Genomic DNA, 54,327 nt, shown 5'->3' on the forward strand with positions numbered 1-54,327 from the left:
CGTCTTGCCCGCAGATGATCGATTGCGGTGTTCCGAACGATCGCGGACATCCAGGTCATCGCCGATGCCCGACCGCAATCGAACCGGGCAGCGTTGCGCCAGATCTTCAGGAAGCTTTCCTGGAGGATATCATCGACGTCGTCCGGCGCGGCACCCACCGCCAGCGCAATCCTGCGCAGCCTGCCGCGCGTCATCGTATGGAGCTGTGCGAAGGCACGGGTCTCGCCCGCGGAGACACGCGCGAGCAGTCCGCGCAACGTCTCGCTCTGCACCTGAATTGGCAGGCCGGAGGCCATGTCCTGTCTCCCTTGCGTTTCCTTACGAAACGCTTGGGGCGCAGCCTCGGATCACTTGGCAGGCGAAGGGTGAAGCAGGTCAGAGCCGCACGAACGGCGAGATCAGCCGGCCGAGCAAACCGTTCATGCGCAAGTCGCCGGTCATCGCGACCAGGCAGAGGCATGGGCCTTCGTCGCCGACGATGGGACGGTGATCAATCTCATCGTCGCCATAGTCGAAATCCCCGGGGCCAAAGCGCCCGCCCTCATGGCTGAAGCTGCCTTCCAGGACGAGGGTCAGCTCGGTGCCGGTGTGGGTGTGCTCGAGCATGCGCGATCCCGGCGCTGAGCGAAGCAGAAAGGCGCGCGCTTTGCCTGGGCCGGACAGCTCGATCGGTCGCAGGCTGAGACCCGGCGCGACCCGCCGGCGCCTGCCGATGCGATATTTTCGCAGGGCCGGCGGAACATCATCGTCCGTGCTCGACGCCAGTGGAGGCGTAGCTACCCGCTTCGGAGCCTCGTCAATGCGCGACATCACGCGGTCGAACGCGTCCGGTGCGATCGGCACCGGCTCGACATTCTCCAGCGCGGCGCCCGCAAGCTGCTCGATGGCCTGCACGAAGCGCGCGCAGCGCCTGCAATTGGCCACGTGAACCTCGACGACCAGCTTATGGGCCTCTTCCAGCCTGCCGGCCGCGAAATCGGCCAGAAGATCTTCCGGCGGATGATGGGTGATCGTCATGCTTCTTCGTCCAAAATGTCGCGCAGCCGGTTCATCGCCAGCCTGATCCGTGACTTGACTGTTCCAAGCGGAATTCCCAATGCGCTCGCGATTTCCGGGTGTGGCCTTTCTTCGATGAATGACAGCACCACCACCCTGGATTGCTCTGGCGAGAGTTGCTGGATCGCAGAGGTGATCCTTGCCGCATCCTGCCCGCGTGAAATCAGGATATCGGCCGTCTCGGTTTGATCCGGTGCATCAGGCGGGTCAGCTGCCGTATCCAGGCGCTCCGCACGCGCTTTGCGTCGGAACAAATCGATCCGCAGATTGCGCGCGATCGTAAAGATCCAGGCAGGCGCGCCGGCGGTCGCAGGATCAAATTGGTGGGCCTTCCGCCAGACGGCGATCATGGTGTTTTGAGCGATCTCTTCCGCCTCATCGAAGCTGCACCCGGCCTTGAGCATCAGCCCCTTGACGCGAGGCGCGAAGTGCTCGAATAGACGCTCGAAAGCCTCCCGGTCGCCCTCGGATGCGACGCTTCCGATCAAATCAGCCCAGTCCACCTTCGCCTTTAGCCTTTTGCTCGCAATCGTCAACGGCCGTGCCCCCCCGCGGGGCATATCGGCCCTGGCGGCGGTGATTGGCACAGTTAAAGCTCGGATAGCAGCGACCATACATGCTCGACAAGCGGCTTATCGGGGTATGAACGTTCGTCAGACGGCCATGGATCACTCGCCGAAGCGGCTACATATAAATTGCCGTCCCTCCGAAGGTGCCAACTTTGCGCCGCTGCCATCGCAATTTTGAACGGTGATGAGGGGGCGGCTGTTTCTAACGACGGTCGTATTCTTCATTGCGACGGGATTGGGCTATCTTTGTCTCTTGGAGACCGCCATTGCAGGCCAATATCGCCTGATTGACCCTGCCCGCCGCAGAGCATCAGTGCATCCTTCAATTCGCCTCGCTGCAGTGCAAAAGCCTTTCCCTTTCGCTTCCCGCACAATAGGTTCGGACCAACCGGATCAAACCCACCGCAAGCGACTTTTAGTGATATGACCATTCGAAACGACGTTGTCGAAGCCATCGGCAACACCCCGCTGATCAAGCTCAAGCGCGCCTCGGAATTGACCGGCTGCACCATCCTGGGCAAGGCTGAGTTCATGAATCCCGGCCAGTCGGTGAAGGACCGCGCCGGCAAGTGGATGATTTTGGAGGCCGAGAAGCGCGGCGAGCTCAAGCCGGGAGGTCTGGTGGTGGAAGCAACCGCCGGCAACACCGGCATCGGGCTTGCCGTCGTCGCCGGCGCGCGCGGCTACCGCACGCTGATCGTCATCCCCGAGACGCAGAGCCAGGAGAAGAAGGATTTTCTCAAACTGTGCGGCGCCGAGCTGCTGGAATCGCCGGCACTGCCCTACTCCAATCCGAACAATTACCAGCATGTCGGCCGCCGTCTCGCCGACGAGCTGCGCAAGACCGAGCCGAACGGCGTGCTGTTCGCCGACCAGTGGAACAATCTGGACAATGCCAAGGCGCATTACGACTCGACCGGCCCCGAGATCTGGCAGCAGACCGGCGGCAAGATCGACGGCTTCGTTTGCTCGGTCGGCAGCGGCGGCACGCTCGCCGGCACCAGCCGCTATCTGAAAGAGAAGAACAAGGACATCCGGATCGCCTGCGCCGATCCGCATGGCGCCGGCATGTACGAATACTTCCGGACAGGCGACCCCAAGGCGACGCCGGGCGGCTCGATCACGGAGGGCATCGGGCTCGGCCGCGCCACCGCCATCGTCGAGAGCGCGAAGGTCGATGACGCCTATCTCATTCCCGACGCCGAGGCCGTGACGGTGATCTATGAGCTGCTCCAGCACGAAGGCCTGTGCCTCGGCGGCTCCAGCGGCATCAACATCGTGGGCGCGATGCGGCTCGCCAGGCAGCTCGGGCCCGGCAAGACCATCGTCACCGTGCTCTGCGATTCCGGCAGCCGCTACCAGTCAAAGCTGTTCAACGCCGACTTCATGCGCGCCAAGAACCTGCCGGTACCGGAATGGCTGGAGAAGCGCAGCAACATCAAGCTGCCGTTCGTCTGAGGCGGATTGGTCGCGGCCAGTTGAGTTAGGTGTAGCGCTTGCGGTCAGCGCAAGATCTGGCTCAAGAACAGCTTCGTCCGCGCATGCTGGGGCGCCGCAAAGAACTCATTCGGCGTGTTGGCCTCGATGATCTGGCCCGCGTCCATGAACACGACGCGGTTGGCGACCTCGCGGGCAAAGCCCATCTCGTGGGTGACGACCAGCATGGTCATGCCTTCTTCGGCGAGGTCGACCATGGTGTCGAGCACTTCCTTGACCATCTCGGGGTCGAGCGCCGAGGTCGGCTCGTCGAACAGCATCACCTTCGGGTTCATGGTCAGCGCGCGGGCGATCGCGACGCGCTGCTGTTGGCCGCCGGACATCTGGCCTGGAAACTTGTTGGCCTGATGCGGGATTTTGACCCGCTCCAGAAATTTCATCGCGGTCGCTTCCGCATCCCTCTTGGGGATGTTGCGCACCCAGATCGGCGCCAGCGTGCAATTGTCCAGCACCGTGAGATGCGGGAACAGGTTGAAGCTCTGGAACACCATGCCGACCTCGCGGCGCACCGCGTCGATATGCTTGAGGTTCGGCCCGAGCTCGATCCCGTCGACGACGATCTCGCCCTCCTGGAATTCCTCAAGCGCGTTGATGCAGCGGATCAGCGTCGACTTGCCGGAGCCCGAAGGGCCGCAGATCACGATGCGCTCGCCCTTGTGGACATCGAGGTCGATGTCGCGCAGCACGTGAAACTCGCCGTACCATTTGTTGAGGCCGGTAATCTTGACGATGGGGTCGGTCATGGTGAGCTCGATCAGTTGCGGCGGTGGGCGTTGAGACGGTGCTCGACGAACAGCGAGTAGCGCGACATTCCAAAGCAGAACAGGAAATAGATGATACCGGCAAAGGCGAAGCCGGTGAACAGGGTCGACGGCGCCGACCATTTCGGATCGGCGAACGAGGCGCGCAGCGAGCCCAGGAGGTCGAACAACGCGACGATCGACACCAGCGAGGTGTCCTTGAGCAGCGAGATGAAGCTGTTGACGAGGTTCGGGATGACGTGGCGCAGCGCCTGCGGCAGCACGATCAAGGACGTCGTCTTCCACCAGGACAGTCCGAGGGCCGCCGCGGCCTCACCTTGCCCGCGCGGGATCGCGGCAAGGCCGCCGCGAACGTTCTCGGCCTGATAGGCCCCCGTGAATAGCGCGATGCCGATCAGTGCACGGACGAGGCCGTCGACCGTGAAATTGCCCGGCAGGAACAACGGCAGCATATAGGTCGCGAAGAACAGCACGGTGATCAGCGGCACGCCGCGCCAGAACTCGATGAAGGCGATCGAGAAGATCCGGATCAGCGGAATGGTGGACCTGCGCCCGAGCGCCAGCGCAATGCCGATCGGCAACGAGGTGACGATGCCGGCGACGGAGACCACCAGCGTCACCAGAAGACCGCCCCAGAGCCGCGTCTGCACGACCGGGAGCCCGCCGTGATCGAGCCCCATCAGCTTGATGACGAGGGCGATGGCGGCGAATGTGCCGATGCTCCACGCCAGGGCGCGCCATCCGGTGCGCAGGCCACCCCCGACGACGAAGGCGATCAAGGACACGACGACGGTCGTGATGGCGAAATCGCTCCAGACCGACTGGCCCGAGCCCTCGAGCTGGTCACGCAGCCAGGTCAGCGGAAAGATCAGCCAGGAGATCGCTTTTCCGACTAGCACGATGAGGCTGCCGAGCGCCCACAAGAGTGGCGCGATCGCCGAGGTCTTGCTGAGGCTGAGCAGGACCTGCCCGGCGCCGATGATGCTGTCGTCGAACAATTGCAGCAGGCCGGCGGTCCAGCTCAGGCCGAACCCGGTGATGCCGCCGCCATGCAGCAGGAAGAACGCAACCACGGGAAAGGCGAAGAAGAACAGGCTGGCGTTGAGCGCCTTCGCCGGCAGGCGCGGAACCAGCATGGGCACCAGCAGGACCGTGGCCAGGACGAATGTGAGGTCGACCCGCCAGCGTTCGGCCTCGGGATAGAAGCCGTAGATCAGCTGCGGCAGCTTGGCCTGGATATAGGGCCAGCAAGCGCCGACGGCAAAGCCGGCATTCTCGGGGAGGCACGCCGTGCGGTCCGTTCCGGTCCAGACCGCGTCGACGAACAGGAATTTGACGGATGGAACGATGGTGAACCAGAGCAACAGGGCGCTGACGATGGTGATCAGGATGTTGGTCGGCGAATTGAGCAGGCGCGTGCGCATCAGGCCAACGAAGCCCGTCATCCTCACCGGCGCCGGCCGCTCGGCGATCAGGTCCTGACGAACGTAAGCGGATGAGGCAATATCGGTCATGCACCAAGGCTCCGGCTGACACGCCAACCGTAGACGCTCATGATCGCGCTGGTGAGCAGCGAGATCAGGAGATAGACGCCCATCGTCATGGCAATGATCTCGATCGCCTGTCCGGTCTGGCTCAGCGACGTGCCGGCCCAGACCGACACGAGGTCCGGATAGCCGATCGCGACCGCGAGCGAAGAGTTCTTGGTGAGGTTGAGGTACTGGTTGGTCAGCGGCGGCACGATCACGCGCATGGCCTGCGGCACCACGATCAGGCGCAGCGTGGTGCCGCGGCTGAGGCCGAGCGAGGCGCCCGCCTCCATCTGTCCCTTGTGCACCGACAGGATGCCGGCGCGCACGATCTCGGCGATGAAGGCCGCGGTATAGGTCGACAGCGCCAGCGTCAACGCCACGAATTCCGGAATGATCCGCGAGCCGCCGGCGAAGTTGAAGCCCTTGAGCTGCGGCAGCTCGAAGGTGAAGGGCAGACCGACCAGCAGCATCGTCGCGAGCGGCAGTCCGAACAGCAGGCCCAGCACGTAGGGCCAGATGCGGATCATCTGTCCGCGTTGAAACAGCGCCCGCCGCGCATAGATCCGCAGGGCCAGCACCGCGACGATGCCGAATCCCAGCACCAGCAGGAACGGATCCAGCCCGGCCTGGCCGATCGGCTGCGGAATGACGAGGCCGCGATTGCTGATGAAGGCGATGCCGAGCAGCGAAATGCTCTGCCGCGGATTGGGCAGGGCCGCGAGCACGGCGAGATACCAGAACAGGATCTGGAACAGCAGCGGCAGGTTGCGGATGATCTCGACATAGATCTCGCCGATGCGCGACAAGAGCCAGTTCGGCGACAGCCGGCACAGCGCGACGACGAAGCCGAGCACGGTGGCGAAGACGATGCCGACCACCGAGACCACGAGCGTGTTGAGAAGCCCGACCACGAACACGCGCAGGAACGTGTCCGAGCCGGTGTAGGAGATCAGCGTCTGGTTGACGTCGAAGCCCGCATTGTTCCGCAGGAAGCCGAAGCCGGCGGCAATGTGCTGGTTCTCGAGGTTGGCGCGGGCGTTGGAGACGATCTCGTAGCCGATCCATCCCAGGATCGCGGCGAAGACAAACTGGACGACGATACCGTTCCAGCCTGTCTTGCCGCCCAGAACGCGCCTGATCTTCAGCGCGATCTGGGCCGGCGGTTTTCGAGCCTCGGTGCTCATGGCCGCGAGCCGTTGATCAGGCGCGATCAGCGGATCGGCGGCGCGTACTGGAGACCGCCCTTGTTCCAGAGATTGTTGAGACCACGGGCGATGCCGAGCGGCGAGCCGGCGCCGACATTGCGATCGAACACCTCGCCGTAATTGCCAGTCGCCTTCACGATCCGGATCACCCAGTCCTTGGTGAGGCCGAGCTGTTCGCCGAAATTGCCGTCGGAGCCGAGCACGCGCTTCAGCTCCGGATTTTCCATCTTGGCCTTTTCGTCGACGTTCTTGGAGGTGATGCCGAGCTCTTCGGTGGTGACGAGGGCGAACAGCGTCCATTTCACGATGTCGAACCACTGGTCATCGCCATGGCGTACCATCGGGCCGAGCGGCTCCTTCGAGATGATCTCGGGGAGAACCATGTGGTCGTTGGGATTGGCGAGCTTCAGGCGATTGGCGTAGAGGCCCGACTGGTCGGTGGTGAAGACGTCGCAGCGGCCGGCTTCATAGGCCTTGACCGTTTCGTCATTGGTGCCGAACGCGATCACCTCGTACTTCATGTTGTTGGCCTTGAAGTAGTCGGCCAGATTTTGCTCGGTGGTGGTGCCTGTCTGCACGCAGACCGAGGCGCTATTCAATTCCAGCGCGGAATTCACCTTCAGCGACTTCTTCACCATGAAGCCCTGCCCGTCATAATAGGTCACGCCGGTGAAGTTGGCGCCGAGCGAGGTGTCGCGCGAGATGGTCCAGGTGGTGTTGCGCGAGAGCACGTCGATCTCGCCGGATTGCAGCGCGGTGAAACGGTCCTTGGCCGAGGTCGGCACGAACTTGACTTTGGTCGGATCGTTGAAGATCGCGGCCGCGATGGCGCGGCAGACGTCGACGTCGATGCCAGTCCAGTTGCCCTTGTCGTCAGGCGAGGAGAAACCCGGCAGGCCCTGGCTGACGCCGCAGGACAGCACGCCCCGGTCCTTGACGGTCTTGAGCGTTTGCGCATCGGCGGCTTGGGCAGTCAGGCCGGCGGCGAGTGCGAGAGTGAGAGCCAAAGTTACGCGTTTCATGGGCTGAAGGCCTTTCAAGATCGTCTCAAGGTCAGGAATGTTGTCTTTGGGATCGTCTCTGCCGGGGCTAATCCTATTCGGACCCGCCTTGCAAGAGTCATGCTGGAACCTTGCCGAACACCCGCCCATCCCGAGAGGCCATAACCTAATCCCCGCCGCAGGCGCCCGCCATGACGGCTGTGACGCAAGGTCCGGTCAGACGATGGATCGAAGGTCGCGGCAGGCCCCTCAACATGCGGCGACTGAATAGCACCGGCGCATCACAGAACGACTGGCGAGCCGGGTCAAGGGGTTGACGGGACTCTTCTGTGTTCTGTTATTAACGGCAGCGGCTGTTCGGCCGACCCGCGGGGCGCCATACCCCTGCGGAAAACGAGTTTTGAAAGCAGGCGCATGGATTCCTCGCACCCCACCCCGCAGCAGGCCGAGACCCGGCTGGTCACCTCCGGCCGCGACACCAAGGCACAGAAGGGGTTCGTCAATCCGCCGGTGTTCCACGGCTCGACCGTGCTGTATCCGACCGCCGAAGACCTGCACGCCCATCGCGGCGAGTTCACCTATGGCCGCCACGGCTCCCCCACCACCAAGGCGTTCCAGGAGACGCTGATGGCGCTGGAGGGGCCGCAATGCGCCGGCGTCGGCATCGTGCCGTCGGGGCTGTCGGCGATTTCCACCACCCTGCTCTCGGTGCTCAAGACCGGCGATCATCTCCTGGTCTGCGACAACGTCTATCGGCCCTCGCGCAATTTCTGCAACGGCATGCTTGCCCGCCTCGGCATCGAGACCACCTATTTCGATCCGCTGATTGGCGCCGGCATCGACAAACTGTTCAAGCCGAATACCCGCGCCGTGCTGGTGGAAGCACCGGGCTCGCAATCGTTCGAGATGCCCGACATCCGCGCCATCGCCGAGGTCGCGCATGCGAAGGGCGCGCTCGTCATCGACGACAACACCTGGGCGACGCCGCTCTATCATCGCTCGCTCGAGCAGGGCGTCGACATCAGCATGCAGGCCGCCACCAAATATATCGGCGGCCACTCCGACATCATGTTCGGCACCATCTCGGCCAACGCAAGGACCTGGCCGCAAATCTCGGAAGGCATCCGCCTGCTCGGCGTCTGCGCCGGTCCTGATGACGTCTTCCTCGCGCTGCGCGGCCTGCGCACGCTGTCGGTACGTCTCGCGCAGCATCATCGCTCCGGGCTCGACATGGCACGCTGGCTTGCCGCAAGACCCGAGGTCGCGCGCGTGCTGCATCCGGGGCTCGAAACCGATCCGGGTCACGCGATCTGGAAGCGCGACTTCACCGGCGCTTCGGGCCTGTTCAGCATCGTGCTGAAGCCGGCCCCGCAGAGCGCCGTCGACACCATGCTCAACACGCTCAAGCTGTTCGGCATGGGCTTTTCCTGGGGCGGCTTCGAGAGCCTTGCGATTCCCTTCGACTGCGACGCCTATCGCACCGCGACCAAATGGGCCCCGGGCGGCCCGACGCTGCGACTCCATATCGGGCTTGAGAGCACCGACGATCTCAAGGCCGATCTCGATCGCGGCTTCGCTGCCCTCAAAGCGGCAATGTGAGCCTGCTCACAAGGCAATGCGGCGCAGGAACGAGCAAGGCACGCAGACGTTAACGCCGCTGCGCCAAGAAATGGTTTGAACCTCAAGCATATGGCGCTAGCCTCACCAATCGACTCTCATCCGGACACGGAGCATGGGAACGTTGGTACTGCTCGATCTGATGGGCGGCGTCGCGCTGCTGCTGTGGGGCCTCCATATGGTCCAGAGCGGTATCCTGCGTGCCTTTGGCCCCGATTTGCGCCGCCTGCTCGGCAAGGCGCTCGGCAATCGTGCGAGCGCGTTCGCGGCCGGCCTCGGGCTCACCGCGCTGCTCCAGAGCAGCACGGCGACCGCCCTGATCACCAGCTCGTTTGCCGCCGAAGGTCTCGTCAGCCTCACCGCCGCGCTCGCCATCATGCTGGGAGCCAATGTCGGCACCACGCTGATCGTGCAGGCGCTGTCGTTCAACATCGCAGCCGTCGCGCCGGTGCTGTTCGTGCTCGGGCTCGTTGCCTTCCGCTCCGGCCCGCGCTCGCGCATCAAGGACATCGGCCGTATCTCGATCGGCCTTGGCTTGATGCTGCTGTCGCTGCACATCCTGCTCGATACGCTGGCGCCTGCCGAGAACGCGCCGGGCGTGCGCGTCATGATGTCGGCGATCACGGGCGATCCCGTGCTCTGCATCGTCATCGCCGCCCTGGTTACCTGGGCGGTGCATTCGAGCGTTGCCAGCGTGCTGCTGATCATGTCGCTGGCCTATTCGCAGTTCGTCACGCCCGCCGCCGCGCTGGCCCTCGTGCTCGGCGCCAATCTCGGCAGCGCCATCAATCCCGTATTCGAGGGTGCCAGGCGCGACGATGCCGCAAGCTATCGCCTGCCGGTCGGCAATCTCGCCAACCGCGTGATCGGCATCGCGCTGGTGCTGCCGTTCCTGAGTGTCATCGCCGAGCACATGCAGGCCTGGCAGCCGGACCTCGCCAGGATGACGGCGGCCTTCCACATCGCCTTCAATGCCGTCACGGCGATCCTCTTCATCGGCCTGCTCGACACCATGTCGCGCCTGTTGACTCGCCTGCTGCCCGACCGCGTGCAGGAGACCGATCCGGCCCGGCCGCGCTATCTCGACGAGACCGCGCTGGAGACGCCGTCATTGGCGCTCGCCGACGCTGCCCGGGAGGTGTTGCGCATGGGCGATCACGTCGAGATCATGCTGCGCAGGGTCATGACGGCGATGATGACGAACGACCGCGCGCTGGTCGACCAGGTCACGAAGATGGACAACGTCGTCGACGGCCTCGACGAGGCCGTCAAGCTCTACGTGACCAAGCTGATGCGCGGCAGCCTCGACGAGAGCGAGGGGCGGCGCGCGATGGAGATCATCTCCTTCGCCATCAACCTCGAGCATATCGGCGACATCATCGACAAGAGCCTGAGCGAGCTCGCCACCAAGAAGATCAAGCGGCGCTTCCAGTTCTCGGCCGAGGGCGCCGAGGAGCTCGCCGCCTTCCACAAGCGCACGATGGAATCGCTGCGGATCGCCTTCGGCGTGTTCATGTCGGGCGACGCCAACGAGGCACGCAAGCTGCTGGTGGAGAAGACCACACTGAAGAACACCGAGCTTGCCGCCGTCGAGCGCCATCTCGACCGCCTGCGCGAGGGCCGGCCCGAGACCATCGAGACCACCTCGCTGCATCTCGACGTGCTGCGCGATCTCAGGCGCATCCATTCGCACATCTGCTCGGTCGCCTATCCCGTATTGGACGCGGCCGGCGAGCCCTATCGCAGGCCGGCGACGGAGACCACCGCCCTGCCCGCCTCAGGCGCGGCGTCCGCGTTGCCGCGCTGATCGAGCCGCTTCATCGCTCCAGCGTCTTCGAGGCTTGGCCGCGGTTCTTGATGATCAGCATGATGTTGCGGACATAGATGACCGTCGCCAGCGCCTGTCCGAGGATGATCACCGGCTCGCGCTTGACCACGCCGTAGACCAGCGTCATCAGACCGCCGCCCATCGAGCAGAACCAGAACGCCATCGGCACCACGCTGTTGCCGGCGCGCTCGCTCGCGATCCACTGCACCAGGAAGCGCGCGGTGAAGAACAGCTGCGCGACGAGGCCGAACGCGAGCCAGAAATCGAACTTGGCAACGAAGACGTCGTAGAGATAGTTGCTCAGCGCCTGGCCGTACTGGATGATCATGCCTTCACCTCGGTCACGTCTGGTGTGGGCCTCTTGCGGCGGATCAGCCACCACACGCCGGCGAGATCCATGATCCCGATCCACAGCCGGTCGAAGAAGCCGTAATTCGACACGCCGGAATGGCGCGGCCGGTCGATCACGTCGACATAGGCGATGTCGAAGCCCTCCCGCCGCACCAGCGCCGGCAGGAAGCGATGCAGCCCGTCGAAATAAGGCAGCATCAGGAACACGTCGCGCCGGAATGCCTTCAAGCCGCAGCCGGTGTCGCGCGTGCCGTCGTTCAGGATCGCGTTGCGGACCTTGTTCGCGACGCGCGACTGGAATTTCTTGAAGCCGGTGTCCTTGCGCCCGACGCGCTGGCCCGCGGCAAGGCCGACCCGCCCTGCTCCCTTTTCCACCGCCGCGATCAGGTCCGGCAGGAAGGCGGGGTTGTTCTGGCCGTCGCCGTCGAGCGTCGCCACGATCACCCCGCGCGCGGCTCGCACGCCGCTGCGCACCGCAGCCGACTGGCCGCCGGACCGGGCATGACGGAGCTGACGCAGATTGGCGCGCTGCTGCATGATCGAGGCGAGCCGCTCGCCGGTCGCGTCGGTCGAGCCGTCATTGACGTAGATGATCTCGTAGTCCCAGCGGCCGTCGAGCGCCGCGCCGATCTCCGCGATCAGCGGCGCGATGTTGTCGGCTTCGTTGCGCACGGGAACGACGATGGAAACCGAGGGCTGGGAAACCGAAGGCTGTGACGACAAATCGAGGCTCGTGGTTGGAATGGGCCTGCTGCTCGAGGGAACCGGCGGCCCCGGCAGGCAGCCGCTTTTATGGGGCGGAGGCCCCGTGGGCAACCCTTTTGAGGCGGCCCGGGACCTGCCCCGATAGCGGCACAATGGTGCCGTCGGCACGGATGGCAAAGCCGAGCCTGCGGGCCGCAAACCAGTAGCGGACCGCCATGGCGCCGACCATGCCGACCAGGGCGCCGGCCACGACATCGCTCGGATGATGCGCGAGCAGCACGAGGCGCGTCAGCAGGATCACGATGGCGTAGGTGAACATGAACACGCGCAGCCGCGGCCACAGCGCCGAGACCGCGAACGCCAGCGCGAATGCCGTCACCGCATGCCCCGACGGCAGGCTGGCGTAAGCGCCCGAGCCTTCGAACGGCATGAAGTTGAACGGATTGGCCTTGCCGCCGACGAAGGGCCGTCCGCGGCCGATCAGATATTTCAGGATCTCGGCGACGAACACGGACAGCGCAACAGACAGAAACAGATATTGCAGGCGTGTGCCGAGACCGAGCAGCAGCGCCCGGCGCGTGCCGTGCCGCGCGGCCGCAACGAGCGCCAGGATCACCAATGCAACGCCGAGCACCCAGAGCACGTACTCGTCCTTGCCGAAATCGGTGAGGATGCGGATCGGCCACAGGCTCGGCGTGCCCCGCGCCGGCATCAGCTGGATCTCGGTCTGGTCGAATGCGAGCATCAGCACGATGACCAGGGCCGCACCTGCCATGCTCAGCCAAAGCGAATGCCGCGCCAGTTTTCGCGCGGCCTCGGCGCGGCGCGAATGCGAAGGCGAGCGCACCAGTTGCGCCAGCGCACGCCCGACCACCACGAGCAATTGCGCGGGATAGCCCGGGCGCGGTGCGATGTCGGTGGTCACAGGCATCCTACTCGGTGCCTTCCGAGCGGAAGATCGAAATCGAGATCGCGCGTCCTTGCGAGAAATTATAGCCGTCGATGCGCGCCCCGACCTTGTAACGCAGCCCGATCGCCTCGGCGCGCTGCACGAAGCTGCGCTCCGAGCGCTGCTCGATCAGCGCGAAGCGGCAGCTGCCCTGCCGCAGGAAGTCGGCCGCGCCCGAGCCGTCGGTGAGCAGGGTCTGCGTTCCCGTCAGGAACACCAGGCTCGGCTCGTGATAGCCGGCCGACGCCGCTTTCGGCCCGACGCAGCTGACATTGCGCAGCGCACGCGCGACCTCGATGCTCGGAAACACCGGCGTCAGCGACGGCAGCACGATGCCGTAGACCGTGACCGCCAGCATCAAGGCCGCGACCAGCGCATTGAGCACCGAGCGCTCGGCGTGGTTGGTGTCGAACAGCCACCAGGCGAACAGGCCGAAGATCAGCGCGGCCGCGATGAACGGCCAGGCCACGAAGGCGGGCTGCCGCGTCAGCAGCACCGCGCCGAGCACGGCGATGAACGAGGCCGATGCGGGGATCGCGAACCACCAGGCCGAACCGCGCGCCAGCCACGAGCGCGACAGCACGCGCCGTTCCAGCGCGCCGACGGTAAGGATCGCGATCGCCGGATAGAGCGGCAGAACGTAATGCGGCAGCTTGGTCAGGACCGCCTCGAACACGATCCAGGACGGGACCAGCCAGGCCAGCAGGAATTGCGCGCCGGGCTCGCGCCGCGCCCGCCACACCGCAGGCGCCGCCATCGCCGCGAGCGGCGCGCCCGGCCAGAACGTGATCCAGAACAGCGCCAGGTAGAGGCCCGGCGGCGCACCATGGGATTCCTGGGCGCCGATCTTGCTCAGCATGTCGCCGCCGACGGAGTCGGCGAAGAACGCATCGCCCGCCCGCCAGAAGATCGCGATGAACCAGGGCAGCACCAGCACCAGCATCCACATCAGGCCCCAGACGGGGCGCAAGCGCCACAGCCAGGAGGAATCGCGGTCCTGGATCGCCAGCGCGACGATGGTGAGGCCAGCGAACATCAGGATCAGCGGGCCCTTGATCAAAATGCCGACCGCGAGCGCGGTCCAGAAGATCGCGGGCCAGGACCACGGCGGATGGGTCTCGTCCTCGGCGCGCTGCCACGACAGATAGGCCCGTGACATCGCGCCCATCGCGGCGGTGACGCAGAACAGCAGCATCGCATCGGTCTTGGCGAGCCGCGCCTCGACGCCGAGCAGCACGGAGGCGCACATCAAGAGCGCCGCGAGCACCGCGGCGCGCCGCGTCACGAAACCGAGCGCAGCCCAATAGGTCATCAGCACGGCGCCGATAGCGCCCAGCAGCGAGGGCAACCGGTAGACCCAGATTCGCAATTCGGCCTTGGGCAGCTTCAGTGCAGTCGCGACCTCGACCGCGGCCGATTGCAGCCAGTAGATGCCGACCGGCTTCTTGTAGCGGACGTCCTCCTGAAAGCGGATATCGACGTAGTCGCCGCTCTCGACCATCTGCTTGGTGGCCTGGGCGAACCGGGCCTCGTCGCGGTCGACCGGTGGAATCGTGAAGAAGCCCGGCAGGAACAGCAGCAGCGCGCACAGCACCAGGAAAGCCACCGCGCGGGCGTGGCTGGCCGTGACGATATCAAGCATGGTCACGAGCCGGCTGCCCGGATTGACGGGGACTTTCGGCTCGCGGGGCGCTCCAAAACGGGGTGTTGGGTAGGTCTCGGCCATTGGTTCCGCTTACGCTGAAACCGCCATCGCCACAACCGCTTAAGCCAAGGTCATTGAATTCGAATGACGACTGTGTCCGCGGCGCCCGTGGCATCGATCACGGTCAGCCGCGCAAAGCCCGGACCGGGCGGGTCGATCAGCCGCTGGCGGCGTCCGTCGATCTCGCCGAGCGAGATTCCATTAACCATCACGGTCATGGGCAGCACGCCGCCGGCGACCTTGACGGGCATGGCGGCAGCCTCCGGCCCGCCCGACCGATCGACGTCGATCCGCGAGCCGTTGAGCGGGAACTGGATGTGCAGCGCCTGCTCGCCACCCGTTCGCACCAGCTCTCCGACCGGCCGGAACCGCTTGAGCGGCAACGGCAACTTGGCGTTGCTGGCGACCAAGGTCCCCTTCGGCGGCTTCGGCAGCGGCGTCAGCGTCTTGCCAGTCCGGGCGAAGGCGTCGAACAGGATCGGTGCAGCAGCGAGGCGGCCGATCAGGCCGGGAACCGGCGCGCCGTCGGGACGGCCGACCCAGACGCCGATGGTCATGCGGCCATCGAAGCCGACCGACCAAGCGTCGCGATAGCCGTAGGACGTGCCGGTCTTGAAGGCGATGCGGTTATGGGCGGCGTTCTCCGGCGGCGGCGTACCCAGGAGCACGTTGCCGACCTGCCAGGCCGCCACGGGATCCAACAGCCGCATCGGCTCGCGGTCGTCCCTGGCAGCCATGACCTCGCGGAGCGGCTTGGTGGTGCCGAGCCGCGCAAAACCCGCATAGAGCTGCGCAAGGTCCTGGAGTGTCACGCCGACGCCGCCGAGACCCATGGCGAGACCCGGCGCCTCGTCCTTTGGCAAGATCAGATTGCCGCCGGCCTGCCGCAGCCGCGATGACAACCGGCTCGCGCCGACGCGGTCAAGCAGCACGATCGCCGGCACGTTCAGCGACAATTGCAGCGCCTTCTTCACCGGCACCGTGCCCTGGAACGTCATGTCGAAATTCTCCGGCGCGTAGGAGCCGAAGCGCACCGGACGGTCGTCGATCAAACTGTCGGGATGAACGAAGCCGTCTTCGAAGGCGAGGCCATAGATGAACGGCTTCAAGGTCGAGCCCGGCGAGCGGATGGCGCGGGTCATGTCGACCTGCCCTGCCCGGCTCTCGTCGAAATAATCGGCAGATCCCACGCGCGCGAGCACGTCGCCGCTTTCATTGTCGACGACAATAATGCCGACCGAGATGTTTTGCCCAAGCGCAATGGCGCGGTCCCGCGCCAGCGGCTCCAGCACCTTCTGCAGGTTCGCATCCAGCGTCAGCTTGATGATCGGCGCGTCCTTGACCGTTGCCAGCGCATTGTCGGAGGCATGCGGCGCCAGGATCGGCATCGGCTTGCGCAGTTTCGGCACCGGCACGGCCTTGGCCTGTGTCGCGTCGTCAGCGCTGACCACATGCTCCTCGACCATGCGATCGAGCACGCGGTCACGCGCCTTGCGCGCCGCCTCGGGATAGCGGTCGAGCCGGCGCGTCTCCGGCGATTGCGGCAGCGCGACCAGCAGTGCGGCCTCGGCCAACGACAGCCGCTTCGGCTCCTTGCCGAGATAGGCGATCGAGGCCGCGCGGATGCCTTCGAGATTGCCGCCGTAGGGCGCCAGCGCGAGATAGAGGTCGAGGATCTCGGCCTTGCTCATGCTGCGCTCGATCTCGATCGCGCGCACGATCTGCCGCAGCTTGGCATAGAGCGAGCGCTGCCGCCGCGGCTCCATCAGCCGCGCCAGCTGCATCGAGATGGTCGAGCCGCCCGACACGATGTGGCCACGCGTGCCCAGCTGCAACGCTGCGCGCCCCAGCGCCAGCGGATCGAGACCGTTATGGGCGTAGAAGCGCTGGTCCTCATAGGCGAACAGCAGTTTTAAGTAGGTCGGATCGACATTCGCTTTCGTATCAACCGGCAGCCGCCAGCGGCCGTCTGCCATCGCATAGGCCCGCAACAGCTTGCCGTTGCGGTCGACGACCGTGGTCGAGACCTGCCGCGCCTCGTCGAGCGGGAGCGGGCCGAGCGAGTAGACCCAGCCGACGAAGCCGATGATGGCGAGGATGAAGGTGAGCGCGGCGGCCGAGAGGACGCGCATAACGCTACGTCGCCCCGCTCTACCGCCGTGCTTCTCGATCCCGTTCATCTCACCACTCACTTCGCCGCTCGCACCTCGACACTGCCAGTGCCGGTGCGGCCGTAGCGCGAGGGGTTGTACATGTCCTCGACATAGGCCTGCGGCAGCACGTATTTGCCGGGCGAGACCGCGCGCACGACATAGGCGACGGTGAAGACCGCCTTGGAGTCCGAGGCCCGATCGACGGCCGCAGTGAAGCGGTCATCGCGGAATTCGGTGTCTTCAGGCTCCTCGCCGTCCTCGATCCAGTCCAGCGTGCCGCTGTCGCCCGACGACACCAGCTTTGGATTGTCGATCTCGAGACCGGCCGGCAGATAATCGGACACCATGATGTGGCCGTACTCGGGCTTGGCCTCGGTGATCTTCAGCACGACCGCAAAGCGGTCGTTCTGCTTGACCTTGCTGATGTCGGCCGGCTTGCCGTCGAGCGTGAAGTAGCTGCGCTCGATCTTGAAGCCGTTCGATGCCGCCGGCTCCGGCGTCACCGGCGAGCCCGACACCGAGATCACCGCCTGGACCGGCGCATCGCCGGTGTTGGTGATCTTCAGCGGCTTGCCGCTCAGCGTCTCCGCCTTGTAGCTGCGGTACAGCGCCGTCTTGACCGACTGGCCGTCAACCTCGATCGAGAGGTTTTCCTTGGCCAGCGCCCGCGCGGCCAGCACCAGCCACGCGTTCTCCTGCGTGGAAGTGTAGGGCGTCAGCCCGCGCGCGCTCTCGACCCGCGCCACAGCCTGCGTCAACGTCGCCTTCGGCGCATTGCCTTCGCTGGCGAGCGACACCAGCGCTGCGGCGTCGCGCAGCTGCGAGCCGTAATCGGTGCGACCGAACTCCAGCACCGGCTTTGGCGCGAGGCTGTCGAGCGCGGCACCGTAGACGCGTTCGGCGCGGTTGCGGTCGCCGACCAGCGCCAGCGCCGCCGCGAGCTGCGACTTCGCAATCGGGGTTGCGAGGTTGGCGAGCTTGGTGTCGGCAAGATAGCGGAGGTCGCCGATGGGCGCTGCGCCATTACGTGCGAGCACGTAGAGGCCGTAAGCGAGATCGCGCCCGCCGTCCTTTTCCGGCTCGTTCCCATTGACGACGGAGTTGCGGATGCGATCCAGCGCGTTCTTGAACAGGACGTCCGGCACCACAAAACCCTTTTCGCGGGCGCGGGTGAGGAAGTCGGTCACGTAGGCGTCGAGCCAGGCGTCATCGCCGCCGGCCGACCACAGGCCGAACGAGCCGTTCGAGCCCTGGCGGGCCAAAAGCCGTTCGATCGCGTCGCGGATGCGCTGATCGACCTCGGTGTCCATGGCGAGATGCGCACCAGCCGCGAGGTCGTTGACATAGAGCAGCGGCATGGCGCGGCTGGTGATCTGCTCCGAGCAGCCATAGGGATAGCGGTCGAGCGCCTTGAGGATCGTCGCGGCGTCGAGTGCGGTCGACAGGCTGGCAGAGACCGAGACGCTGCCGGTGCCCGGCACGAGGTCGGAGAACATGTCCGAGGTCAGCGTCAGGCTCTCGCCCTTCGCCAGGGTGCGAATCGAGCGCCGCGCCAGCACCTGCGTTGCCGCTTTGACGTCGAGCGCGTAATGGCGCGCCAGCGTCAGCCCGTTCGGCCCCTTGATGTCGACGTCGAACGTCGCCTGCCCCGCCGCGGTCGCATCGATCGCCAGCGCGAACGAGTTGCGCTGCTTGGTGGCGAGCTTGACCGTGGTTGCGGGATTGCCCGTCATCTTCACCGGACCGCCGGTCTTGACGTTGATGACGTAGTCGCCGGCCTGGCCCTCGACATTGTCGATCTCCAGATTGACCGTGCCGTGGTCGCCATTGAGCAGGAAGCGCGGCAGCGTCGTGGTCAGCACCACGGGATCGCGGATCACGACGTCCGTGTTGGCACGGCCGAGTTTTGTGGCGGTCCACGCCACCGCCATCACACGCGCGGTGCCGGCGAACTCCGGGATGTCGAAGCTGACCTCCGCCGTGCCGTCGGCGCCGACCGTGACGATGCCGGAATAAAGCGCGAGCGGCTTCTGCGCCGGCGGCGACCCCTGCAACTCGGCCGCACCGGCGTCGCCGCCGGACTTGATCTGGCCGCGGGTGCCCGACATGCCGTCGATCAGCTGCCCGTATAGATCGCGGATCTCCGCGGAGAGGCGCCGCTGGCCGAGATAATAATCATCTGGCGCCGGCGGCTTGTAGCCGGTGAGGTTGAGGATGCCGACATCCACCGCGGCGATCACCACCTTGGCATCCTCGCCAGGATTAAGTCCGCCGAGCTTGACCGGGATCTTCAGCATCCCGTTCGGCCGGATCAGCGCCGGCGGCGTCAGCTTCACTTGCAACGTACGCGTCTGCTTGTCGATGCCGAACCATTTCAGCCCGATCGCACGGCCCGGCATGCGCTGCGCGGCGGCTTCGAGCGGACGGCGCAAGGTCGCCACCACATAGGCGCCGGTGCCCCAATCCTTGCCGACCGGGAGCTTGACCTGCGCGGTGCCTTCCTTGACGTCGATGGTCTGCGTCGTCAGCAGGCGATCGCCAAGCACGTTGATGGTGAGCTTGCCGGCGCTCCGCACGTTCACCGACACCGTCATGGTGTCGCCGGAGGCGTATTGCGGCTTGTCGATCGAGGTCTCCAGCAAATCAGGCGTGTCGGCGCTGCCGTCGGAATACCAGCCGACGTCGAACTGCACCGACGTCACCGGGCCATCGGCATCGTTCGACTTGACGTCGAGCCGGTAGCGACCCGGCTGCGGGCTGAGCGAGATCCGCGCCGGCTTGTCGGCGGCAATGGTGAGATCACCGTCGGCGACGCGCGAGGTCGACTTGACCGGCTCGTACTCCCAGTAATTGTTCTGGCGATACCACTGGTAGCGCGACTCCATCTTCAGCAGCTCATAGCGCAACCCGTCGCGGCGCAGCTTCTCGCCCTCGGGCGAGACGAAGACGACGTCGAACTCGGCCTTGTCGCCCTCGGCGACGTTCTTGTCCCCGAACAGCGGCTTGACGCCGATCAGCGCGGTCGCGGGCGCAACCGGCAGCACGATCTTGCGCTCGACGGCGCGGCCGCCGGTCTCGACCATGCGGACGAAGATCTGCGCCTCCTGCGGACGCGTCGAAGCCGGCTGCTTGTCCAGCGTCACCGGGAAGGTGGCAACACCGTTGGCGTCGGCCTCCGGCAGATTCTCCAGCGGCGTGCGCTCGTTCGAGGTGGTCTCCTCGTCGGCGACGCCGAACTGGTATCCGGCAAAGCCCGGCCGTTCGCTTGCGGGTGCGATCAGCATGTCGCCTTCGAGCGCAAGGCCCGAGGCCGGCGCGCCGTAGAGGAAATGGCCGTCCGCCTTGAGCTCCACAGGAACGTTAGCTTTGATCAGCTTGTCCTTGGCCGACAAATCGAATTCGATCCGATCGGGGACGTAATCCTCGACCATGAAGGTGGTCTCGCCGACGGAGGCGCCCTTCGGGTCGGTGAAGGCGCGCACCCGCCAGGTGCCGGTCGGCACGGCCGAGTTGAGCGGTACGGACAGCGAGCGGCCGCCGGCGCCCTGGTCGGCGAGCATGGCACGGCGGTATTCGACGCCGTCGGGGCGCTCGATCACCAGCGTCATCGGGCCGCCCGTGACGGCATTGCCCTGCCCGTCGCGAAGCAGCGCGGTAAGATAGACGGTCTCGTTGGAGCGGTAGACCCCGCGCTCGGCATAGACGAAGGCATCGGCGCCCGCAGGCACCGCACGGCCCGCAACGCCGCGGTCGCTGAGGTCAAAGGCGGAGGTCTTCAGGCTCAGGAAGGCATAGTCGGCCTTTTCGCCGGTGACCGTGAGCATCGCCGGCGACAGGCCGCCCTCGCCGCGCGCAAGGCCGGCCTCGAACAGCACATGTCCGGCCTCGTCGGTCTTGCGGGTGGCCAAAATCTCGTTGTTGCGCGCGACCAGCCGCACCTCGGCCTTGCCGACCGGATCGGTCGAGGCCAGCGAGTTCACGAAGACATGGATGCCGTCATTGCCGGAATAGGCGGTGACGCCGAGATCCGAGACGATGAACCATTGCGTCGCGAGCTGATAGTCGTCGTCCGAGCCCGGCCCCTTGGCGGCAGCGGTCATCACATAGACGCCCGGCTGGAGCTCGCCGAGCGCCTGATCGACCGGGAATGCGGTGGTGACGTCCTGGTTCAGCGTCATCGCGGTCGCGAGCTCGCCGGTCCAGACTTTCACGCCGCGCTCGTCGCCGAGATCGCCGAGCTGGTATTTGGACAGCGTCTTCTGGAAATCGCTGTCGACGACCGTGTTGATCAGGTTGCGATCGCCGATCCTGTAAACGTTGACATTGACTGCGGGCGTGTTGACGCTGACCACGGGAATGCCGCGTTGGCCGGTCCGCGGCAGCACATAGGCGCGGCTGGTGAAGCGCACGAAGGGCTTGCGGTCGCGGACATAGACGTTGAACTCGGCCGATTTCGGCAGGCCTTCCTTGACCGCCGACGGCAGGCCGGCGCGTAAGTTGATGTTGTAGCGCTCGCCATGTTTCAGCCCATCGACGCAGAGCTGCTTGCCCTCGGCCGACAGCGCCGGCTTGTCCTGGCCCGCCAGCGCCAGGAACGGCGCAAAATCGGTGCGCTTGGCCAGCTCTTCCGAGAACTGGAAGCAGGCGCGCGGGCTTGCCGAATCCGAGTCCACGGTATAGTCGAGCAGCCGGAAACCGTGCTCGTCGCGCAGCTTCTCATATTGGCCGCGGACATCGGCGACCTCGCGGGCCTCGAGCGACAGCCGCAGCGCATCCAGCGCCGGCCGCCACAGCTTGCGCTCGGCCAGCGATTTTCCGAGCACGGCAAGCGCGTCGGCCTCCTCGCCCGGGTTGCCGGCACGCTGGTAGGCGATGTAGGCGGCCGTCGAGGCGCGCTCCAAAAGGAACGTCTGCTCGCTCGAGTTCTTCGGCCAGATCTGGGGGATCACCTTGGCGAGCCGCAGCCAGTTGCCGGCATCCTCCGGCGTGGTCGCAGCGATCTGGCCGAGCACCGACAGGCCGGTGCGGTAATCATTGCGGCGGAAGGCGGCGTCGGCGTCCGTCTTCAGCGTCGCGGTCGTCTTGGCGACCGGCCCCGCCTCACTCTTGATCTGGGCCTCCAGCTTGATCGCGGAATCGGCGAGATCGTCGCGCTTGAACGCCTTGTCGGCGGCCTGTGCCGTCGAAAGGCCGAGCGCCAGCGCGGCGCAGAGTGTGACGGCGCGAACAAGACCGATCATGGATGGACTCCCGGAAATCGCGGACGAACGCCGCTTGTCGCAAGAATTGCGTGGAGAAGGTGACGGACTGATGGCGATGGAACCAGAGGTGCAAATCGTCGCATGCGCCATGACAAGGCAAGCCCGGTGGAGACCGATCGAGATACCGCCGCGCACGCCGTCCTGATGGCGCAGCCCTATCCGACCCGTCGACCGGCGGCCGTGTCCCGGAAGCTGATCAGCGGTCCCGGCGATGTGAACCATCGTCCGCGCCGCTGCCGCTCAACCCGGCACCCTGACACCCCACCGTCTCGCTTTGTCGCTTTAGATGCGAAAACGGTTCGGTTCAGACTTGGCGAAAGACGAGATTTTTCATATTGGCATGGTAGACGAACGGCCAGCCGCCCGGACCGGGCGGCTCGAGACGGTCCCATAGCTCAACTGGATAGAGTAGCGGATTTCTACTCCGCGGGTTGCAGGTTCGAGTCCTGCTGGGATCGCCAGCCTCCGACGTGCCGTCGGCGGCGAGCGGACGATGGCTGGACCCGCCACACCACGCACTTTCACTAATCCGTCGTCCTTCACGAACGCGTGGGTAACCATGCCCAGGTCTTTGAACTGCGCGAACGAGCCCTATGTAAGCGCCGAACGAATTACGCCCGACAAGGACTTCTATGCTGCCAACCGAGTGGACGAGAATGGCGATCGCATCTGCGGTGGCGATCCTCGCGATGTCGTATTTGGCCATCGATGCCGGTGTCGTGAATACCAGTGGGGTGACGAAACGTATCGAGGTTGCGAAGGCGTCGATTGCGGACGTTGCGGCGAGCCATACCCAGCTCGCCTTCGCCGTTCAGGCGTGGACACGGCGAAGCCAGCAGAAACCGCATGTGGAAGAGTGCCTGGCGATCGATTGATCAAAGCGTTGCATTGAGATGGCCAATTGCTGGCCGGTAATTGCCCGTTCACGATCCGACTCCGCTTCGTTCGCGAAGCACGAATCGCAACCACGAAAATCGACGTCGCGGATATCTTAACGCCTCGTTTCGTTCTGCCAGAATTCAGGCACGCCGCGTCACGAGCTCGAACTGATTCGCTTTCCACCAATCGGCAATCGCGGCGGCCAGATCATTCCATAGTTCGGTCGGCAGATCGGGCACCGCGACGCGGACACTGTACTGGTCGGTGGTCGCGTCGTGAAACCATTCGGTCGCGGCAAAGTCGAAACCGAAGCTGCCGGCGTGGCGAATGGGGTATCCGGCCCGGCTCAGGTCGCTGCTCATGGCCTCGGCAGCTTGCCGCGCACCGGCCTCGTCGAGGGAGCGGCGGGCGCGGAGCGTGACGTAGAGGCCATGGGTGAAGTGGAGTTCGGCCGAAAGCGCAGGGAGTTCGCGGGCAAACAGCCGGGCCGTCTGGCGGCCGTTGCGCAGGATGGCCGCGACGCGCTGCTTCGTTAAGCTCCAATAGGCCGCGCTGCCCACATAGGGCGGAAAATGCGCCGGCAACGCCGCGCCCCCGAGCAGCCGGACCGCATCGCGGGTCTCGGTGGCCAGCCGTCCGATCGACGAACGGCTTGCCCCCTCCCCGCTCCAGCCGACGAACACCGCCGAGCCGAGCCGGCCATATTCCGCACCCAATGAATCCAGCTTGTTGTGGCTTCGCACCATCACGACGGGAATGCCGCGCCGTCGCGCCCAGCGCAGCACGCGCCGGATGCGGCCCGAACGGCCGGCAAAGCATGTCGTGTCGAACACCAGCAGATCGAGCGCGGGAGCGTCACTGCGCAGGACGGCCTCGAATGCGCCGGCAGAGATGCACGAATCCAGCAACAGGATGTTCGACGCGCCGCGCGCGGCAAACGCATCGGCCAGCGGCAGCCGCAGCGTGATGGTTCGCAGGTTCGGGACAAAACGCGCGATCAGCTCCAGCGTCTCGCCGTAGGATCCCGGCAGCACCAGGATGTCGGTCTTGCCGATGATCGGGGCGGACGCCAGCAGCAGCGCTGAAATCGCGGCCATGCCGGAGGCCGTGTAGATGGTCTCGCCCCTGCAGTTGCGCGGGAGCTCATAGAACGAAGGACCGCTGACACCGAGATCCGCGCGCTGATAGTCGTAATTGAACACGAACGGGCCGCTGGCAGGGCGGGCCGTCGTAGACCATGCCGTCTCCGTCGCGTTCCAGTCATGCAGCTCATGCTCCGCGCGCAAGGCCGCGGCGAGCTGAAATTTCGCCTTGATGACGTCATCCACGGATCGTGGCGGCGGCAGGCGCCTTGGGCTTTTCAGGCATTCATTCAGCAGTCCGATTTCCCGGTGCTTCCGCTGCAGATAGGCCTCGATCGTCTCCATGCGTCTCTTGATACCATCCCTGGCTGGCTTCGCTCCTTCTTCAACGTATGGCGCCTGCCGGAGGTCCTATGATCGGTGCGCGCGTTCGATTGCAACGAAGCCGCGGCTGCGCGGTTGATGTCACGCAAGGAGAACATCATGTCGGATATCAGAGAGCACATGAAGATCATCGGCAAGGACGGCGTGCATGTCGGCACCGTCGACCGCGTCGAGGGCAACCGCATCAAGCTCACGCGCAGGGACAGTCCGGCAGGCCACCAGGACCATCATCATTACATCGACACCAAATATGTCGGCGCCGTCGAAGGCGATGTCGTCAAGCTGTCGATGAACGCCGATGCAGTCCCGAAGAGCGAAGCCGCCTGATCCACTGAGCCCCTTCGGGGGCTTTTTGTTTGTTCACGGTCCGACTCCGCTTCGTTCGCGAGGGGGGAATCGGGACCGAAAAAGCCGGCGTCGAACATGTCTTAACGCCGGGTTTCGCTGCGTCAGATCATTCACGCGTCCAGCGTCACCAGTACAGGCCGCAAGCGATACGCATCGATCGCGGCGTTCGACAGCAGCAGCCTGCGGCGCTCGCCGCGCAGCATCATGCGGTCGATCCTGTTCAGGATAAAGCGCGCCGCGTCCCTGTGCTCGCCCGTCAGAAGGCCCGACTGGTCGAGATATCTCCAGGCGATTTCGAACGACTGTGCTCGCAATTCCGTGTCGGTCATGGCTCGCCAACGTTGGCGAGGTTCGAATGTTCCGGCATCAGAACCCGTTGGCCGACCGTGACGCACTCGTCACAGCGGCGGCTGCAAAATGCGCAGCACCGGCGGAACGCGATCCCGATCAGCGGGTTGTATGCGAGGAATTCGAGTGGTGCCGACCTGCCAGCCCCGGTCGGCTTTGAAGGGCCCCGTGCTTGTCCCCCGAGCACGGGGCTTTCTCATGCCAGGCGCCACGGCAAGGGCGCGAGACCCTCCGGACCGATTCAGTCCGCCTGCTCGTCGCGCCGATCGCGGGCAAGCTCATGCCAGGCCAGGGCCAGCTGAATGAGTCTTTGCCGGTCGTCGCCTTCGGCGGCCGCAGCCCGCTTCATTGCGGCCTCGGCTTCGTGCTGGGGATCGTACTTGGTACACATGGCTCCACACTAGCCAGCCGATCTCGACAAGCGGATGGCAATTTCGTCCGTATGATTGCGGTGTCATTTCCTGGCAACGCGATACCGTCGGGCGTTCCAATCCGGTGACGCCGATCGCCCGTTGACAGCCGTTCATGGCGCGAGGCGGTAACCAGACCTCATTCGGACGGATCTGTGAAGCACGTCACAGCCTGTGGCCGGCATGTCCGCTAAACATCCCCCAGCACTCGCAACGACGCGAGAGCACGAGAAGGCATTGGGTGGTCTTGCCGGTCATGACACAGGAAGCTGCAGCCGAGACGACACCGCGGGAAAGGTCCGACCTGTTCGGCCTCACGCTGCTCGCAACCATCGGCATCGTGATGCTGGCCTGGATTGGCGGCCTGGTCTGGGGCGCGATGCTGTTCTTCAACTGGCTGGTGTCTTGACGCGCGGACCCCGCGCTAAAACAGAAGCTGCACGGCCTGCGCCAGCTTGATCCCACCGCAAACGATCATGGCCCACAGCGCCAAGCTGATCTGGATTGCATCCAGCATGTCCCACGTCCCCGCGAATCGTGTCCCGACGTTTTTTCTTTTGAGACTTGCCTGAGGCGGCAACGAGCGCCAGCGCTATTTTGAGGCAATTGTTGTGCGGCGCCGAACGTGACGGGCGCGTCAGCACCAAGCAAACAGGCGCACCGGCGCCCAACAAAAAAGGCGGGCCTGCGCCCGCCTCTTCGTTCTCAATCTCGGCCGCGCAAGCTCAATAGCACGCGCGCGGATCAGCCTGCACATACTGACCGTTCGGATAGCGGTAGTAGCAATTGCCCTGGGCCAGATAGTAACCGGGACGCGAGGCCGCCGTCGCGCCGGCAATCGCGCCGGTGGCGCCGCCGATCACGGCGCCCGCGGCCGCGCCCGAGGCGTTGCCCGAGATCAGGCCGCCGAGCACGCCGCCGACGATGGCGCCGCCAAGCGCGCTTGCGCCGGGATCAGCCGGCGGCGGAGGCGGTTCGTAGGCAACCGGCGGCGGCGCGGGCGCATAGGCCACCGGCACGTCGTCGTAATAGTCCTCGGAAATGTAGCTGGGCGGACCTTCCATCCGCTGCGGATAATAGTACCAGACGCCACCGACGTCCCACCACCAGCCGGAGCGGCCGTTGTGGACCTCGTGGCGCCAGCGCCCGCCCTCCCAGGCGAGATGGCCGCGATAGGCATGACCGCCCCAGTCGCGCGCCGGTGCGGGGCCCCTGGCGTAATTGCGTCCGGGCGGCGGACCGCCGGCATTGTGCGGGCGGGGACCGGGGCCGGCCTGGGGCGGGGCGCCGGGCTGCGGCGCAGGGCGGACCGCCTGCTGCTGCGGCGGAGGTCCCTTGCGCATGTTCTGGGGCGGCGCGGCTGCGCCCTGCCCCGGCTGGCCGTCGTGGCGCGGCGGGCCTGCATCCTGCGCCTGCGCCGAGGCGGCGAGCAGGGACATGGCCGAAACCAAGGGAATGATGATCTTCATGCGGCTGGACGCACTCATGCGTGCTGGACCCCTACTCTCTCGCTTGCCGTGTTGCCTCGCGCGATAGACGATTCGCCTCGCGCCAGGGTGATGCCGGCTGACATAACTGACCTGCTTTGATCGGCTAAGTCCCGTTACAAATGATTAAGATCACGGCTATTTTTCGGCTTCAGCGGATCGTCCGAGAGCACCTCTAGCGGGCCGGCTCGATCACGCTGCAATTGCGCCGCCCCGACATGAGGCAGTCCTGCATCTTGCTGGCGGCGGTGAGATCGCGGGCCAGCCACCAGCCGATGCCGAGGATCACAATGGCGATGACGAGGCCGGCGATGGCGCCGCGGCGGTTGCCACCGGACTGAGGTTTTGACGGAGGTTTGGGTTTCTCACCCGTCGCGGGGTTGGCGTCGGGCTTGGTTTCAGGCTTGGACATGGCGAACCGATCACGGGGACGCCCTGCGCTTTATCAGCTCTGCGACGTGGCGTCACATCACGTCAGCCGCTCAGCCCCGAGTCGGGCGGATCGCATCCTTGCGCGAGGTTTCGACGGCCGGGATCACCTCGCGGGCCCGCGGTGCGCAGGTCGTAACCACGAATGCGGTCTGGGTGCATTCCCAGTCCGCGCCCAGCACGGCGCTCTCGATCGGCTGCGGACGCGCCAGCAGCAGGGTGGCGCCGGCCAGCGCGGCCGCCGCGAGGGTGAATGCGAGCGCCTTCAGGCTCAGTCTGGAGATCGTCATGCCCGTGCTCCGGCTCGTGGGCGAACGCTAGGCGCCGCCTGGACGGTCCCATATAAGGGACATCACAATTCGGCAGTTTTTCCGGAATACGAGAGATCGTCGGGGGCGGCGATTTTTCGTCTACCTGATCGGCTGCAATATCTGTGGCTTTGCGGCGCGCGTGGATGTACACGCTTCTGCGTCGCGCGGCGCCTGCTATGCCCAGCCGACGTACCAACACGCGGTTATGTAGGATCGAAAGCGAGGAAGACAAGGCTCGTCGATGAGTGGATTCAGGGAACCCGGTTTTGCAGACCGGCAGAAAGCGGCACAGGACGCCCGCAAAAATCTTTTGAACAAATTCAAATCGCAGCCCGGGCCGGACGATCCCGCGGTGGCGGCGAAGCGCGCCGAGCGCGAGGCCCTCGCAGCCAAGCGCGCCGAGGCCAAGGCCGCGCGCGAAGCCGAAAAAGCCGAGCAGAAGCGTCTCGAGGAAGAAGCCAAGGCCGCGGAGGCCGCGCGCATCGCGCGCGAGGCGCAGGAAGCCATGGAACGCCAGGCTGCGCTCGAGGCCGAGCAGAAGGCCAAGCGCGACGCCCGCTACGCGGCCCGCAAGGCCAAGCGCAAGTAACGCGCGCAAGCCACGTTCAATTGAATTTGCGCTGAGAGACCATATCCGGGGCGGCCGATGCGGCCGCCTCCGGATTTTCAGCGCGCGTTCGCAGCGCCTGATGGCGGAAGATCAGTTCTTCTTCATCATCCCGTCGTCTTTCTTCATCCCGTCCTTCGACATGTGATCCTTCTTCATGCCGTCGTCCTTGGACATGGCGTCCTTCTTCATGTGGTCCTTGGACATCGTGTCCTTCTTCATCATGCCGTCGTCCTTGCCCATCTTGTCCTGGGCGAAAGCGGCCGGCGCGAGCGCGAGGCCAAGCGAGACGACGGCAGCCGAGACGCCGAGCGCGATGCGGGTACGAATGGTCATGGATCATCTTCCTTCGAGATGGTGTTTGTCAGCGACGGACGCCGCTATTTGATTTCGACGGACCGGCCGCCAGCGTTGTTACGCCGGCGCCGATAAATTTCTGCGGGCTGCCCTCCACGCATTCGCCGCAATCACCATCGCGCATGGGCCCGCCCGTTGAGCGACCAGTGTGCAGCGCAGCAAGGCGGAGCCCTTGCCGCGGCATTCGGTCTCGAACTATCAGATGAGAGAACATGGCTGAAAGACCGGGTAGGATGGGCCTCTGCACCGGTCTCAAAGCCTCGACCAAACCTTACCAACAAGAACCATGCGAAGAAACGCTCAAGGGGATCACACCATGCTCACGCGCCGTCACCTGATCGCGACCGCCGTCGCCGCTCCCGCCATCTTGCGCTTCGGCGCGGGCACCGCGCATGCCGCGACCACGCTGAAGATCTCGCATCAATTCCCCGGTGGCACCATCGACAAGGGTGACTTCCGCGACAGGCTCTGCCGCATGTTCGCGGCTGAAGTCAGTAAGCGCAGCAATGGCGACATCGCCGCCGAGATCTATCCGAACTCCTCGCTGATCAAGACCAACGCGCAGTTCTCCGCGATGCGCAAGGGTGCGCTCGACATCTCGCTCTACCCGATGCCCTATGCCGGCGGCGAATTGCCGGAGACCAATATCGGCCTGATGCCGGGTCTCGTCACCAACTACGACCAGGGCATGCGCTGGAAGAAGGAGCCGGTCGGCAAGGCGCTGACCGACTTCCTCGCCGACAAGGGCATCATCCTACTCTCCTGGGTCTGGCAGGCCGGCGGCGTTGCCAGCCGCTCCAAGCCGATCGTCGCCCCCGAGGATGCCAAGGGCATGAAGGTGCGCGGCGGCTCGCGCGAGATGGACATGGTGCTGCAGACCGCCGGGGCCTCGGTGCTGTCGGTGCCCTCGAACGAAATCTACGCGGCGATGCAGACCGGCGCCTGCGATGCCGGCATCACCTCCTCCACCAGCCTGATCTCGTTTCGCCTCGAGGAGGTCGCCAAGTCGCTGACCTCGGGCGCCGGCGCGTCCTACTGGTTCATGCTCGAGCCCTTGATGATGTCGAAGGCAATCTTCGACAAGCTGCCGAAGGCTCAGCAGGACGTCCTGCTCACGGTGGGCCAGGAGCTCGAGGCCTTCGGCCGCAAGGGCGCGCAGGACGACGACGTCGAGGTCGCCAAGGTCTATGAGAAGGCCGGCGCCAAGGTCTCGGCGCTGGATGCGGCGACCGTCGGCAAGTGGCGCGACATCGCCCGTGACACCGCGTGGAAGGATTACGGCGCCAAGACCGCGACCGCCGCTAACCTGCTCAAGCTCGCCACCGACGTTGCGGCATGAGCCACGGTCCGCTTCCGGATCGTGACGACCGCGCCAACGCTGCCGCAGGCACGGGCCTTGCGGCGGCGATCGATCGTGGTCTCGCCATCCTCAACAGCATCATCGTCGTGTTCGCCGCGCTCGCGCTGGTCGCGGCCTGCGCCATCCTGAGCTACAGCGTGCTCAGCCGCGCGCTGTTCAAGGCCGCCAATTACTGGCAGGACGAAGCCGCCGTGTTCCTGCTGGTCGGCGCCACCTTCATGACGGCCGCCTATGTGCAGCAGAACCGCGGCCATATCGGCATCGAGGCCTTCGTCGGCCTGCTCTCGCCGCTGGCGAACAAGATCCGGCTCTGGCTGGTCGACGTCGCGACCTTCCTGTTCTGCGCCTTCTTCACCTGGAAATCCTGGACGCTGGCCCATGAGGCTTATGTCGACGGCCAGGTCTCCAACTCGATGTGGTCGCCGCCGCTCGCCATTCCCTATTCGCTGATGGCGCTCGGAATGAGCCTGCTCTGCATCCAGATCCTCGTGCAGCTTGCGCTGCCTTTCGCGGGAGCCAAACCTTTTGCAGGAGCCAAGCGTCCATGAGCGTGTTCGGTATCGGCGTTGCCTACGGAATCGCGACGCTGCTCGTGATGTTTTCCGGCATGCCCATCGCATTCGCGCTCGGCGCGGTCGCCGTCGTGTTCATGGGCATCTACATGCCCGCGGCGTCCCTCGATACGGTGACGCAGAACGTCTACGAGGAAATGGCCTCGATCACGCTGTTATCGATTCCGCTCTTCATCCTGAAGGGCGCGGCGATCGGCAAGTCGCGCGCCGGCCAGGATCTCTATTCGGCATTACACGCCTGGCTGCATCGCGTGCCCGGCGGCCTCGGCGTCGCCAACGTGTTTGCCTGTGCGCTGTTCGCAGCGATGGCGGGCTCCTCGCCCGCAACCTGTTCTGCGATCGGCTCGGCCGGCATCCCCGAGATGCGCAAGCGCGGCTATTCCGGCGGTTTTGCCGCCGGCATCATCGCGGCCGGCGGCACGCTCGGCATCCTGCTGCCGCCCTCGATCACCATGATCCTGTTCGCAGTCGCTGCCGAAAAATCGCTCGGCCGGCTGTTCCTCGCCGGCATCGGGCCCGGGCTGCTACTGGTCTCGCTGTTCGGCTTCTACGCGGTGTTCCGCTTCCGCCAGGAATATGCCGCCGCCGAAGCGATCTACAAGAATGGCGGCCCGGAGGCGGCGATCCTCGCGCGGGACGAATACACGCTGGCCGAACGCTTCAGTGTGCTGCCGCGCGTGATCCCGTTCGTGCTGCTGCTGACCGGCGTCATGATCGCGCTCTATGGCGGCTTCGCCACGCCGTCGGAAACCGCCGGCCTCGGCGGCCTCCTGGCGCTGGCGCTGATCGCCGCGATCTACAGCGTGTGGCGGCCGGGCGACCTCGCGCCGATCATGAAATCGACCATCCGGGAATCGACCATGCTGATGATGATCATCGGCATGTCGCTGCTCTATTCCTACGTGATGAGCTATTTGCACATCTCGCAGTCCGTCGCCGAAGCCATCGTCGCGATGCATCTGCCGCGCTGGGAGCTGCTGTTCGCGATCCTCGTCATGGTCGTGGTGCTCGGCTTCTTCCTGCCGCCGGTGTCTATCATTCTCATGACTGCGCCGATCATCCTGCCGCCGCTCCGCGCCGCCAATTTCGACATCATCTGGTTCGGCGTGGTCATGACCATCGTGATGGAGATGGGCCTGATCCATCCCCCCGTCGGCCTCAACATCTTCGTCATCCGCAACGTCGCGCCCGATATTCCCCTCAGCGAGGTGATCTGGGGCACACTTCCGTTCGTGCTCCTGATGATGCTGGCGGTGCTGCTGCTGTGCTTCGTGCCGGGGATATCGACCGCGCTGCCCGACCTCGTGATGGGGCCGGACGGGAGCAGGTGATGCGCATTACGATCTATGAGCCGGTGCCCATTGACCCAATTGGTCAGCACTGGCTTATCGATCCAATGGCCTTCGCCACGAAATGGACGGTCTTTGCCCTGTGGCTCGTGGCGCCATTTATCGGGGGCCTGCTCGCAGGTCTGATATTCAACCGGGTCATCACCCGGCGCGGTTGGCGGACCAACATCATTCCCGTTTGGGCCATACCAGTGATGTTCGGCACCCTCGCCTACGTCGTGGCACCGGCGTTGCTGTTTATCGTGCTCTCCACGTTCGTGCATTTTCAACCGCTTGCGATTTTCGCGGGACTGGCATTCGCACTGTTCTACACGTGGCCGATCTGGTTGCTGATGGGGCCGGTGACTTTCATCTACATCAATTATCTCAAGAACCGCCGGAAGTGGTTGAGAGACTCGACCGTGGCCTACCTCTCGATCATTGCCTTGACGTCTGAGTGCGCCTTTCTGTGGTTCTGGGACTTGTTTGGTCGTACATCGCCCTCTTATTGAGCCGTGGTCCCGTAACCACGCTGCCGTAGGGTGGGCAAAGCGCAGCGTGGCCACCTTCTGCCGATGATTTGAGAAAGGACGTGGGCACGGCGCAAGAGCGCCTTTGCCTACCCTACGAAGCGCGAACTTACTCGCCCTTGCGGCGCGGCTTCGGCGCCATCGCTTTGCCAGCCACCACCTGCAACAGATCCTTGCGTACGGCTTCGATGTGCCGCTCCAAAAACCGGCAGGCCTCCTCGACCTTCTGCGCCCGGCACAGCGCGATCAGATGGGCATGCTCCTTCTCCGCAATGCCCATCGCCTTGGTGTTGGAGAGCTGGAGGCGCGTGTAGCGGTCGCTGGTCTGGAGCAGCGACAGCACGATCGCGCGCGTGCGCGGCTGCGGGGCGTGCATATAGAGCGCCATGTGGAAGTCGGCGTTGAGCTGGCCCCAGTCGCTGACATTCTTCGCCTTGATCGCCTTCTCGAATTGACTGTGGATGTCGTCGAGGCCATCGAAATCCTGCGCGGAGAAGTGCGGCGCGGACTGCGCCAGCAGCCGCGGCTCCAGGATGCAGCGCAGGTCGAACACGTCGTTGATCTCGTCCAGCGATAGCTCGGAGACGATGGCGCCCTTCTGCGGCACGATCCGCACCAGGCCTTCGGCCTCAAGCTGGAATAGCGCCTCGCGCACGGGAATGCGGCTGACGCCATAGGCATCGCCGAGCGCGTCCTGGCGCAGCTGCGATCCCGCCGGATAGGTGCCGTCGAGGATCGCCTGCCGGAGTTGATCGACGATCGCAGCCGACAGCGTGCGATGCTTCAGGGGCTGTTTCATCTGACCCTTCTGTTGTCCTTCCCGACTCATCGGCCGACGCGGTCTCTCTCTTGCATGGCGAGGCGCCCGGCAAAAGCCAAATGGCGACCCAGTCCACCTGCCCAGCAAACGCGCGCCCTGCCGCTGAAATGACCGCAATCTGCATTTGACACCCCAAATGTATAAATTATACATTTGACCTTAGCACGACAATTCTCAGGGGTTGGGGCCTCTTTCATGATCGAGCAGACGATGCGGGCCACGCGCGCGCTCAGCCTCCGACGTACGATCGTCCGGATGTCCAGTGGCCTGCTCGCGGTCGAGCGCGTCGCGCTGATGGGCCTGATGTACCTGCTCACCGGTCTGATCCTGGTGAACGTCGTCACCCGCTATGCGCGCTTCCCGATCTACTGGATCGACGAATCCGCGGTCTATTGCGTCGTCTGGCTGACCTTCGTCGGGGCCTCCGCGATGACGCGGCTGCGGCTCGATTTTGCAGTTACGATGCTTACCGAGCGGCTCTCGCCGCAGCACCAGAAGATCGCAAAGGTGATCTCGACCGGGCTCGTCGTCGTGTTCGGCATGGCGCTGATCGTCACCTGCGTGCTCTGGATGGACCCGATCGGACTTGCGCGCGCCGGCTTCGACGGACGCAAGCTCGCAGCGGAAACCTTCAACTTCATCTACACCGAGCACACCCAGACGCTGAATTGGCCGACCTGGGTGATGTACCTGACCCTGCCGATCTTTGCGGCCTCGATGACCATCCACGGGCTCGCCAACCTGCTGGAAGACCTCGAGCTGGTCCCGCGTACGCCGCCGAAGGGGTTCCAGCTCTCCGAGCTCGACGGAGTCAACTGATGATCACGTCAGCAGCCTTCATGGCTTTCATGCTGGTCGGCGTGCCGATCGGCCTCTGCCTCTGCCTCGCAGGCCTCGTCTACATCGCCGCATCCGGCAATCCGGTGCTATTCCAATCCTATCCGCTGCAACTGTTTGGCGGCGTCGACAGCTACGGCCTGATCGCGATCCCGCTCTTCATCCTGATCGGCGAGATCATGAATGGCGGCGGCATCACGCGCCGCATCGTCGACATGGCGATGGCGTTCATCGGCTCGCTCAAGGGCGGGCTCGCCTACGTCAACATCCTCGCCAACATGTTCATCTCCTCGATCTTGGGCTCGGCCACCGCGCAGGTCGCGATCATGGCCCAGATCATGGTGCCGGAGATGGAGAAGAAGGGCTATGACAAGACCTTCGCGGCGGGCCTCACCGCCTATGGCGGCATGCTCGGCCCGATCATCCCGCCCTCGGTGATGTTCGTGGTCTACAGCGTACTGGCGCAGGTCTCGGTCAGCGACATGCTGATCGCCGGCATCGTGCCCGGCGTCATCCTCACGGTGATGTTCTGCCTCGTCATCGCGCTGATGGGATACATCTACAACTATCCCCGCGCCGACTATCAGACGCCGCGCCAGCGCGTCATGACCATCCTGCGGACGTCCCCGACGTTGTTGATCCCGATCGTGATCGTCGGCACTATCCTGAGCGGCCTCGCCAATGCGACGGAATCCGCCGCCGTGGGCGCGGTGGCGGCCGCGCTCGTCGGAAAATACTGGACGAAAGAATTCGAGTTCTCGCAGCTACCGCAGATGATGCTGCGCAGCGCGATCTATTCTGCGATCGTGCTGTTCCTGGTGGCCGCCGCGGCCGTGTTCTCCTGGGTCCTCATTTTCGGCAAGGTGCCGCAGGAAACCGCCGCCTGGATCCAGACCGCGGCCAAGGATCCGATCAGCTTCATGCTGATCTGCAACGTCATCCTGCTGGTGATCGGCACCGTGATCGACGGCATTCCCGGCTTGATCATGACCGTGCCGATCCTGCTGCCGGTCGCCACCGACGTCTATCACATCGATCCCCGGCATTTCGGCGTGGTGGTGGTGATCAATCTCGTGCTTGGCCTTTTGTCGCCGCCGGTCGGGCTCTGCTTCTTCGTCGCGGCCGCCGTCACCGGCGCCAAGCCCGGCAAGATGTTCATGGTGACGCTTCCGTTCTTCGTCATCTCCTGCGTCCTCCTGGTGCTGCTCTCGCTGTATCCCTCGCTCTCGCTGATCCTCGTCAAATAGGCCCGTTCAAAAGGAAGCCCGACCATGCCGCTTTCACGCCGCCGCTTTCTCGCCGCAAGTGCCGCCGCCTCGGTGTTCGCGCCATCGCTGGCGCTCGCCCAGGCCAAGGAATTTCGCCTCGGCCTGATCACGCCGAACGGCCATTCCTGGAACAAGGCCGCGCTGAAATTCGGCGACGAGCTCAAGGCTGCGACCGGCGGCCGCCTGACCTTGACCGTGTTCCACTCCGGCCAGCTCGGCAACGAATCCGCGATGATGCAGCAATTGCAGTCCGGCGCGCTCGACATGGGCTTCATCCAGGCCGCCGAGCTCGGTTCGCGCGTGCCGCACATCGCCGCGATCAACGCGCCCTACATCGTCCGCTCGACGCCGGCGGTGGCGAAATTCGTCCGGCTTCCGGCAGCGGTCAAACTGTTCGAGGTGCTGCCGCAGGAGACCGGCACCATCGGCCTCGGCTGGGGCATCACCGGCATGCGCGCGGTGTTCTCATCGAAGGACCTGAACTCGCTCGCCGACATCAAGGGCATGAAGCTGCGGATCAACCCGACGCCGGTCTATCGCGATTTCTATTCGTCGCTCGGCGCAGCGCCGACGCCGATCCCGACGCCGCAGGTGTTCGACGCCATGGCCAACGGCCAGGTCGACGGCCTCGAGGCCGATCTCGAATTCTCCTGGAACCAGCGCTTCGACAAGGTCTCCAAGGTGATCCTGCAGATGAATGCGGTCTTCATGCCGATGGCCGCAGTCGTCTCCGGCCGGGTCTGGCAGACGCTGTCGGCCGCCGACCGCGAGCTGATCACCAAGACGATCAAGACCACGCTGGACGCGCAGATCGACGAGCTCGCCGGCAACGAGCCCGCGTTGATCGAGAATTTCAAGAACGCGCCGATCCCGATCCGCCAAGTCCCGGCCGGCGATACCGAAGCGGTCATTGCCGAGTTCGACAAGCTCTGGCTGCCCAAGGCCCCCGTCCTCGCCGAGCTGCGCAAGGTCGGCGCGACGCTCTGAACCCACCCGCCATCCTCTTCACCACAGCCGGCGGACCCAGCCCCCCGCCGGCGTTTCCATCTGGAGAAATTTCATGAGCCGCCGCGTTTCCTGGGAAGGCGTCTTCCCGGCCGTCACCACGCAATTTTTCGACGATCTCTCGCTCGACATCGACGCGACCGCCAAGGTGATGGATGGGTTGATCCGTGACGGCGTCTCCGGCCTGATCGTCTGCGGATCGGTCGGCGAGAACACCTCGTTAGAGCGCAAGGAGAAGGTCGCGATCATGGAGACGGCGAAGTCGGTCGCAGCCGGCCGCGTGCCCGTGCTGTGCGGCATCGCCGAGTTCACCACGGCCTTCGCGGTCGAGACCGCCAAGGAAGCCGCGCGCGTCGGCATCGACGGCGTGATGGTGATGCCGGCCTTGGTCTATTCGTCGAAGCCGCACGAGACCGCCGCGCATTTCCGCGCAGTCGCCTCCGCGACTGACCTGCCCGTGATGCTCTACAACAATCCGCCGATCTACAAGAACGACGTCACCCCCGATATCCTCGCCTCACTCGCCGACGTCGAGACCGTCGTCTGCTTCAAGGACTCCTCTGGCGACACGCGCCGCTTCATCGATACCCGCAACATGGTCGGCGACCGCTTCGTGCTGTTCGCCGGCCTCGACGACGTCATCGTCGAGAGCGTCGCGATGGGCGCCGTCGGCTGGGTCTCCGGCATGTCGAACGCCTTCCCGCGCGAGGGCGAGACGCTGTTCCGTCTCGCCAAGGCCGGCCGCTTCGCCGAGGCCATGCCGCTCTACGAATGGTTCATGCCGCTCTTGCATCTCGATGCGCGCCCCGACCTCGTCCAGTGCATCAAGCTGTGCGAGCACATCATGGGCCGCGGCACGGCATTGACGCGCCCGCCGCGCCTGGCGCTGTTGCCGCAGGAGAAGGCCGAGGTCGAGGCCATGATGGCCAAGGCGCTCAAGAACCGGCCGCGGCTGCCCGATGTGGGCCTGAAGGCGGCCTGAGCACAGGTCCGGTAGGGTGGGCAAAGCGAAGCGTGCCCACCATCTGCCTCGATCATGTAAAGATCGTGGGCACGGCGCTACGCGCCTTTGCCCACCCTACCAGAGCTACGAAGCTGCCCGCTTCTTTGCATTCAACGCGGACGCTACTCGACTGACCGGCGGCTTGCCCAGCACGCCGCTCATCGCGTTCGTCGCCGCGAGCAGCTTCTCCATGTCGACACCGGTCCTGACGCCCATGCCTTCGAGCATGTAGACGACATCCTCGGTGGCGACATTGCCGGTCGCGCCCGGCGCGTAGGGACAGCCGCCGAGACCGCCGGCGGCGGCATCGATGACGCGCACGCCCTCTTCCATCCCGGCATAGAGGTTGGCGAGAGCCTGCCCATACGTATCGTGAAAATGCATCGCGAGCTTTGCAGGCGGGATGTTGGCGCTGACGGCGCGCAGCATCTCCTTCGCCTTATCGGGCGTGCCGACGCCGATGGTGTCGCCAAGCGAGATCTCGTAGCAGCCGAGATCGAATAGCGTGCTCGCAAGATCGGCAACGGCCTTCGGCTTGATCTCACCGTCGAACGGGCAGCCAAGCACGCAGGAGATATAGCCGCGTACCGGCACGCCGTCAGCCTTGGCGCGCGCCAGCACCGGCTTGAACCGCTCGATGGACTCCGCGACCGTGCAGTTGATGTTGGCGCGTGAAAAGCCCTCCGAGGCCGCCGCGAACACGGAGACGACCTTTGCGCCGGCGGCGCGCGCGGCGTCATAACCCTTCTCGTTCGGCACCAGCACGTGGAATTCGGCCCCCTCGATGTGGCTCACGCCGCGCAGCACGGCGTCCGAACTCGCCATCTGCGGGATGGCCTTCGGGGACACGAAGGCGCCGACCTCGACCGTATCGAGGCCGGCCCCGACCAAGGCCTCGATGAAGGCGATGCGCGCCTCGACGCTGACCGGCGTCTTCTCGTTCTGAAGGCCGTCGCGCGGCCCCATCTCGATGATGCGGACGGGATCGCTCATGTCACTCCCCGGAAGCCTCGACCACGGCAAGCTCGACGCCCTCCTGGACGATGTCGCCGACCTTGCACCTGATCGATTTCAGCACGCCGGCATAAGGCGCCCGCAGCGTCTGCTCCATCTTCATCACCTCCAGCGTGAGGATCGGCGCGCCCTTCTCGAGCTTGGCGCCCTCCTCCGCCAGCACGGCGACGACCGTGCCCGGCAAGGGCGCCGCGATCTTGTCGGCGCCGGTCTGCTCCTCGGCCTCGCCGCCGAACGGATCCACCCAGTGCAGGTCAAAGCGCCCGTTGCGTGTGCGCAGGTACAGCTCGTGGCCGGTGATCACCGCCGCGACAGTCGATTTGACGCCGTCGAGCGTCAGGTCGAAGCCGCCGTCTTTCGGCACAAACGCGAAGGCCAGCTCGCGCTCGGCGATCAGCAGCGTCGACGGCCCGCTGCCGTAGTTCAGCACGATCTTCTGCTCCGGTCCGTGGCCGACGCGGAACGCGAAGCTGCGCTGGCGGCGGCCGACCGGCTGCCAGCCAAAGGTGTGCCAGGGTGAATTTGCCTCCGTCTGCGCCGCCTGCCGCTCGTCATTGACGATCGCGGCAACAGCAGCGCAAAGCTCGAGCTCACCGGGCGCCGGCGCGGCCGAGGTCAGCACCGCCAGCTCGCGCTCGATGAAACCGGTGTCGATCGCATTCGCCCGTACCTTCGGATGCGTGATCAGCGCCGACAGGAACGGGATATTGGAGACGATGCCGCGGACGTCGGACTCCTCCAGCCCGCGATTGAGCCGGTCGATCGCAACATCCCGCGTCGGCGCCCAGGCAATCATCTTCGCCAGCATCGCGTCGTAATAGGGCGAGACCGTATCGCCCTCGCGATAGCCGGCATCGATGCGCAAGCCGCCAGTCTCCGCCGGCAGCCGCCAGGTCGAGATCCTGCCGACCGACGGCATGAAATTCCTCGTCGGGTTTTCCGCGTAGACGCGCGCTTCGACGGCATGGCCATTGAGCTTGATCTCGTCCTGTTTCAGCGGCAGTGCCTCGCCGAAGGCGACGCGCAGCTGCCATTCGACGAGGTCGACGCCCGTGATCAGCTCGGTCACGGGATGCTCGACCTGGAGGCGCGTGTTCATCTCGATGAAGAACACGTCCTTGCCGTCGGACACGAACTCGATGGTGCCGGCGCCCACATAATTCACGGCTCCGGCCGCCTTACGCGCCGCGGCACAGACGGTCTCGCGCTGGGCGGCGTTGAGCGTCGGCGACGGCGCCTCCTCGATCACCTTCTGGTGCCGGCGCTGCAGGGTGCATTCACGCTCGAACAGCGACAACAGGTTGCCGTGGCTGTCGCCGATGATCTGCACCTCGATATGCCGGGGATTGTCGACGTATTTCTCGATCAGCATGCGGTCGTCGCCGAACGCGGCCTTGGCCTCGCGCTTGGCACTGACGATCGCGGGCCCAAGCTCGTCCGCGGATCGCACCACGCGCATGCCGCGGCCGCCACCGCCGGCGGAGGCCTTCACCAGCACCGGAAAGCCGACCTTCTCGGCTGCCTTCGCCAGCGTCGCGTCGTCCTGCGCCTCGCCGTGATAGCCCGGCACCAGCGGCACGCCGGCCTTTTCCATCAGCGCTTTCGAGCCGGACTTCGAGCCCATCGCGTTCATCATCGCGGCGGTCGGGCCGACGAAGACGAGGCCTGCGTCGTAACAGGCCTGCGCGAACTCCGCGTTCTCCGACAGAAAGCCGTAGCCGGGATGCACGGCCTCGGCACCCGTCTTCTTAGCGGCCTCGATCAGCCGCTCTACATTCAGATAGCTGTCGCGGGCGCGCGCCGGCCCGAGCAGCACGGCCTCGTCCGCGAGCGCGACATGCATCGCGTCACCATCGGCCTCGGAACAGACCGCGACGGTACGCAGGCCCATGGCGCGGGCGGTGCGGATGACACGGCAGGCGATCTCGCCGCGGTTGGCGATCAGGAGGGTGCGAAAACGGCGGTAGAGTTTTGTACGGTCCATCGCATCACATCCTGAACAGGCCGAACTTCGTCGGCTCGATCGGCGCATTCGACGCCGCCGAGAGGCCGAGGCCGAGCACGAGGCGCGTGTCGGCGGGGTCGATCACGCCGTCGTCCCACAGGCGTGCGGTCGCGTAATATGGGTGGCCCTGGCTCTCATATTGGTCGCGGATCGGCTTGCGGAATTTATCCTCTTCCTCTTTCGACCAGCTGTCGCCCCTGGCCTCGATATTGTCGCGGCGGACCTGGCTCAGCACCATCGAGGCCTGCTCGCCGCCCATCACCGAGATGCGCGCATTCGGCCACATCCACAGGAAGCGCGGCGAATAGGCACGACCGCACATGCCGTAATTGCCGGCGCCATAGGAGCCGCCGATCACGACAGTGAATTTCGGCACCGAGGCGGTCGCCACGGCCGTCACCAGTTTCGCACCATCGCGCGCAATGCCGCCCGCCTCGTATTTCTTGCCGACCATGAAGCCGGTGATGTTCTGCAAGAACACCAGCGGAATGCCGCGCTGGCAGCACAGCTCGATGAAATGCGCGCCCTTCAGCGAGCTCTCGCTGAACAGAATGCCGTTATTGGCGATGATGCCGACCGGATAGCCCCAGATATGGGCGAAGCCGCACACCAGCGTCGTGCCGTAGAGTTTCTTGAACTCGTCGAATTCCGAGCCGTCAACCACGCGCGCAATGATGTCGCGCACGTCAAAGGGCTTGCGGCCGTCGACCGGCACAACGCCGTAGATCTCCTCCGCCGCGAACAGCGGATCGCGCGGCGGATGCATGTTGAGGTTCGACCGCGTGGAGGGCTTCAGCGTGCCGACGATGCGGCGGGCGATGCCGATCGCGTGGGCGTCGTTCTGCGCATAGTGATCGGTCACGCCCGATTGGCGCGAATGCACGTCAGCGCCGCCGAGCTCCTCGGCGGTCACGACCTCGCCGGTCGCGGCCTTCACCAGCGGCGGGCCGCCCAGGAAGATGGTGCCTTGATTACGCACGATAATGCTCTCGTCCGACATTGCGGGGACATAGGCGCCGCCGGCGGTGCAGGAGCCCATCACGATCGCGATCTGCGGGATTCCTTGCGAAGACATCTGCGCCTGGTTGTAGAAGATGCGGCCGAAATGGCGCTCGTCCGGGAAGATCTCGTCCTGCATTGGCAGGAAGGCGCCGCCGGAATCGACCATGTAGACGCAAGGAAGATTGTTCTGCCGCGCCACGTCCTGCGCGCGCAGATGCTTTTTCACGGTCATGGGGTAATAGGTGCCGCCCTTGATGGTGGCGTCGTTGGCGACAACAACGCATTCGCGGCCCGCAATGCGCCCGATGCCGGTGACGACGCTCGCCGAATGCACATCGCCGCCATAGAGGCCGTAGGCCGCGAGCGGCGACAGCTCCAGGAACGAGGTGCCGGGATCGACCAGCAGGTCGACGCGCTGGCGCGCCAGCATCTTGCCGCGCGAGGTGTGGCGGTTGCGGGAGGCCTCGCCGCCGCCGCCGGCGACCTGGGCAAGCTTTTCGCGCAGATCCGCGACGAGCGCGCGCATGGCGTCGGCATTGCGCGCAAAATCAGACGATGATGGGTCGATGCTGGAATGAAGCGGCATTGAGGTCCCGCGTTTCTGGTGACGTGGTTACGTGATGGCTTAAGCGGTTTCCGACATCAGCTCACGGCCGATCAGCATGCGGCGCACTTCCGACGTGCCCGCCCCGATCTCATAGAGCTTGGCGTCGCGCCAGAGCCGGCCGACCGGGAATTCGGAGGTGTAGCCGACGCCGCCGAGCGCCTGGATCGCCTCGCCGGCCATCCAGGTCGCCTTTTCCGCGGAATAGAGGATCGCAGCCGCCGCATCCTTGCGTAAGCTGCGGGCGTGGTCGGCACGATCGCAGGCGCGCCCGACCGCGTAGACATAGGCGCGCGTGGCCTGCCAGGTCGCGTACATGTCGGCGAGCTTGCCCTGCATCAGCTGAAAGTCGCCGATCGGCTGGCCGAACTGCTTGCGCTCGTGCATGTAGGGCACCACCGCGTCCATGCAGGCCGCCATGATGCCGAGCGGCCCGCCCGACAGCACCGCGCGCTCGTAGTCGAGGCCAGACATCAGCACCTTGACGCCCTCGCCGACCTTGCCCATCACGTTCTCCTCGGGCACCTCGCACTCGTCGAAGAACAGCGGATAGGTGTTGGAGCCGCGCATCCCGAGCTTGTCGAGATGCTGGCCGTGGGTGAAGCCCTTGAAACCTTTCTCGATCAGGAACGCGGTCATGCCGCGCGGGCCGGCCTCCGGATCGGTCTTGGCGTAGACCACCAGCACGTCGGCATCGCCGCCATTGGTGATCCACATCTTGGAGCCGTTCAGCACATAGCGGTCGCCGCGCTTGTCGGCGCGCAGCTTCATCGAGACGACGTCGGAGCCGGCGCCGGGCTCGGACATCGCGAGCGCGCCGACATACTCGCCGGAGATCAGCTTTGGCAGATAGCGCTGGCGCTGGGCGTCATTGCCGTTGCGGCGGATCTGGTTGACGCAGAGGTTGGAATGGGCACCGTAGGACAGAGCGACGGCCGCGGACCCGCGCGAAATCTCCTCCATGGCGACGATATGGGCGAGATAACCCATGTTGGAGCCGCCATATTGCTCCGGCGCAGTCATGCCGAGCAGGCCGAGATCGCCAAAGCGCTTCCAGAGGTCCGCCGGGAACAGATTGGCCTTCTCGATCTCGGCCGCGCGCGGGGCGACCTCCGCCTCCACGAAGGCGCGGATCGTGTCGCGCAGCATGCCGATGTCTTCGCCCAGATCGAAGTCGATGCTCGGGATGTTCAAGGCGATTCCTCCATCTTTTGGGCTCCGAACCTAGCGCGGTCGCGGCCCTCTTGCAGTCGAAAAGGTTGCATTTTCCGCCAAACTTGGCGAGGATTTCCGGAAGGGAAACCAATGCCTTTCCAGATCGCAACCGCGCTCCCGCGCCGCGCAATGACCCCCGCCGCCTTCGTCCGCGGCGTGGTGGCGGCCTATGCGCGATACGGCCGCGATCCCCAGGAGGCGCTGAGCCGGGGCCAGGTCGCGATGGACCTTGTCAATTCTCCGGACGGTCGGATCACGGCCGCCCAGTTCGAAGCCCTGGCGGGCCACGCCATGCGCGAGCTCGACGACGAGGCACTCGGCTGGTTCTCGCGCCGGCTGCCATGGGGCAGTTACGGCATGCTGTGCCGCGCCTCGATCACCGCCCCGACGCTCGAAGTCGCGCTGAAACGCTGGTGCCGGCATCACCGCCTGCTCACCGAGGACGTGCGGCTCGATCTCGCGCTCGGTGAGGAGACCGCGACCGTGTCGATCCGCGAGCTGCGCGACCTCGGGCCGTTACGCGAATTCTGTTTGGTCACCCTGCTCCGCTACGTGCTCGGCTTCTCCTGCTGGGCGGTGGATTCCAGGATCGCGCTGCGCAGCGCCGAATTCCCCCATTCCGAGCCCGGCCACGTCTCGGTCTACCCGACCATCTTTTGCCGCAACCTGCGCTTCGATGCGGACCATGCGTCGATCACCTTCGATAAGCATTATCTGTCGCTGCCGCTGACGCGCAGCCCGGCCGATCTCGACAGCATGCTCAAGGGCGCGTTGCGGCTGACCGTGCTGCCCTACCGGCGCGACCGGCTGCTGGTCGAGCGCGTCCGCCGGGTGCTGCGCGAGGCGCGCGGGCGCAGTCTCGGCGCGGAGGACGTCGCAAGCGAGCTCGCACTTTCAACGCGCACCATGCACCGGCGCCTGCGCGAGGAAGCGACCTCGCTGCGCGATCTCAAGGAAGAGGCCAAGTTCGAGCTGGCCAAACAGGAGCTGATGCGCGGCCGCACCCCGATCAAGCGCATCGCGGAGATCGCCGGCTTCCGCAACGAGAAGAGTTTCTCCCGCGCCTTCCGCAGTTGGACCGGCGCCTCCCCGCGCGAATTTCGCGGCCGCTATCGGTAAAGCCGGCAAAGAAGTTGGCCCTATCCTGCCGACGCCACCGCATCTTCCCGCAACGGCAACGGCACGTCCTTGGCGACCCCAAGCACCGGGAAGCTGCGGACGTTCTTCACGTTGGGCATGGCGGCGAAATGCAGAAGCTGCTGGCGCATGCTCTCGACGCTCGGCCCAACGCACTTCAGGAGATAATCGGTGTCGCCCGAAATTCGCCAGCACTGCTGGATCCGCGGGATCGCTGCGATCGAGCTCTCGAACGCCTCAAGCACCGGCTGGGCCTGGCTGCCGAGCTGGATCGAGACGAACGACACCACCTCATAGCCGAGCAGCCGCTCGTCGATGATGGCCCGCACCGCCCGGATCACCCCGCGGCTGAACAGCGATTTCAGCCGACGCAGGCAGTTCGGCGCGGACACGCCGACGCGCAGCGCCAGCTCGTTGTTGCGGATGCGCCCGTCCTGCTGGAGCTCGGAGAGAATTTTCAGATCGACGCCGTCGAGCTGGTCACGCCCGGCCATTCCCCACCCCGTCATGGTCGTGTCATGCGGGCCAGCGAAGCACGCGGCGAAATCGGTGCCAAGGGCTCAGTGCCAAGGGCTTAGAGAGCTGGTGCCTCCCAGCGTCGTGGCCGGGCTTGTCCCGGCACCACGAGTTCGGCGTGGGTGGCCGCCCCTCAATGCGTCCAGGGCTCGCCGCGGCGGAACGAGAAATTATCGGCATAGGCGACCGGACGGCGGATCGAATCCTGGGGCTCGATCACCTGGTAGACGATGCCCTTGCGCTCGCAATAGGCCACGGCTTCTTCCTTGCTGTGGAAGCGCAGCGTGATCTGCTGCTTCATGTCGCCGGACGAGGTCCAGCCCATCAGCGGCTCGACCGAGCGCGGCTGCTCCGGCTCGTAGTCGAGCTGCCATTCTTCGGTCTTGGACCGGCCGGATTGCATCGCGTTCTTGGCGGGCTTGAAAATGCGTGCGGTCATGGGTGGTCCGGGCCTCGTCTTTTCGTTCGAATTCGATGCGTCACGGTAGCAGTTGGAGCAAACCGCGGGCATAGTATAGAGACACCTTTCGGGAACTGATCGGTGATTCCGGGCCCCCGGATGCTTCGTCGACGGGTATAGTCATTATGCTGCACCGTGACAATTGCGTACCCGCCATCCGCCCGGGGATCCTGCCCGGCGCCCCGCCTCGCCGCCCCTGAATGGTCCGTCTCCTTCGAAAGCCCACCTCGCATGGCCTTCCTGAACGTCAGCGCAACGCTCCCCGAGAAAGGCCGCGACCTCAGGCTCGACCTGTTTCGCGGCGTCGCCAACTGGGCGATCTTCCTCGACCACATCCCTGACAACGTCGTGAACTGGATCACGACGCGCAATTACGGCTTCTCGGACGCCGCCGACCTGTTCGTCTTCATCTCCGGCTACACCGCCTCCTTCGTCTATGCGCGGATGATGCTCGAGCGCGGCTTCATCGTCGGCGCCACCCGCCTGACCAAGCGGGTCTGGCAGCTCTATGTCGCCCACATCATCCTGTTCGTGATCTACATCGCCTCGATCAGCTATCTGGCGCTGCGCTTCGGCGATTCCGAGATGATCAACGAGTTCAACGTCGCCGGCCTCGTCGACAACGCCACCGAGACGCTGCGCCAGGGCCTGTTCCTGCGCTTCAAGCCGCTCAATCTCGACGTGCTGCCGCTCTACATCGTGCTGATGGGCCTGTTCCCGCCGGTGCTGTGGTTCATGCTGCGCAAGCCCGATCTGACCATGGCGCTGTCGATCGTGCTGTGGCTCGCCGCGCGCCATTACGGCCTGAACCTGACCGCCTATCCGGCCGGCCAGTGGTACTTCAACCCCTATGCCTGGCAGGTGCTGTTCGTGTTCGGCGCCTGGTGCGCGATGGGCGGGGCGCGGCGCTCGATGACACTGATCAATTCGCCCGTCACGCTGTGGGTCTGCCTCGCCTATCTCGCCTTCGCGCTGGTCATGACCATGGCCGGGCGCTTCCCGACGCTCGGCGGCATGTTCCCGGAATGGCTATTCTCAGCCTTCAATCCCAACGACAAGACCAACCTCGCGCCGTACCGCTTCATCCATTTCGTCGTGATCGTGATCCTGGTAATCCGCTTCGTGCCGAAGGAGTGGCCGGGTCTCGAGTGGAAGATCTTCGATCCGCTCATCGTCTGCGGGCAGCAGTCGCTTGCGGTGTTCTGCGTCGGCGTGTTCCTGTCTTTCGTCGGCCATTTCGAGCTGTCGATGAGCTCGGGCTCGCTGTTCGCGCAGCTCTTCGTCAGCATCGCCGGCATCGCGATCATGACGACGGTGGCCTATTACATCTCCTGGTCGAAGAAGCAGGACAAGCCGCTGAAGCCGCCGCCGGCCAAGCCGGCCGCAAGCGCGCCTGCCAAAGCCGCTTGAACGAGGCTGCTCCGCCGGGCGTTCCGACGCGGTTTGCTGCTCGAGCACGCCCGGATTGACCTGCGTCAACCAAGGCCGGCCGCGGCCGACCTAGTGTCGCCGCGACTCGCGTTGCCTCATGGGCGTTCGCGACTAATTCCCGGACAAGGTCAAAACAGATGCCCTCCCATTTCCATGCCGTGGTCTGGATCGACCACTCACAGGCCCGAATCTTCCATCTCGGCTTGAGCGGATCCGATGAAATCACGCTGCATCCGCACTTGGCGACCCGCCATCTTCATCACAAGGCCAACGCGATCGGGAGCGGCAATGCTGCGCCCGACAAGGCCTTCTACGGCGAAGTCACCAAAGCTCTCGCCGATGCCGGCGAAGTCCTGATCATCGGTCCGGCGAGCGCGAAAGCCGAGCTCGTCACTTACATCCGTGCGCATGCACCCGAGACGGCCAAGCGGATTGCCGCCGTGGAAGCGGCCGACCATCCATCCGACAACGAAATCGTCGCCTACGCGAAACGTCACTTCAAAATGCCGCTTCCGCGCATCCAGGCACCTGGATCGGCGACCGGCGAGCGGCACTCGAGTTGAGACCGAAGGCGGCCCTCAGGCCGCCTCGGTGTCGTACTCGGTGAACTTCTTGTAGATCCAGTCCCGGCCATCGTGGCGGCGCCAGACCTTGCCGACCACGAACTGCCCGTTGATCGAGCGGCGCGGCACGATCACGGTCCAGAGGTGCCAGATCTCGGTCCAGTTCGATGTCGGACTGACGGTCTTGACGTTGCGATCGAAAGACATGACGCAGAACTCACAGGATATGAGCGCCGCGACGAACTGTGCTCATGTGCGAGCACGGAATTCAGGCAGCCCATCGCGAACCGGCGCCGATCTGATAACGATCACGAAGGCGGCTGCAACAACCGCTCGCCCTTAACCTAACCGGTCAACCTTACTTCTCACATGCAGGCCGCCGGACCGGTTGAAGACCGGCGCCAATTTCTCTAGGGTGCACGCGCGATTGAAAGCGAGTGCGCCGCTTTCGACGCGTCGCAATTTTGAACTGACGTTGATTTCAAAGAACTGGATTTGAAAAAGACTTACTGACCGGGGCGACCATCAATGAATTTGCAATATGCATGTTTGCGCCTGGCGGTGCGATCGAAGCCGCCTGCTCCGCTGATCAGGACGTCCCTCCAGGAGCCGCCGAAGCCCGCCAACGACAACCAGGTGGCGTGGCCGTTCATTCCGTTTCCGCCCGGCTGGCACGCATCGAGCTGACCGGCGGATCCGAGACATCGGGCCTCAAAAGCGCAACGCCGCGCAAGCGGAATATCATCGCTTGGCGGCGTCCGTTTAGGTATTGGGCGCTGAAATCCCCAACACTCATATGTCGATGGCGACAGCCAAAGGTTCGATGAATCTTTGCGAATTCTGCGCCGGTCGAACGGCGTCAATGCCTTGAAACATCGCGCAGAAGTGGCGTCATGCGGGGAATGAGCGCCAAGGCTTTGGCGGCGCTCCGGTCGGGTTCACGCGAACGTCCCGGGACGCAATAGGCCGCCTGTCCGCTCCGCCATGCTGCTAGACGCCGGCGCTCGCACTGGCGCTGGAAGCGATCTGGCCATTGGTGCCGAGTGAGCCCTGCGCGTTGTAGGTCTGCCCCGCCTGGCTGCCCTGGCTGCCTTGGCTGCTTTGCGCGCTCCCCGACTTCTCTACCTCCGTCGTGCCGTCGGAATAGGTGATCGTCGTGGTGGTGATGCCGTCGACCGTGATGGAGACCTCGCTGACGACGGTCTTGGCCGAGCCACTACCGCCCGAGCCCGAGCTGCCGCCCGCCGACTGCGAGGACGATGTCGCCGACGTCGAGGACGTTGCCGATGTCGAGGACGTTGACGACGTCGCTGATGTCGCGGACGACGACGAGCTGGCGGACAATGCGGGGGTTGTCGCCGCCGCACTGGTTGACGCAATCGCACTGATCGACATGAAGACCTCGCCTGAAGGAGCCAAGGGGCGCAGCGACGGTTGCGCGCCCCATTCTCCCCTTCAACGCCTCAGGCCTGCAAAGCAGGCGGGGACCGGCGTGGAAATTCGATTGCCGGATATTTCCGCGTCCCGGCCATCTCCGATCACATCAATAGTGGTAGTTCACACCGATCGTCGCAGCATGGATCGTGTCCTTGAGATGGGCCACGGTGATGCTGTCGGCAGGACTGATCAGCTGGATCGGACCCTTGGTGCCGAAGTCGTGGTAATTGTATTCGACATTGGCCGACCAGTTTTGCGCAAACGCCCACTCTACGCCGACGCCCAATGTCCAGCCGGTCCGCATCACCGACGCGCTGGGATCGCTTGCAGAACCCGTGGCCGGATGGATATAGGCATCATCGACCTTCTCGTGCGTCCAGGCGACGCCGCCCCGCGCATAGAACAGCCAGCCGGGGCCATAGGCATAGCCGACGCGTCCGGTGATCGAGGCCAGAAAATCGTTCTTGAGACCGAACTGCGACGGCGCTGCGATGTTGCCGAGCGCGGGAAATCTGACGCTGCTGCCGTGATGGCTCGACAAGCTCGTTCCTGCGGCGCGGCCTTCGGCACCTACGACCCAGTTGGATGCGAATTGATGGTCGCAGCCGATCTGTCCGCCGCCGACGATTCCGGCCGCGCCGAAATCGACGGTCCCGCCGGCGCTGTTGATCGTGCGATCGTCGCTCGCGGCGCCGCCGAGATGGACGCCGGCATAGCAGCCGGTCCAGTTGAAGGTGACCGGAGGTGCAACAGACGCTAGCGCATAATCAGCAGCTGACACCGTCGTCGCAGACAAAGCGACAATCGCCGCACTGCATAGAGCTCTTAACATGTCCTGACATCCCCCGTTGCACGCGCGCGGACATTGGCACGCGAGGCTGACGCGGAGGTTGTGTGCGGGACAGGATGTCGCGGGAGTGGTCTGGCGGCGATGATGACGGAACGGCGTGAGAACCGCGTGTCGGAATCGCGTCAGAATCGCAGGTGGAAAGTGCAGGAGAATCAACGTCGGGACTGGTCGGGGCAGCTGGATTCGAACCAACGACCTGCAGTACCCAAAACTGCCGCGCTACCAGGCTGCGCTATACCCCGAATGTCCGGCGAGCCCCGTCGATACACGCTTCCAAAGGCGCCAGCAAGCTCCTCCAGCTCGCCGGAAAACCTTCCAAAAGGTCGACGAAAGGGCCGTGTTCCGGCCAAACCGGCTTATTTGCTGCCGAACAGCGGGTGGCCGACGCGGTCGCCGGGGCGGATACCGTATTTCTGCGCCGTGCCCGCCACCACCTCGAGGACGGCCCGCGCCGGCCCCTTGGACGAGATGATCTTGGTCGACATCGGCTCGGTATTTTCCGCGATGCGCAGGATACGGCCGTCGGCACGGATGAAGATCATGTCGAGCGAGACATAGGTGTTCTTCATCCACATCGACACCTCCTGCTCGGGATTGAAGTCGAACAGCATGCCTTTGCCGTCCGCGAGCTCCTTCCGGTACATCAGGCCGGTCTGCTTCTCCTCCTCCGTGGTCGCGATCTCCACCGAAAACACCTGCACGCCGTTTTTCGTGACGATCTCGAGCGGCTGGAAGTTGGCGGCGCCGACGGGCGCGCTGGCAACGGTCAGGCCGGCAATGACGAGGACGGCGGCAAGCCAGCTCCGGGCAAAGCACCAGGCGGCCGATCGATTGAAATCCATTGGGGGCACTCGAGGCGTGGGAACGAAACAGTCCTACGCGGCGACTGCCGGAAAAGCCAGTGGCGCGCTGGCTGGCCGGCGCGCCACTGCTCACGATTGCGGGATTTGGAGAGCCGCTAGTGCGACTGCAGGCCCGGCGATCCGGTCTCGGGATGGATCTCGGCTGCCATCATGCCCTTGGAGCCCGGCCCGAAGCGGACCAGCACATACTGGCCGGGGCGCAGCTCGGTCATGCCGAAGCGGCGCAGGGTCTCCATGTGCACGAAGATGTCGGGGGTGCCCTCGCCGCAGGTCAGGAAGCCGAAGCCGCGCAGCCGGTTGAACCATTTGACCTGGGCCCGCTCCAGCCCGCTGGTCGGGGTGACCGTGACGTGGGTGCGCGGCGGCAGCATCTGGGCCGGATGGATCGCGGTCGACTCGTCCATCGAGACCACGCGGAAGGCCTGGTACCCCTTGGCGCGCTGGATGCACTCGACGACGATGCGGGCCCCCTCGTACGCGGTCTGGAAGCCGTCGCGCCTAAGCACGGTAACGTGCAGGAGCACGTCGGGCCAGCCATTGTCGGGAACGATGAAGCCGTAGCCCTTTGAGGCGTCGAACCATTTGATGACGCCGTGAACCTCGACGAGGTTGGCGCTGCCCTCCCCCAGCCCGGTGAAGGGACTGAGCGCGCTATCGCGACCGCCGCCGTGTTCGCCGACTGCGGGAACTCCGACCTTCTTGGACTCAAATCCGTCCGACGACCCCATAACCCCGGACCCCACACTGCCATGCAACCCGCCACATTGGCGGCGCTCGAATCACGCGTCTTAAGAGAATGTTCTCACTTCGACGCGACGCGAATCTTTCGACTCAAAAGATAACACTCCCGGTTGCGAGGCATAGACAAAAAAGAGATTCGTCGGAACCTATGAACAGCTTGCACAGCCGCGAATCAAATTAACGCCTCAATTGCCGACAAAGGGTCCGAGCGTTTCGCCGATGTCGTGGCGGATGACGAGATCGGCGATGTCGTCCTGCTCGGTCGGCTCGCGATTGATGATCACCAAACGTGCACCTGCGTTCTTCGCCATCATCGGAAATCCCGCCGCGGGCCACACCACGAGCGAGGAACCGATCGCGATGAAGAGGTCGCAATGCTGCGACAGCTCGGTTGCGCGCTGCATTTCCTCCTCCGGCATCATCTGACCGAATGAAATCGTCGCAGTCTTCACCGGCTCGTCGCACACAGTGCAGTTCGGCGCGGCGCCGTCTGCGTCGAAGCGGCGCTTCACCCAGTCGAGCGGATAGGCCTGCCCACATCCGATGCACTTCGCGTAAGTTGTATTCCCATGAAGTTCAATTACGTGCTCGGCGGCAAAGCCCGAGGCTTGGTGCAGATTGTCGATGTTCTGGGTGATGATCGCTGGAATCTTGCCGGCGCGGTAGAGCGATGCCAGCGCGCGATGGCCGCGGCCGGGCTTTGCCGCCGCAAATACCTCCTCCATCGCAAAGCGGCGGCGCCAGGATTCGTCGCGCGCTTCCTGGCTGGCGACGAACTCGCCGAACTCGATCGGCCGGTAGCGCGTCCAAATTCCACCCGGCGAGCGGAAGTCAGGGATGCCGCATTCGGTCGAGATGCCGGCGCCGGTGAACGGCACGATCGTCCTGGCTTCCGCGATCATGTCGCCGAGACGCTCGACGCCGCTGCGCAGATCCGATGCAATCATGGGCGGCCTCCCGATCTGAATCGCGCGCTAGCTGCGTCGCGCGCAAGCGGCAAGATTGTTGACGCTCTTATCCACCGCCACGAGAATGCGAAGCAAGACAATGTCGGCAATTTTTTCCGATCTTCGCTTATCACAATCCTGCAATGCCTCCTCCCCATTGACGCCCCAATCAGAAGCGCCAATGCATGTGTTGACGCGACTCAACGTGATTGCGGCGGCAGTGCTTGAGTTCAAATGTGGACACATACTCAGGTGTAGAGGGGATTTGAGATGACCGAAGACGAGGAACGCAAGATCCGCGAACGCGAAGAGATCGCCGCCCGTGTCGCCGCTTTTCGTGCGACGCAGGAAAAATTCAAGCGCGAGCGCGAAGAGTATTTCGTGTCGACACTGGACAATGCCCGCAAGGTGGAACGGCCCTCGCTCTGGCCGTAAGACAGGTCCGATCGGCCCGCACGAAAAAAGCCCGGAGCAACGCTCCGGGCTTTTCGTTTGGCCAATGCTTACCAGTGACGGTAGTAATGGTGCCGGTAGTACGGCCCGCCACCGTAATAAGCGTAGGGCCCGGGTCCGTAATAATAGCCGGGGCCGTCATAGTAGCCGTAGCCCGGGCCGTAATAGCCGTACGGATGCGACGCGGCGATCGCGCCCGCCGTGATCGCGCCGGCAGCAAGGCCAAATGCCAGGCCCGGGCCGATGCCGCGACCGCGCGCCTCGGCCGGCGCAGGTGCCGCAACCGCGGTCACGCCGACGGCGGCGATTGTGGCCAGAACAGCGAGTGTCTTCTTCATGACTCTCCTCCTTCACATCTGGCGAGACAACGCCCCTCGCCTGCGATGGTTGCGCGCGGAATGGAACCGCAGGCCTTCAAAAAAAGTCACGGGTCGATGGAACGAAAGCGCGCCGGCCGGATTGGACTTGCGAGTGCGGAGCCTCCGCTATCCGGTAGAGGTGACAGCACGCAAAGCCCCGCCAGCATCCTCCGCGATGCTGGCGGGGTTTTCAGTTTCGCCAAAGCAAATGGCAGCAAGCATCGATGGCTGCCAACGGGGCGGAAGACGCGAGGAGGAAAGATTGCCGATATCCGCTCTGCTGGCACGAATCCGCCGGCTCGTGCCCAAATCTGACGATGCGCATTACGACGAGATCGTTCGCAATTTTGGTGTCGGCGCGCTGCGCCCGCCGCCGACGCCGATGAGCGATGGCGAGCTGGCGCAGGCCATCGCCGAGTTCCTCAAGGAGGCGCCGTCGAGCAACTCCGTCGCCGCCCTCGGCCGCCGGCTCGATCCCTCCTCGCCGCTGTGACGCCGCGGCCTGCAATCAGATGGGAACTCTCCGACGCTCCGGAACGGCTGCCGCGCACGCACGTTGAATGCGTCCGTGATGCAAGGAAGACGTGCAAGGAAGATCCGCGATGCCTGCCTGGCTCGAAGTTCTGCTCAACCTGTCCGGCTATGCCGGCTTCGTCGCGCTCGCGAGCCGTGGCGCGTCGCAAGCTGATGAGTCCGCGGCCAGTCGGATCTGCGGCGAGGAGTCTTAATTGGCGTGCGGCGCCTGGCCGGCCGTGCGAACCAGCCGGTCCGCCTTGACCGCGACACGCGTGTCCTCTGCTTGCGGCCGCAGCGAGAAGCTGATCACCACGAAAGCGAGACAGAAAAGCGTGCCGACCACGGCGACCCGCCGGTAGGTGTGGCGATCGCCTTGGTAAAAGGACAGTTCTGAAAAAGGTGTCATGGCAAAAGCTGCTTCTTGGCAAAGTCGTTCTTGTCGTTGCAAGAACACCTACGCCAGGCGGCAGCCCGCGCAACACGATTGGGCTTTTAACCTAACCGAATAGGGTTAGCGGCTTCCGTGCAGGCTTTGGTTAGGAATTTGGATCCCGGCGCGCCGCTTCGGCATGCCGCGAAAGCTGAGGCTGCGATGGCCGGCGTGATACGGCGGTGACGGCGTTCGCCGGCCGGCTTTGTTCCAGCTTCGCCCGCCTTTC

At 64.8% G+C, this 54,327-nt stretch carries 55 protein-coding genes and 2 tRNA genes (1 of these 57 cut by a window edge); 22 read left to right on the top strand and 35 right to left on the bottom strand.

Annotation, left to right across the window (positions count from 1 at the left end; genetic code table 11):
* The 3 genes from HYH08_RS27320 to HYH08_RS27330 form a co-directional block, all read right to left on the bottom strand.
* Positions 1 to 296 carry the 5' portion of an RNA polymerase sigma factor gene (locus HYH08_RS27320; RefSeq protein WP_220012925.1) on the bottom strand. 286 nt of this gene lie to the left of the window's left edge, so only the first 296 of its 582 coding nucleotides appear in the window; the start codon lies at positions 294 to 296; its stop codon lies beyond the left edge, outside the window.
* Between the two features lie 79 nt (positions 297 to 375).
* Positions 376 to 1,017, bottom strand: coding sequence for a ChrR family anti-sigma-E factor (locus HYH08_RS27325; protein ID WP_220012926.1), 642 nt, complete (start codon positions 1,015 to 1,017; stop codon positions 376 to 378).
* On the bottom strand, positions 1,014 to 1,559 hold the full coding sequence (locus tag HYH08_RS27330) for a sigma-70 family RNA polymerase sigma factor (protein WP_220013025.1): 546 nt from the start codon (positions 1,557 to 1,559) through the stop codon (positions 1,014 to 1,016). The genes HYH08_RS27325 and HYH08_RS27330 overlap by 4 nt, the downstream gene beginning before the upstream one ends.
* A gap of 489 nt (positions 1,560 to 2,048) precedes the next feature.
* Here HYH08_RS27330 and HYH08_RS27335 point away from each other — a divergent pair, with 489 nt between their 5' ends.
* Positions 2,049 to 3,083: a cysteine synthase A gene (locus tag HYH08_RS27335; RefSeq protein ID WP_220012927.1), complete on the top strand. Its 1,035-nt coding sequence runs from the start codon at positions 2,049 to 2,051 to the stop codon at positions 3,081 to 3,083.
* Between the two features lie 44 nt (positions 3,084 to 3,127).
* On the opposite strand, the gene HYH08_RS27340 is transcribed toward HYH08_RS27335, so the two are convergent.
* The 4 genes from HYH08_RS27340 to HYH08_RS27355 are packed head-to-tail and all read right to left on the bottom strand — an operon-like array spanning position 3,128 to position 7,642.
* Positions 3,128 to 3,865: an amino acid ABC transporter ATP-binding protein gene (locus HYH08_RS27340; protein WP_228748091.1), complete on the bottom strand. Its 738-nt coding sequence runs from the start codon at positions 3,863 to 3,865 to the stop codon at positions 3,128 to 3,130.
* A gap of 11 nt (positions 3,866 to 3,876) precedes the next feature.
* Positions 3,877 to 5,397, bottom strand: a complete 1,521-nt coding sequence (locus HYH08_RS27345; RefSeq protein WP_220012928.1) for an amino acid ABC transporter permease — start codon at positions 5,395 to 5,397, stop codon at positions 3,877 to 3,879.
* Positions 5,394 to 6,599: an amino acid ABC transporter permease gene (locus tag HYH08_RS27350; RefSeq protein ID WP_220012929.1), complete on the bottom strand. Its 1,206-nt coding sequence runs from the start codon at positions 6,597 to 6,599 to the stop codon at positions 5,394 to 5,396. The genes HYH08_RS27345 and HYH08_RS27350 overlap by 4 nt, the downstream gene beginning before the upstream one ends.
* A gap of 26 nt (positions 6,600 to 6,625) precedes the next feature.
* Positions 6,626 to 7,642, bottom strand: a complete 1,017-nt coding sequence (locus HYH08_RS27355; RefSeq protein ID WP_220012930.1) for an amino acid ABC transporter substrate-binding protein — start codon at positions 7,640 to 7,642, stop codon at positions 6,626 to 6,628.
* A gap of 393 nt (positions 7,643 to 8,035) precedes the next feature.
* Here HYH08_RS27355 and metC point away from each other — a divergent pair, with 393 nt between their 5' ends.
* Both metC and HYH08_RS27365 read left to right on the top strand, forming a co-directional pair.
* The gene (gene metC / locus HYH08_RS27360; RefSeq protein ID WP_220012931.1) at positions 8,036 to 9,220 is read left to right on the top strand and encodes a cystathionine beta-lyase; all 1,185 of its coding nucleotides are present in this window, start codon (positions 8,036 to 8,038) and stop codon (positions 9,218 to 9,220) included.
* Between the two features lie 133 nt (positions 9,221 to 9,353).
* Positions 9,354 to 11,045 carry a Na/Pi cotransporter family protein gene (locus HYH08_RS27365; protein ID WP_220012932.1) on the top strand — a complete coding sequence of 564 codons (1,692 nt, stop codon included), beginning with the start codon at positions 9,354 to 9,356 and terminating at the stop codon, positions 11,043 to 11,045.
* A 10-nt stretch (positions 11,046 to 11,055) separates the two neighbouring features.
* On the opposite strand, the gene HYH08_RS27370 is transcribed toward HYH08_RS27365, so the two are convergent.
* From HYH08_RS27370 to HYH08_RS27395, 6 genes are all read right to left on the bottom strand, one after another.
* Positions 11,056 to 11,394 (bottom strand): lipid-A-disaccharide synthase N-terminal domain-containing protein, encoded by a 339-nt coding sequence (locus HYH08_RS27370; protein ID WP_220012933.1) that lies wholly within the window; start codon positions 11,392 to 11,394, stop codon positions 11,056 to 11,058.
* Entirely contained in the window at positions 11,391 to 12,140 is a 750-nt protein-coding gene (locus HYH08_RS27375) for a glycosyltransferase family 2 protein (protein WP_220012934.1), read from the bottom strand. Before HYH08_RS27375 ends, HYH08_RS27370 begins: the two co-directional genes overlap by 4 nt.
* A gap of 67 nt (positions 12,141 to 12,207) precedes the next feature.
* The gene (locus tag HYH08_RS27380; protein ID WP_220012935.1) at positions 12,208 to 13,053 is read right to left on the bottom strand and encodes a phosphatase PAP2 family protein; all 846 of its coding nucleotides are present in this window, start codon (positions 13,051 to 13,053) and stop codon (positions 12,208 to 12,210) included.
* 1 nt (position 13,054) lies between these two features.
* Entirely contained in the window at positions 13,055 to 14,797 is a 1,743-nt protein-coding gene (locus tag HYH08_RS27385; protein ID WP_220012936.1) for an ArnT family glycosyltransferase, read from the bottom strand.
* 50 nt (positions 14,798 to 14,847) lie between these two features.
* Complete coding sequence (gene pbpC, locus HYH08_RS27390) at positions 14,848 to 16,956, bottom strand: penicillin-binding protein 1C (protein ID WP_220012937.1); 2,109 nt, start codon at positions 16,954 to 16,956, stop codon at positions 14,848 to 14,850.
* 8 nt (positions 16,957 to 16,964) lie between these two features.
* A complete protein-coding gene (locus HYH08_RS27395) occupies positions 16,965 to 22,169 on the bottom strand; it encodes an alpha-2-macroglobulin family protein (protein WP_220012938.1) in 5,205 nt (1,734 codons plus the stop codon).
* A gap of 405 nt (positions 22,170 to 22,574) precedes the next feature.
* Here HYH08_RS27395 and HYH08_RS27400 point away from each other — a divergent pair.
* Both HYH08_RS27400 and HYH08_RS27405 read left to right on the top strand, forming a co-directional pair.
* Positions 22,575 to 22,651 (top strand) — tRNA-Arg (locus HYH08_RS27400).
* A 195-nt stretch (positions 22,652 to 22,846) separates the two neighbouring features.
* Complete coding sequence (locus HYH08_RS27405; protein ID WP_228748092.1) at positions 22,847 to 23,065, top strand: hypothetical protein; 219 nt, start codon at positions 22,847 to 22,849, stop codon at positions 23,063 to 23,065.
* A gap of 144 nt (positions 23,066 to 23,209) precedes the next feature.
* Here the strand turns inward: HYH08_RS27405 and HYH08_RS27410 are convergent, their stop codons facing one another.
* Complete coding sequence (locus HYH08_RS27410; RefSeq protein WP_220012940.1) at positions 23,210 to 24,496, bottom strand: hypothetical protein; 1,287 nt, start codon at positions 24,494 to 24,496, stop codon at positions 23,210 to 23,212.
* A 138-nt stretch (positions 24,497 to 24,634) separates the two neighbouring features.
* On the opposite strand from HYH08_RS27410, the gene HYH08_RS27415 reads away from it, so the two are divergent.
* Positions 24,635 to 24,862: a DUF2171 domain-containing protein gene (locus HYH08_RS27415; protein WP_220012941.1), complete on the top strand. Its 228-nt coding sequence runs from the start codon at positions 24,635 to 24,637 to the stop codon at positions 24,860 to 24,862.
* 131 nt (positions 24,863 to 24,993) lie between these two features.
* On the opposite strand, the gene HYH08_RS27420 is transcribed toward HYH08_RS27415, so the two are convergent.
* Positions 24,994 to 25,212 carry a hypothetical protein gene (locus tag HYH08_RS27420; RefSeq protein ID WP_220012942.1) on the bottom strand — a complete coding sequence of 73 codons (219 nt, stop codon included), beginning with the start codon at positions 25,210 to 25,212 and terminating at the stop codon, positions 24,994 to 24,996.
* 685 nt (positions 25,213 to 25,897) lie between these two features.
* Between HYH08_RS27420 and HYH08_RS27425 the strand changes: the two genes are divergently transcribed.
* Entirely contained in the window at positions 25,898 to 26,050 is a 153-nt protein-coding gene (locus HYH08_RS27425) for a hypothetical protein (protein WP_220012943.1), read from the top strand.
* A gap of 316 nt (positions 26,051 to 26,366) precedes the next feature.
* Here the strand turns inward: HYH08_RS27425 and HYH08_RS27430 are convergent, their stop codons facing one another.
* From HYH08_RS27430 to HYH08_RS27440, 3 genes are all read right to left on the bottom strand, one after another.
* A complete protein-coding gene (locus tag HYH08_RS27430) occupies positions 26,367 to 27,128 on the bottom strand; it encodes a hypothetical protein (RefSeq protein ID WP_220012944.1) in 762 nt (253 codons plus the stop codon).
* 175 nt (positions 27,129 to 27,303) lie between these two features.
* Entirely contained in the window at positions 27,304 to 27,540 is a 237-nt protein-coding gene (locus tag HYH08_RS27435) for a DUF2273 domain-containing protein (RefSeq protein WP_220012945.1), read from the bottom strand.
* A 70-nt stretch (positions 27,541 to 27,610) separates the two neighbouring features.
* The gene (locus HYH08_RS27440) at positions 27,611 to 27,847 is read right to left on the bottom strand and encodes a hypothetical protein (RefSeq protein WP_220012946.1); all 237 of its coding nucleotides are present in this window, start codon (positions 27,845 to 27,847) and stop codon (positions 27,611 to 27,613) included.
* Positions 27,848 to 28,109: 262 nt separating this feature from the next.
* On the opposite strand from HYH08_RS27440, the gene HYH08_RS27445 reads away from it, so the two are divergent.
* Positions 28,110 to 28,457, top strand: coding sequence for a DUF6481 family protein (locus tag HYH08_RS27445; protein WP_220012947.1), 348 nt, complete (start codon positions 28,110 to 28,112; stop codon positions 28,455 to 28,457).
* 111 nt (positions 28,458 to 28,568) lie between these two features.
* Here the strand turns inward: HYH08_RS27445 and HYH08_RS27450 are convergent, their stop codons facing one another.
* A complete protein-coding gene (locus HYH08_RS27450; protein WP_220012948.1) occupies positions 28,569 to 28,811 on the bottom strand; it encodes a pentapeptide MXKDX repeat protein in 243 nt (80 codons plus the stop codon).
* A gap of 337 nt (positions 28,812 to 29,148) precedes the next feature.
* Between HYH08_RS27450 and HYH08_RS27455 the strand changes: the two genes are divergently transcribed.
* Genes HYH08_RS27455 through HYH08_RS27470 form a run of 4 tightly spaced genes read left to right on the top strand, consistent with a single transcriptional unit; the run spans position 29,149 to position 32,604 of the window.
* On the top strand, positions 29,149 to 30,171 hold the full coding sequence (locus HYH08_RS27455; RefSeq protein ID WP_220012949.1) for a TRAP transporter substrate-binding protein: 1,023 nt from the start codon (positions 29,149 to 29,151) through the stop codon (positions 30,169 to 30,171).
* Positions 30,168 to 30,740 (top strand): TRAP transporter small permease, encoded by a 573-nt coding sequence (locus HYH08_RS27460; protein WP_220012950.1) that lies wholly within the window; start codon positions 30,168 to 30,170, stop codon positions 30,738 to 30,740. Before HYH08_RS27455 ends, HYH08_RS27460 begins: the two co-directional genes overlap by 4 nt.
* Entirely contained in the window at positions 30,737 to 32,095 is a 1,359-nt protein-coding gene (locus HYH08_RS27465) for a TRAP transporter large permease (protein ID WP_220012951.1), read from the top strand. The genes HYH08_RS27460 and HYH08_RS27465 overlap by 4 nt, the downstream gene beginning before the upstream one ends.
* Complete coding sequence (locus HYH08_RS27470; RefSeq protein ID WP_220012952.1) at positions 32,095 to 32,604, top strand: hypothetical protein; 510 nt, start codon at positions 32,095 to 32,097, stop codon at positions 32,602 to 32,604. The genes HYH08_RS27465 and HYH08_RS27470 overlap by 1 nt, the downstream gene beginning before the upstream one ends.
* Before the next feature lie 127 nt (positions 32,605 to 32,731).
* Here HYH08_RS27470 and HYH08_RS27475 read toward each other — a convergent pair whose 3' ends face one another.
* Positions 32,732 to 33,421, bottom strand: coding sequence for a GntR family transcriptional regulator (locus HYH08_RS27475; RefSeq protein ID WP_220012953.1), 690 nt, complete (start codon positions 33,419 to 33,421; stop codon positions 32,732 to 32,734).
* Between the two features lie 231 nt (positions 33,422 to 33,652).
* Here HYH08_RS27475 and HYH08_RS27480 point away from each other — a divergent pair, with 231 nt between their 5' ends.
* The 4 genes from HYH08_RS27480 (at position 33,653) to HYH08_RS27495 (ending at position 37,534) form a co-directional block, all read left to right on the top strand.
* The gene (locus HYH08_RS27480; RefSeq protein WP_220013027.1) at positions 33,653 to 34,261 is read left to right on the top strand and encodes a TRAP transporter small permease; all 609 of its coding nucleotides are present in this window, start codon (positions 33,653 to 33,655) and stop codon (positions 34,259 to 34,261) included.
* Positions 34,261 to 35,526, top strand: coding sequence for a TRAP transporter large permease (locus HYH08_RS27485; RefSeq protein ID WP_220012954.1), 1,266 nt, complete (start codon positions 34,261 to 34,263; stop codon positions 35,524 to 35,526). The genes HYH08_RS27480 and HYH08_RS27485 overlap by 1 nt, the downstream gene beginning before the upstream one ends.
* A 24-nt stretch (positions 35,527 to 35,550) precedes the next feature.
* Positions 35,551 to 36,534: a TRAP transporter substrate-binding protein gene (locus HYH08_RS27490; RefSeq protein WP_220012955.1), complete on the top strand. Its 984-nt coding sequence runs from the start codon at positions 35,551 to 35,553 to the stop codon at positions 36,532 to 36,534.
* 73 nt (positions 36,535 to 36,607) lie between these two features.
* Positions 36,608 to 37,534, top strand: coding sequence for a dihydrodipicolinate synthase family protein (locus HYH08_RS27495; protein WP_220012956.1), 927 nt, complete (start codon positions 36,608 to 36,610; stop codon positions 37,532 to 37,534).
* Positions 37,535 to 37,639: 105 nt separating this feature from the next.
* On the opposite strand, the gene HYH08_RS27500 is transcribed toward HYH08_RS27495, so the two are convergent.
* From HYH08_RS27500 to HYH08_RS27515, 4 genes are read right to left on the bottom strand one after another with little or no spacing between them, the layout of a single operon-like run.
* A complete protein-coding gene (locus HYH08_RS27500) occupies positions 37,640 to 38,548 on the bottom strand; it encodes a hydroxymethylglutaryl-CoA lyase (RefSeq protein WP_220012957.1) in 909 nt (302 codons plus the stop codon).
* A 1-nt stretch (position 38,549) separates the two neighbouring features.
* Positions 38,550 to 40,553: an acetyl-CoA carboxylase biotin carboxylase subunit gene (locus HYH08_RS27505; RefSeq protein ID WP_220012958.1), complete on the bottom strand. Its 2,004-nt coding sequence runs from the start codon at positions 40,551 to 40,553 to the stop codon at positions 38,550 to 38,552.
* A 4-nt stretch (positions 40,554 to 40,557) separates the two neighbouring features.
* The gene (locus HYH08_RS27510; protein WP_220012959.1) at positions 40,558 to 42,162 is read right to left on the bottom strand and encodes a carboxyl transferase domain-containing protein; all 1,605 of its coding nucleotides are present in this window, start codon (positions 42,160 to 42,162) and stop codon (positions 40,558 to 40,560) included.
* A 39-nt stretch (positions 42,163 to 42,201) separates the two neighbouring features.
* On the bottom strand, positions 42,202 to 43,374 hold the full coding sequence (locus HYH08_RS27515; protein WP_220012960.1) for an isovaleryl-CoA dehydrogenase: 1,173 nt from the start codon (positions 43,372 to 43,374) through the stop codon (positions 42,202 to 42,204).
* 111 nt (positions 43,375 to 43,485) lie between these two features.
* Here HYH08_RS27515 and HYH08_RS27520 point away from each other — a divergent pair, with 111 nt between their 5' ends.
* Positions 43,486 to 44,514 (top strand): AraC family transcriptional regulator, encoded by a 1,029-nt coding sequence (locus HYH08_RS27520; protein ID WP_220012961.1) that lies wholly within the window; start codon positions 43,486 to 43,488, stop codon positions 44,512 to 44,514.
* A 20-nt stretch (positions 44,515 to 44,534) separates the two neighbouring features.
* On the opposite strand, the gene HYH08_RS27525 is transcribed toward HYH08_RS27520, so the two are convergent.
* A complete protein-coding gene (locus HYH08_RS27525; RefSeq protein ID WP_220012962.1) occupies positions 44,535 to 45,026 on the bottom strand; it encodes an Lrp/AsnC family transcriptional regulator in 492 nt (163 codons plus the stop codon).
* A gap of 155 nt (positions 45,027 to 45,181) precedes the next feature.
* On the bottom strand, positions 45,182 to 45,487 hold the full coding sequence (locus HYH08_RS27530; RefSeq protein ID WP_220012963.1) for an ETC complex I subunit: 306 nt from the start codon (positions 45,485 to 45,487) through the stop codon (positions 45,182 to 45,184).
* A gap of 252 nt (positions 45,488 to 45,739) precedes the next feature.
* On the opposite strand from HYH08_RS27530, the gene HYH08_RS27535 reads away from it, so the two are divergent.
* Positions 45,740 to 46,918, top strand: a complete 1,179-nt coding sequence (locus HYH08_RS27535) for an OpgC domain-containing protein (protein ID WP_220012964.1) — start codon at positions 45,740 to 45,742, stop codon at positions 46,916 to 46,918.
* Positions 46,919 to 47,076: 158 nt separating this feature from the next.
* The gene (locus HYH08_RS27540) at positions 47,077 to 47,502 is read left to right on the top strand and encodes a translational machinery protein (RefSeq protein ID WP_220012965.1); all 426 of its coding nucleotides are present in this window, start codon (positions 47,077 to 47,079) and stop codon (positions 47,500 to 47,502) included.
* A gap of 15 nt (positions 47,503 to 47,517) precedes the next feature.
* Here the strand turns inward: HYH08_RS27540 and HYH08_RS27545 are convergent, their stop codons facing one another.
* The 7 genes from HYH08_RS27545 to HYH08_RS27575 all read right to left on the bottom strand — a co-directional run bounded on the left by HYH08_RS27545 (position 47,518) and on the right by HYH08_RS27575 (position 52,340).
* Entirely contained in the window at positions 47,518 to 47,709 is a 192-nt protein-coding gene (locus HYH08_RS27545) for a hypothetical protein (protein ID WP_220012966.1), read from the bottom strand.
* A 783-nt stretch (positions 47,710 to 48,492) separates the two neighbouring features.
* Complete coding sequence (locus HYH08_RS27550; protein ID WP_220012967.1) at positions 48,493 to 48,897, bottom strand: hypothetical protein; 405 nt, start codon at positions 48,895 to 48,897, stop codon at positions 48,493 to 48,495.
* 148 nt (positions 48,898 to 49,045) lie between these two features.
* Positions 49,046 to 49,771: an outer membrane protein gene (locus HYH08_RS27555; protein ID WP_220012968.1), complete on the bottom strand. Its 726-nt coding sequence runs from the start codon at positions 49,769 to 49,771 to the stop codon at positions 49,046 to 49,048.
* Between the two features lie 183 nt (positions 49,772 to 49,954).
* Positions 49,955 to 50,031 (bottom strand) — tRNA-Pro (locus tag HYH08_RS27560).
* Between the two features lie 114 nt (positions 50,032 to 50,145).
* Entirely contained in the window at positions 50,146 to 50,631 is a 486-nt protein-coding gene (locus HYH08_RS27565; RefSeq protein WP_220012969.1) for a DUF192 domain-containing protein, read from the bottom strand.
* A 116-nt stretch (positions 50,632 to 50,747) separates the two neighbouring features.
* Complete coding sequence (locus tag HYH08_RS27570) at positions 50,748 to 51,380, bottom strand: cold-shock protein (RefSeq protein ID WP_220012970.1); 633 nt, start codon at positions 51,378 to 51,380, stop codon at positions 50,748 to 50,750.
* Between the two features lie 198 nt (positions 51,381 to 51,578).
* Positions 51,579 to 52,340: an SIR2 family NAD-dependent protein deacylase gene (locus HYH08_RS27575; RefSeq protein ID WP_220012971.1), complete on the bottom strand. Its 762-nt coding sequence runs from the start codon at positions 52,338 to 52,340 to the stop codon at positions 51,579 to 51,581.
* Between the two features lie 270 nt (positions 52,341 to 52,610).
* Here HYH08_RS27575 and HYH08_RS27580 point away from each other — a divergent pair, with 270 nt between their 5' ends.
* On the top strand, positions 52,611 to 52,775 hold the full coding sequence (locus tag HYH08_RS27580) for a hypothetical protein (RefSeq protein ID WP_220012972.1): 165 nt from the start codon (positions 52,611 to 52,613) through the stop codon (positions 52,773 to 52,775).
* A 68-nt stretch (positions 52,776 to 52,843) separates the two neighbouring features.
* Here HYH08_RS27580 and HYH08_RS27585 read toward each other — a convergent pair whose 3' ends face one another.
* Positions 52,844 to 53,131 carry a hypothetical protein gene (locus HYH08_RS27585; protein ID WP_220012973.1) on the bottom strand — a complete coding sequence of 96 codons (288 nt, stop codon included), beginning with the start codon at positions 53,129 to 53,131 and terminating at the stop codon, positions 52,844 to 52,846.
* A gap of 283 nt (positions 53,132 to 53,414) precedes the next feature.
* On the opposite strand from HYH08_RS27585, the gene HYH08_RS27590 reads away from it, so the two are divergent.
* Together HYH08_RS27590 and HYH08_RS37720 are read left to right on the top strand one after the other, a co-directional pair.
* On the top strand, positions 53,415 to 53,645 hold the full coding sequence (locus HYH08_RS27590) for a hypothetical protein (protein ID WP_220012974.1): 231 nt from the start codon (positions 53,415 to 53,417) through the stop codon (positions 53,643 to 53,645).
* A 109-nt stretch (positions 53,646 to 53,754) separates the two neighbouring features.
* Entirely contained in the window at positions 53,755 to 53,880 is a 126-nt protein-coding gene (locus tag HYH08_RS37720) for a hypothetical protein (protein ID WP_283844171.1), read from the top strand.
* Here the strand turns inward: HYH08_RS37720 and HYH08_RS27595 are convergent.
* Positions 53,877 to 54,074: a hypothetical protein gene (locus HYH08_RS27595; RefSeq protein ID WP_220012975.1), complete on the bottom strand. Its 198-nt coding sequence runs from the start codon at positions 54,072 to 54,074 to the stop codon at positions 53,877 to 53,879. The two genes, HYH08_RS37720 and HYH08_RS27595, sit on opposite strands and share 4 nt — an antisense overlap.
* Positions 54,075 to 54,327: the final 253 nt, after the last annotated feature.

The organism is Bradyrhizobium sp. BR 10289 (genome assembly GCF_019455385.1).
Taxonomy (GTDB): domain Bacteria; phylum Pseudomonadota; class Alphaproteobacteria; order Rhizobiales; family Xanthobacteraceae; genus Bradyrhizobium.

What these genes read in the sequence shown, in the direction of transcription:
- HYH08_RS27325 (WP_220012926.1), bottom strand. Translation starts at nt 1,017, where the DNA reads ATGACGATCACCCATCATCCGCCGGAAGATCTTCTGGCCGATTTCGCG.
- HYH08_RS27335 (WP_220012927.1), top strand. Translation starts at nt 2,049, where the DNA reads ATGACCATTCGAAACGACGTTGTCGAAGCCATCGGCAACACCCCGCTG.
- HYH08_RS27340 (WP_228748091.1), bottom strand. Translation starts at nt 3,865, where the DNA reads ATGACCGACCCCATCGTCAAGATTACCGGCCTCAACAAATGGTACGGC.
- HYH08_RS27345 (WP_220012928.1), bottom strand. Translation starts at nt 5,397, where the DNA reads ATGACCGATATTGCCTCATCCGCTTACGTTCGTCAGGACCTGATCGCC.
- HYH08_RS27350 (WP_220012929.1), bottom strand. Translation starts at nt 6,599, where the DNA reads ATGAGCACCGAGGCTCGAAAACCGCCGGCCCAGATCGCGCTGAAGATC.
- HYH08_RS27355 (WP_220012930.1), bottom strand. Translation starts at nt 7,642, where the DNA reads ATGAAACGCGTAACTTTGGCTCTCACTCTCGCACTCGCCGCCGGCCTG.
- metC (WP_220012931.1), top strand. Translation starts at nt 8,036, where the DNA reads ATGGATTCCTCGCACCCCACCCCGCAGCAGGCCGAGACCCGGCTGGTC.
- HYH08_RS27365 (WP_220012932.1), top strand. Translation starts at nt 9,354, where the DNA reads ATGGGAACGTTGGTACTGCTCGATCTGATGGGCGGCGTCGCGCTGCTG.
- HYH08_RS27370 (WP_220012933.1), bottom strand. Translation starts at nt 11,394, where the DNA reads ATGATCATCCAGTACGGCCAGGCGCTGAGCAACTATCTCTACGACGTC.
- HYH08_RS27380 (WP_220012935.1), bottom strand. Translation starts at nt 13,053, where the DNA reads ATGCCTGTGACCACCGACATCGCACCGCGCCCGGGCTATCCCGCGCAA.
- HYH08_RS27385 (WP_220012936.1), bottom strand. Translation starts at nt 14,797, where the DNA reads ATGGCCGAGACCTACCCAACACCCCGTTTTGGAGCGCCCCGCGAGCCG.
- pbpC (WP_220012937.1), bottom strand. Translation starts at nt 16,956, where the DNA reads ATGAACGGGATCGAGAAGCACGGCGGTAGAGCGGGGCGACGTAGCGTT.
- HYH08_RS27395 (WP_220012938.1), bottom strand. Translation starts at nt 22,169, where the DNA reads ATGATCGGTCTTGTTCGCGCCGTCACACTCTGCGCCGCGCTGGCGCTC.
- HYH08_RS27405 (WP_228748092.1), top strand. Translation starts at nt 22,847, where the DNA reads ATGGCGATCGCATCTGCGGTGGCGATCCTCGCGATGTCGTATTTGGCC.
- HYH08_RS27410 (WP_220012940.1), bottom strand. Translation starts at nt 24,496, where the DNA reads ATGGAGACGATCGAGGCCTATCTGCAGCGGAAGCACCGGGAAATCGGA.
- HYH08_RS27415 (WP_220012941.1), top strand. Translation starts at nt 24,635, where the DNA reads ATGTCGGATATCAGAGAGCACATGAAGATCATCGGCAAGGACGGCGTG.
- HYH08_RS27420 (WP_220012942.1), bottom strand. Translation starts at nt 25,212, where the DNA reads ATGACCGACACGGAATTGCGAGCACAGTCGTTCGAAATCGCCTGGAGA.
- HYH08_RS27425 (WP_220012943.1), top strand. Translation starts at nt 25,898, where the DNA reads ATGACACAGGAAGCTGCAGCCGAGACGACACCGCGGGAAAGGTCCGAC.
- HYH08_RS27430 (WP_220012944.1), bottom strand. Translation starts at nt 27,128, where the DNA reads ATGAGTGCGTCCAGCCGCATGAAGATCATCATTCCCTTGGTTTCGGCC.
- HYH08_RS27435 (WP_220012945.1), bottom strand. Translation starts at nt 27,540, where the DNA reads ATGTCCAAGCCTGAAACCAAGCCCGACGCCAACCCCGCGACGGGTGAG.
- HYH08_RS27440 (WP_220012946.1), bottom strand. Translation starts at nt 27,847, where the DNA reads ATGACGATCTCCAGACTGAGCCTGAAGGCGCTCGCATTCACCCTCGCG.
- HYH08_RS27445 (WP_220012947.1), top strand. Translation starts at nt 28,110, where the DNA reads ATGAGTGGATTCAGGGAACCCGGTTTTGCAGACCGGCAGAAAGCGGCA.
- HYH08_RS27450 (WP_220012948.1), bottom strand. Translation starts at nt 28,811, where the DNA reads ATGACCATTCGTACCCGCATCGCGCTCGGCGTCTCGGCTGCCGTCGTC.
- HYH08_RS27455 (WP_220012949.1), top strand. Translation starts at nt 29,149, where the DNA reads ATGCTCACGCGCCGTCACCTGATCGCGACCGCCGTCGCCGCTCCCGCC.
- HYH08_RS27460 (WP_220012950.1), top strand. Translation starts at nt 30,168, where the DNA reads ATGAGCCACGGTCCGCTTCCGGATCGTGACGACCGCGCCAACGCTGCC.
- HYH08_RS27465 (WP_220012951.1), top strand. Translation starts at nt 30,737, where the DNA reads ATGAGCGTGTTCGGTATCGGCGTTGCCTACGGAATCGCGACGCTGCTC.
- HYH08_RS27470 (WP_220012952.1), top strand. Translation starts at nt 32,095, where the DNA reads ATGCGCATTACGATCTATGAGCCGGTGCCCATTGACCCAATTGGTCAG.
- HYH08_RS27475 (WP_220012953.1), bottom strand. Translation starts at nt 33,421, where the DNA reads ATGAAACAGCCCCTGAAGCATCGCACGCTGTCGGCTGCGATCGTCGAT.
- HYH08_RS27480 (WP_220013027.1), top strand. Translation starts at nt 33,653, where the DNA reads ATGCGGGCCACGCGCGCGCTCAGCCTCCGACGTACGATCGTCCGGATG.
- HYH08_RS27485 (WP_220012954.1), top strand. Translation starts at nt 34,261, where the DNA reads ATGATCACGTCAGCAGCCTTCATGGCTTTCATGCTGGTCGGCGTGCCG.
- HYH08_RS27490 (WP_220012955.1), top strand. Translation starts at nt 35,551, where the DNA reads ATGCCGCTTTCACGCCGCCGCTTTCTCGCCGCAAGTGCCGCCGCCTCG.
- HYH08_RS27495 (WP_220012956.1), top strand. Translation starts at nt 36,608, where the DNA reads ATGAGCCGCCGCGTTTCCTGGGAAGGCGTCTTCCCGGCCGTCACCACG.
- HYH08_RS27500 (WP_220012957.1), bottom strand. Translation starts at nt 38,548, where the DNA reads ATGAGCGATCCCGTCCGCATCATCGAGATGGGGCCGCGCGACGGCCTT.
- HYH08_RS27505 (WP_220012958.1), bottom strand. Translation starts at nt 40,553, where the DNA reads ATGGACCGTACAAAACTCTACCGCCGTTTTCGCACCCTCCTGATCGCC.
- HYH08_RS27510 (WP_220012959.1), bottom strand. Translation starts at nt 42,162, where the DNA reads ATGCCGCTTCATTCCAGCATCGACCCATCATCGTCTGATTTTGCGCGC.
- HYH08_RS27520 (WP_220012961.1), top strand. Translation starts at nt 43,486, where the DNA reads ATGCCTTTCCAGATCGCAACCGCGCTCCCGCGCCGCGCAATGACCCCC.
- HYH08_RS27525 (WP_220012962.1), bottom strand. Translation starts at nt 45,026, where the DNA reads ATGGCCGGGCGTGACCAGCTCGACGGCGTCGATCTGAAAATTCTCTCC.
- HYH08_RS27530 (WP_220012963.1), bottom strand. Translation starts at nt 45,487, where the DNA reads ATGACCGCACGCATTTTCAAGCCCGCCAAGAACGCGATGCAATCCGGC.
- HYH08_RS27535 (WP_220012964.1), top strand. Translation starts at nt 45,740, where the DNA reads ATGGCCTTCCTGAACGTCAGCGCAACGCTCCCCGAGAAAGGCCGCGAC.
- HYH08_RS27540 (WP_220012965.1), top strand. Translation starts at nt 47,077, where the DNA reads ATGCCCTCCCATTTCCATGCCGTGGTCTGGATCGACCACTCACAGGCC.
- HYH08_RS27545 (WP_220012966.1), bottom strand. Translation starts at nt 47,709, where the DNA reads ATGTCTTTCGATCGCAACGTCAAGACCGTCAGTCCGACATCGAACTGG.
- HYH08_RS27550 (WP_220012967.1), bottom strand. Translation starts at nt 48,897, where the DNA reads ATGTCGATCAGTGCGATTGCGTCAACCAGTGCGGCGGCGACAACCCCC.
- HYH08_RS27555 (WP_220012968.1), bottom strand. Translation starts at nt 49,771, where the DNA reads ATGTTAAGAGCTCTATGCAGTGCGGCGATTGTCGCTTTGTCTGCGACG.
- HYH08_RS27565 (WP_220012969.1), bottom strand. Translation starts at nt 50,631, where the DNA reads ATGGATTTCAATCGATCGGCCGCCTGGTGCTTTGCCCGGAGCTGGCTT.
- HYH08_RS27570 (WP_220012970.1), bottom strand. Translation starts at nt 51,380, where the DNA reads ATGGGGTCGTCGGACGGATTTGAGTCCAAGAAGGTCGGAGTTCCCGCA.
- HYH08_RS27575 (WP_220012971.1), bottom strand. Translation starts at nt 52,340, where the DNA reads ATGATTGCATCGGATCTGCGCAGCGGCGTCGAGCGTCTCGGCGACATG.
- HYH08_RS27580 (WP_220012972.1), top strand. Translation starts at nt 52,611, where the DNA reads ATGACCGAAGACGAGGAACGCAAGATCCGCGAACGCGAAGAGATCGCC.
- HYH08_RS27585 (WP_220012973.1), bottom strand. Translation starts at nt 53,131, where the DNA reads ATGAAGAAGACACTCGCTGTTCTGGCCACAATCGCCGCCGTCGGCGTG.
- HYH08_RS37720 (WP_283844171.1), top strand. Translation starts at nt 53,755, where the DNA reads ATGCCTGCCTGGCTCGAAGTTCTGCTCAACCTGTCCGGCTATGCCGGC.
- HYH08_RS27595 (WP_220012975.1), bottom strand. Translation starts at nt 54,074, where the DNA reads ATGACACCTTTTTCAGAACTGTCCTTTTACCAAGGCGATCGCCACACC.